Below are 55,523 nucleotides of genomic sequence, written 5' to 3' on the forward strand. Positions count from 1 at the left end.
ATGACAGTAGACGAAGCCAACCACGCCAATACTGTCGGAAGTTCCTGGCGGCGCGTTGTCAGCCTGCTGGAGCAGGACCACCGTGTTTCACCACGTCAGCGGGGCTTTGTCATCCTCGCCCAGGCCCAGGGCCTGATCGGTTCCACCCTCCTGGTGGCCGTCCCCAACGAGCTCACCCGCGAAGTGCTCCAGACCCAGGTCAAGGACGCACTGGATGATGCGCTGCACAACGTTTTCTCCGAGGACATCCGGTGCGCCATCGACGTCGATACCGATTTGGTGCCCATACACACGGAACCTGAACCCGTCGTCGTCGAGCCGTCCTTCTCTGCGGACCAGCTGATCGAGCAGAAGCCGCAGCCGATGCTGCCCAGCACGTCGCACGAGTTTGGCCGGCTGAACCCGAAATACGTCTTCGATACCTTCGTCATTGGTTCGTCCAACCGCTTTGCCCATGCTGCCGCCGTCGCAGTGGCTGAAGCACCGGCCAAGGCGTACAACCCGCTGTTCATCTACGGTGACTCGGGTCTGGGAAAGACCCACCTGCTGCACGCGATCGGACACTACGCCCGCCGGCTCTACAGCGGCATCCGCGTTCGCTACGTGAATTCGGAAGAGTTCACCAACGACTTCATCAACTCCATCCGCGACGATGAAGGTGCAAGCTTCAAGACCACCTACCGCAACGTCGACGTGCTGCTCATCGACGACATCCAGTTCCTCGCAGGCAAGGACCGTACGCTCGAGGAGTTCTTCCACACGTTCAACTCGCTGCACAACAACAACAAGCAGGTAGTGATCACCTCGGACCAGCCGCCCAAGCTGCTGGCAGGTTTCGAGGACCGCATGAAGTCACGCTTCGAATGGGGCCTCCTTACCGACATCCAGCCGCCGGAACTTGAAACCCGGATTGCGATCCTCCGCAAGAAGGCGCTCAGCGAAGGCCTGTCCGCGCCGGATGACGCGCTTGAGTACATCGCATCAAAAATCTCCAGCAATATCCGTGAGCTCGAAGGCGCACTGATCCGCGTCACCGCGTTCGCCAGCCTCAACCGCCAGCCCGTTGACGTGGCCCTTGCCGAGATGGTCCTCAAGGACCTCATCACCGACGACGGCGCCCAAGAGATCACGTCCAGCCAGATCCTGCAGCAGACCGCCGAGTACTTCAAGCTGAGCATGGAAGAGCTGTGCAGCAAATCGCGCACCCGGACCCTGGTGACTGCACGCCAGATCGCCATGTACCTCTGCCGCGAACTGACGGACATGTCGCTGCCGAAGATTGGCCAGGAGCTTGGCGGCCGCGACCACACCACCGTGATCCACGCCGACAGGAAGATCCGCGAGCTGATGGCAGAGCGTCGTGTGATCTACAACCAGGTGACAGAGCTGACCAACCGGATCAAGCAGCAGCAGCGGGACTCGTAACCGCCGCCTCTATACCTTATTAACAGGTGCATGTGGATAAGCCTGTGGATACTTAAGGGGACAACCGCGGTTAATGGGCTTAAAACCCTTAAGGCGCCTGTGGATTCGAAAAATCGCGAAAAATGTTGTCCCCATCCACACCCTGTTTAAAACGTCCGCCGCCCACAGTCCATGAACAGGGCTTAACCCCCGGATTTCGCGGTGAGGGGGAGTTATCCACAGTTTCCACAGCAGTTATTAACACTACTAATCCCAAAAAATTGAAATCCCTCAAACAACAAGACCGGTCCGCCCTCCCGAACCTCTCCAGGTCGAGCGGCCCAAAGGGGCCTGGCTGACTGGGGGATGGGTTAATCCCGGATCTTCCGGCTAAGCTGTCAGCAGCGCTCCCATCCTCGGGTTTTCGTGTGGTTCCGGCAGCACGGACCATGCAGGAACGCGAGCGGGGCACCAACTCTTCGGAACTCCCGGCGGGACGTTTCAGGTACAACAACGCAGCAGCAATGAAAGGCGGCACCCTTCCGTGAAGTTCAGAGTCGATCGGGACGTCCTGGCAGAAGCCGTCACCTGGACAGCCCGCTCGTTGTCTCCGCGGCCGCCTGTTCCGGTCCTTTCCGGGTTGCTGTTGAAGGCCGAAGCCGGCACCGTCAGCCTCTCGAGCTTTGACTACGAGACCTCTGCCCGCCTGGAAATCGCGGCCGACATCAGGGACGAGGGAACTATCCTGGTCTCCGGCCGGCTCCTGGCCGATATCTGCCGCAGCCTGCCATCGGCTCCGGTCGACGTCGAAACCGACGGCAACAAAGTCACCCTGACCTGCCGCCGCAGCAGCTTCCACCTGGCAACCATGCCGGAAGCCGAGTACCCGCCCCTTCCGGCGCTTCCGCCTATCAGCGGCACCGTTCCCGGCGACTCCTTTGCCCAGGCGGTGTCCCAGGTGATCATCGCTGCCAGCAAGGACGACACCCTGCCCATCCTCACCGGCGTGCGGATGGAGATCGAAGACGACCTCATCACGCTCCTCGCCACCGACCGCTACCGGCTGGCGATGCGCGAGGTGCCGTGGAAGCCGGTCACCCCCGGCATTTCAACCAGCGCGCTGGTCAAGGCCAAGACCCTGAACGAAGTAGCCAAGACCCTTGGCAACAGCGGCGACATCCACCTCGCCCTCGCCGATGACGAAAGCCGGCTGATTGGCTTCGAAAGCGGCGGACGCACCACCACCTCGCTGCTGGTGGACGGCGACTATCCCAAGATCCGTTCGCTGTTCCCGGATTCCACCCCCATCCACGCCACCGTGCAGACTCAGGAACTCGTGGAAGCAGTGCGGCGCGTCTCCCTGGTGGCGGAACGCAACACGCCGGTGCGCCTGGCCTTCACGCAGGGCCAGCTGAACCTGGACGCCGGCACCGGAGAGGACGCCCAGGCGTCCGAGGAACTGGAAGCGCAGCTTTCCGGTGAGGACATCACCGTGGCCTTCAACCCCCACTACCTGGTGGAGGGGCTGAGCGTGATTGAGACCAAGTTTGTCCGGTTCTCCTTCACCACGGCACCCAAGCCCGCCATGATCACAGCCCAGGCAGACGCCGACGGCGAAGACCAGGATGATTACCGCTACCTGGTGATGCCGGTCCGCCTCCCCAACTAATCCCCACCGCCCCCTCGCCTCGCAAGCTCGGCCAGGGAACCCTGGCGGCGTGGGCCCGGACAGGTGTTGTCGTCCTGGGCCCCAAAACGACAGCCAACCCCGCGCAGAAAAGAGAGTCACGTGCACATCGGACTGATCGGCCTCGGCAAAATGGGGTTCAATATGCGCGAACGGCTGCGCAATGGCGGCGTTGAGGTCACCGGATACGACCGCAACCCGGACGTTACGGACGCCGCCTCCATCGATGAGCTCCTTGCTGCAGTTCCCACGCCGCGGCTCATCTGGGTCATGGTCCCCGCCGGCGACATCACCGACGCCGTCATCAAGGAGCTGGGCGAAAAGCTCGACGAGGGTGATTTGGTGATCGACGGCGGCAATTCCCGGTTCACCGAGGACCAGAAACACGGCGAACTCCTTGCCGCGAAGGGGATCCACTTCGCGGACTGCGGAGTGTCAGGCGGAGTCTGGGGACTGCAGAACGGCTATGGCCTCATGGCCGGCGGCGACGCCGCCGATATTGAGCGCGCGCTTCCTGTCTTCGACGCCCTGCGTCCCGAGGGTGACCGGGCGGACAGCTTTGTCCATGTGGGCGGGATCGGCGCGGGCCACTACGCCAAGATGGTCCACAACGGGATCGAATACGGCCTGATGCAGGCATATGCCGAGGGTTACCAGCTGCTGGCTTCCAAGGACATCATCAGTGACCTGCCCGGAACGTTCCGGGCGTGGCAAAAAGGCACCGTGGTCCGGTCCTGGCTGCTGGACCTGCTGGTCAAAGCCCTGGATGAGGATCCGGGCCTGCAAAACATCGACGACTACGTTGAGGATTCCGGTGAAGGCAGGTGGACCGTGGAAGAAGCCATTGCCAATGCGATTCCGGCGCCGGCCATCACTGCGGCGCTGTTCGCCCGGTTCGAGTCCCGCGAGGACAGCTCCCCGGCCATGAAGATGGTGTCCGCGCTGCGGCACCAGTTCGGCGGCCACGCCACCCGTCCCGCCAAGTAATACCCAGCAGGGAACCGCGAGGTTCCCGGAATTGCCGAAAAACCGCGTGTACCTAGAACACCTCTCCCTGACTGACTTCCGCAGTTATGCCCAGGTGGACCTTGCCCTGGGGCCCGGTGTCACTGTCCTTGTGGGATACAACGGCATCGGCAAAACCAACCTGATGGAGGCCATCGGCTACCTGGCCACGCTCAGCTCACACCGCGTCAGCTCCGACGCGCCCCTGCTCAGGTTCGGCACGGAACGTGCGCTGGTCCGGGCCCGGCTGGTCCGCGGGGAGCAGATCACCGTGCTGGAACTGGAAATCAATGCGGGGCGGGCAAACCGCGGACGCATCAACCGGAGCAATCCGGTGCGGGCACGCGATCTCCTGGGTATCTGCCAGACGGTCCTGTTCGCGCCGGAAGACCTGGCCCTGGTGAAGGGTGATCCTTCCAACCGGCGCCGTTTCATGGATGAACTGCTCGCCAGCCTCGTTCCGCACCACGCCGCCACCCGCAGCGATTACGACCGTGTCCTCAAACAGCGGAATGCGCTGCTCAAATCAGCCCGCGCCGGCAAGTTCACGCCCGCCCATGAGGCGACCCTGGACGTGTGGGACCAGCACATGGCGAAAGCCGGGGCCGAACTGCTGCACGCGCGGCTTGAACTGGTGGAACGGTTGCGGCCGCACCTGGGCCGTGCCTACGCGGAGCTGACCGATGCCTCCAAACCTGCCGACGCCGTCTACCGTTCCAGCCTCCAGAACCAGATGGACGACGACGGCGCACCGCTGATGCGTGCAGCCGGCACCATTGCTGGGGGTGCTGCAGCGGATGTGGAGGACCTGCGCCAGCTGTCCGTGGAACAGCTGGCGGAACGGTACGTCAAGGCCTTCGCGGACTCCCGCCGCAAGGAGATAGAACGGGGCATTTCGCTGGTGGGTCCCCACCGCGACGAACTTGAACTCATCCTGGGCCAGGCCCCGGCCAAGGGCTATGCGTCCCATGGCGAAACATGGTCCATGTGCCTGTCCCTTCGGCTCGCCTCCTATTACGTGATGCTGGACGACACCCGGACCGGGGGTTCGGCTCCCATCCTGATCCTGGACGATGTTTTTGCCGAGCTGGACGTCCAGCGGCGGCGTAAACTGGCCGCAATAGTCTCCGGCGCGGAACAGGTCCTGGTGACCGCCGCCGTCGACGCCGACATCCCGGAAGAGCTCTCCGGACGGCGGGTGAAGGTCATCCCGGGAGGTATTGATGAGCAGGGACAGTGAAAAAGGCGGCGGGCTCCAGCCCGGCCGCGACCCCGACAACATCGATGCTCCCCAGGTTGCCCTGAACAGGATGCGGGAGGCCGCCGCAGCCCGCGGCGAGATCCGCAGGACCGCATCCCGCCCGGGCTCCGCCAAAGCCAAAAAGGGCATACGGGACACCCGCGGCTTCAGCCAGTTCCACGCCAGCGGCCGCGATCCCCTCGGCCTGGGAAAGGTGGTGGGACGCCTTGTGGCGGAGCGCGGCTGGACCTCACCGGTGGCGGTCGGATCCGTCATGGCCGAATGGGCCACCCTGGTAGGCCCCGAAATTTCGGCCCACTGCACGCCCGAGAGCTTCACCGACACCACCCTCCACGTCCGCTGCGACTCAACGGCCTGGGCCACCCAGCTCCGGCTCCTCAGCACCAGCCTTCTGGAGAAGTTCCGGGTGGAACTGGGGGACGGAGTGGTCACGAGCATCCAGGTTCTGGGCCCTTCCGCGCCGAGCTGGCGCAAGGGCGGCCGGTCCGTGAACGGGCGGGGTCCCCGCGACACCTACGGGTAGCGCCGGCAGCGGACTCTTGAAAATCGACGTAACGGCGTGTAGAGCCCTGAAAGGGCCGGAGGGTGTATAGGCACCCGGAGGCCGTCCTGCCAACGCGCCCAAGGCGCGGCCAATGGCCTCCGGGAGGCACACCACCGCCCGTGGAAGGCCCTGGAATGCGGGGAATTGGGCGCCTGCACGGTAGAATCGTTGTAGATAACTGGGCGCGGGTGAACGTTGACTGGGTCCGTTTTCCGCGCGTTTCAAGCCCGCGGAGTGCGGGTCCACCGTCAGCCATACATCGGCGCTACAAGTTTGTGCCTGTTGGCGGATGACTTTCCTGCAGTAACCGGGGAGGATTCGGCCGGCCATCATCGAGAACAGAGGAGTCGACAGCGCCTGTGGCTAACGACAATACAGATATTCTGGCAGCTGAACCCGCAGTCGAGGATGCCCGTACGCCTGACACCCCGGCCGCGCCAGGGACGCAGCGCGAATATGGCGCCAGCGACATCACTGTCCTTGAAGGCCTGGAAGCCGTCCGGAAACGTCCGGGCATGTACATCGGCTCCACAGGGCCGCGCGGGCTCCACCACCTGGTCTATGAAGTTGTTGACAACTCCGTGGACGAGGCACTGGCCGGCTACTGCACGCACATTGAGGTTGTCCTTCAGGCCGACGGCGGCGTGAAGGTTGTGGACGACGGCCGCGGCATCCCGGTGGACATGCACCCCACGGAACACAAACCCACGGTTGAAGTGGTCATGACCATCCTGCACGCCGGCGGAAAGTTCGGCGGTGGAGGGTACGCGGTCTCGGGCGGGCTCCACGGCGTGGGCATCTCGGTAGTGAATGCCCTGTCCAGCCGCGTGGATACGGAAGTACGGCGCCAGGGGCACGTCTGGCGCATGTCCTTCGCGGACGGAGGCAAGCCCCAGGGCAGCCTGGTCAAGGGCGAAGAGACCGACCGCACCGGCACCACCCAGACGTTCTACCCGGATCCGGCAATCTTCGAAGTCACCGAGTTCGACTTCGAGACGCTCCGCGCCCGCTTCCAGCAGATGGCCTTCCTCAACAAGGGACTCCGCATCACGCTCACGGACGAGCGCACTTCCGCTGAAGCGGACGGCGACGCCGACCTGGACCTGGACGCCGTGGTCACCGAGGGCGAGGTCAGCGCGGAACACCGCACCGTGGTGTACCAGTACGACGACGGCCTGCTGGACTACGTCAAGCACCTGAACTCGGGCAAGAAGGTCGACGTGGTCCACGAGGACGTCATCGCCTTCGAAACCGAGGACAAGGACCGGAAGATCGCCCTGGAAATGGCGATGCAGTGGACCAACGCGTACTCCGAAAGCGTCCACACCTACGCCAACACCATTAACACGCATGAGGGCGGCACCCACGAAGAGGGCTTCCGGGCTGCGATGACATCCCTGATCAACCGCTATGCGCGCGAAAAGGGAATCATCAAGGAAAAGGACGACAACCTGACCGGCGATGACATCCGGGAAGGCCTCACCGCCGTTATCTCCGTGAAACTCGCCGAACCCCAGTTCGAAGGCCAGACCAAAACCAAGCTCGGCAACTCCGAGGTCAAGGGCTTTGTCCAGCGCGTGGTCACCGACGGTCTGGGCGACTGGCTGGAGCGCAACCCGGGTCCTGCCCGCGACGTCATCCGGAAGGCGATCTCCGCAGCGCAGGCACGGATGGCCGCGCGGAAAGCCCGGGACAACGCCCGCCGGAAAAGCCCGCTGGAATCCTTCGGAATGCCCGGCAAGCTCTCCGACTGCTCCTCGAAGAACCCGGAGAAATGCGAGGTCTACATCGTGGAGGGCGACTCCGCCGGCGGATCGGCCAAGCGCGGCCGCAACCCGGAGACCCAGGCCATCCTTCCCCTGCGCGGAAAGATCCTGAACGTGGAGCGCGCGCGCCTGGACAAGGCGCTGGGCAACGCCGAGGTCCAGTCCATGATCACCGCCTTCGGCACGGGCATCGGCGAGGACTTCGACCTCTCCAAGCTGCGGTACCACAAGATCGTCCTGATGGCTGATGCCGACGTGGACGGCCAGCACATCACCACCCTGCTGATGACCCTGCTGTTCCGCTACATGCGTCCCCTGATCGAGAACGGCTACGTTTACCTGGCGCAGCCGCCGCTGTACCGCATCAAGTGGTCCAACGCCGCCCACGACTACGTGTACAGCGACCGTGAACGCGACGCGAAGCTCGTTGCCGGACAGGCTGCCGGGCGACGGATTCCCAAGGACAACGGCATCCAGCGCTACAAGGGCCTCGGCGAAATGGACTACACCGAGCTGTGGGACACCACCATGGACCCGGACCACCGCACGCTGCTGCAGGTGACGATGGACGACGCCCTCGCCGCCGACCAGATTTTCTCGGTCCTGATGGGTGAGGACGTCGAGTCCCGCCGAAACTTCATCCAGCAGAACGCCAAGGACGTCAGGTTCCTCGATATCTAGGACACGGTCCGATAGATATTCGATTACTGACATATACCTGAAACGGAAATTAATATGAGCGACGAAACACCCGAGAACCCGGCCTCCGAAGCCGGTACTCCGGACACCGTTCTTGAAGGCGACGTGCTGATAGACCGCGTGGAGCAGGTGGACCTGCAGACTGAAATGCAGCGGTCCTACCTCGACTACGCGATGGCCGTCATCGTGGGCCGTGCCCTTCCCGACGTCCGCGACGGACTGAAGCCGGTCCACCGCAGGGTCCTCTACGCGATGTTCGACGGCGGATACCGGCCGGACCGCTCGTTCAACAAGTGCGCCCGCGTGGTGGGCGAGGTCATGGGCCAGTACCACCCCCACGGCGACACCGCGATCTACGATGCGCTGGTACGCCTCATCCAGGACTGGACGATGCGGTACCCCCTGGCCCTCGGCCAAGGCAACTTCGGTTCCCCGGGCAACGACGGCGCTGCCGCCCCGCGTTACACCGAAACAAAGATGGCGCCGCTGGCCATGGAAATGGTCCGTGACATCGACGAGGAAACCGTCGATTTCCAGGACAACTACGACGGCAAGAACCAGGAACCCACCATCCTGCCCGCCCGTTTCCCCAACCTGCTGGTGAACGGCTCCTCAGGCATCGCCGTCGGCATGGCCACCAACATTCCGCCGCACAATCTCCGCGAAGTAGCCGACGGCGTGCAGTGGTACCTGGCCAACCCCACGGCCAGCCGCGAGGAACTCCTGGAAGAACTCCTGCTGCGGGTCAAGGGCCCCGATTTCCCCACCGGCGCCACCATCCTGGGCCACAAGGGCATCGAGGACGCCTACCGGACCGGCCGCGGTTCGGTCACCATGCGCGCAGTGGTGAACGTCGAGGAGCTCCAGGGCCGCACCTGCCTGGTGGTCACCGAGCTTCCGTACCAGGCCAACCCGGACAACCTGGCCATCAAGATTGCCGAACTCGTCAAGGACGGCAAGATCCAGGGCATCGCCGACCTCCGGGACGAAACCTCCGGCCGCACCGGACAGCGGCTGGTCATCGTCCTCAAGCGCGACGCCGTGCCCAAGGTGGTGCTCAACAACCTCTACAAGCACACCGAACTGCAGAGCAACTTCTCCGCCAACATGCTGGCGATCGTTGACGGCGTTCCCCGGACGCTGAGCCTGGACGCCTTCATCCGGCACTGGGTGACCCACCAGATGGACGTCATCGCCCGCCGTACCCGGTACCGGCTGCGCAAGGCCGAGGAAGAAGCCCACATCCTGCGGGCACTCCTGAAGGCGCTGGACATGCTGGACGAAGTAATCGCCCTGATCCGCGCCTCCAACACCACCGAAGCGGCCCGGGACGGCCTGATGGAGCTGCTGGACATCGACGAACTGCAGGCCAGGGCCATCCTGGACATGCAGCTGCGCCGCCTTGCCGCCCTCGAACGCCAGAAGATCCAGGACCGGCACGCCGAACTCGAAGCCATGATCGCCGAGTACAACCAGATCCTTGGCTCCGAGCAGCGCCAGCGCGAGATCATCAGCACCGAGCTGGGCGAAATCGTGGACAAGCACGGGGATGACCGCCGCACCAAGATCCTGATGGGCTTTGACGGCGACATGTCCATGGAGGACCTCATCCCCGAAGAGGAAATGGTGGTCACCATTACCCGGGGCGGCTACGTCAAGCGGACCCGCAGCGACAACTACCGTTCGCAGCAGCGCGGCGGCAAGGGCATCAAGGGGGCCCAGCTCCGTGGTGACGACGTAGTGGAGCACTTCTTCGTCACCACAACGCACCACTGGCTCCTCTTCTTCACGAACCTGGGCCGCGTTTACCGTGCCAAGGCTTACGAACTGATGGAAGCCGGCCGGGACGCCAAGGGCCAGCACGTGGCCAACCTGATGGCCTTCCAGCCGGACGAGCACATTGCCCAGGTCCTGGACCTGAAGGACTACCAGCAGGCTCCCTACCTGGTGCTTGCAACCAAGCGCGGTCTGGTGAAGAAGACCCGGCTGGAGGACTACGACACCAACCGCTCCGCCGGCGTTATTGCCATCAACCTCCGCGACGGCGACGAACTGGTGTCCGCGCAGCTGGTGTCCGAAACCGACGACCTGCTGCTGGTCTCCCGCAAGGGCCAGTCCATCCGCTTTACCGCAACCGAGGATGCGCTCCGCCCCATGGGACGTGCCACCTCAGGTGTCACCGGCATGAAATTCCGCGAAGAGGACGAGCTGCTGGCCGCCAACGTGGTGACCGACGGTTCGTACGTCTTCATCGTCACCGAGGGCGGCTACGCCAAACGGACAGCTGTTGAGGAATACCGGCTCCAGGGCCGTGGCGGGCTGGGGATCAAGGTAGCCAAGCTCGCGGAAGAACGCGGTGACCTGGTGGGTGCACTGATTGTCCAGGAAGAGGACGAGGTACTGGTGGTCATGGAGGGCGGCAAGGTGGTCCGCTCCTCGGTTGCCGGAGTCCCCGCCAAGGGACGCGACACCATGGGTGTCATCTTCGCCAAACCGGACAAAAATGACCGGATTATCGAGGTGGCACGCAACAGTGAACGGGGTCTTGAGGGCGAGGAATCGCCGGAGGATGACGTAACGTTGGCTGAAGATGGCGGATCCCCCGAGGATTCCACCAGCCCAGCAGTGGCAGAAGAATCACCGGCCGTTGAGTCAGAGGACGCCTCGGGCGACGCTGAGCCGAACGAAGACTACACGGAAGGTAACGAGTGAGTAATCCCGACTCATTTCCCAAGCCGAACAGCACCGCTCCCGACGGAAACCGGCCCTCAGCCGCACCACGGGTAAACGCTCCCGTCCGTCCGCAGCAGCGCCCGGCCGCCCCCGCTGCCGCCCCGGGTCAACGCCCCGCCGTTCCCGGCCAGCGCCCTGCCCAGGGTGACCGCCCGGCGCAGGGCCAGAACGAGCGTCCGGCGGGCCAGCCAGGCCAGCGCCCGGCCCCGGGACAGCGGCCCGCAGCAGCCGGACAGCGCCCGGCAGGAAGCGCCCCGGGCCAGGGCAACCCGGGACTCGTGAAGCCTGCTCCGAAGGCAAAGGTCCGGCGCGCCCGGCTGCTCATCAGCAAGGTGGACCCGTGGTCTGTCCTGAAGATGGCTTTCCTCCTGTCCGTGGCCCTGGGAATCGTCACGGTTGTGGCCGCCATTGTCCTGTGGACCGTCCTTGACCTGACGGGCATCTTCGACCAGGTGGACAGCCTGCTGGGCACGCTGGCCGGTTCCGAGGGCGGCGGCTTTGAGCTGAAGAAGGTGGCTTCCCTGGGCCAGGTGGCCTCTTTCGCCACCATCATCGCGGTGGTGAACGTGGTCCTGCTGACCGCGCTTTCCATGCTTTCCGCTGTGCTGTACAACATCTCCGCCACCCTGGTGGGCGGCATCGGCGTTACCCTCACGGACGACTAAGGTCCCCTTTCCGCGGGCCTGACAGCCGCGGAAAGGCCCGATTTGAGATCGGGCCGGGATGTGCTGTAAAGTCATGTCTCGGCCCGATGAGGCATCGGGGCGTATAGCTCAGGCGGTTAGAGCGCTTCGCTGATAACGAAGAGGTCCCAGGTTCAAGTCCTGGTACGCCCACGGAACCTGTGCAGGTTCAAGTGTAGGTTTGGATTGCGTAACCCGCAGCCGGACCGGAACGGGGAGCATGTGAAGAAGTTGCTAGTAGTGGCAGCGGCAATCGCAGGCGTCCTGCTCTACAGGAAAGCACAGGAATCCGAGGCCCGGAAAGATGTCTGGAGCAAGTCAACCGACACGGTGGACTAGCCCCGGAGCCCGGACCGGAGCTGGTCAAAGGCTCCCTGGTTCTAGGGTATGATTGACGGGTTGCTTCTTATGGGGGCATGGCGCAATTGGTAGCGCACCTGCTTTGCAAGCAGGGGGTTCGGGGTTCGAGTCCCCGTGCCTCCACCATAGGAAAGTCCCGGTCAGCGGAAACGCTGGCCGGGACTTTTGCTTTTCGCATCCGGAACCTGCAGCCATCCGGTCCCTGCCGCGCACTAGGGTAGTGCAGTGAACTTCTTTCTCGCAGCCGTCGGCGTACTGGGCGTCGCCTCGTCCGGTCCGCTGATTGCTGCCACCCTCGGGGCCACAACGGTCAGTGCCCTGGCCATCGCTTTCTGGCGCAACGCCATCGGCGCTGCCGTGATGGCCTCCCCCACCCTCATCCGGGAACCCCGGCAGTTCGGCAGGATCACCCACCGTGAGTTCCGCTGGTGCCTGCTGGCCGCCGTCGCGCTGGCCCTGCACTTCGCCTGCTTCATTACCTCCCTGCAGCTCACCTCCGTTGCCGCGGCCACGGCACTGGTGTGCCTGCAGTCAGCCTGGATAGCTGTGTTCCAGCTCTTCCGCGGGACCCGTCACCGGTGGCAGGTGCTGGCTGGCCTGGGCATCGCTTTTGGCGGCGTTGTTGCCATCACGGGATTCGACATGGGCTCGTCGCCGGATGCCCTGCTGGGTGACCTGCTGGCCGTCGCCGGCGGGGCGCTGGCCGGCCTATACACACTGGCGGGTGGAAAAGCCCGGCAAAGTATGACGACGGGCACTTACACCACGCTCTGCTACGGAATGTGCGCAGCCCTGGTTGCCGTACTGGCGCTCATTGGCGGGCAACCGCTGGTGGGGTTTGAAGCCGCCGGCTGGCTGGGGATCCTGGCCATCACGGTCTGTGCGCAGCTTGTGGGGCATACCGCCTTCAACCACCTGCTGGCCACCATGAGTCCCCTCCTGGTGTCGATGATCATCCTCCTGGAGATTCCGGGTGCCGCGCTTCTTGCCGCGGTCTTCCTCCACGAAACCCTTCCCGCCGGTACCTACGCCGGCCTGGGGCTTATCCTTGCGGGTCTCGCCGTCGTGGTGCTGGGCCAGCGGTCGGGCAAGGCCGCGCGCCGCGCAAGCCCAGCGGCAAACGGGCGGGAAGAACCGCCGTCGGACCGGCCGCTCGCGGAGTTGGGAACCGACTGATGCCGGTGTGCTGCGTGGCCTTTACTGACCGCCGCGGCGCACTGGCTGGGCGGTATTAACGGTGTGGATGGCCCGCAGGAGCTTGGCGGGGAAGTACACCGAGAAGAACACCACCATGGGAGCCTTCAGGGCCATCTTCTTGACGTTGTGGGCCTTGTAGGTCCGGTCGAAGCGGGTGACGTAGTAGCGGTAGTCCCGCGGTGAATCCTCAAGCCTGCGGGCAGACATCCCGGACACCATCTGGGGGCAGTACTGGATCTTCAGATCGTTCTCGGCCAGGTGCAGGGACAGGTCGATGTCCTCATGCATCTCGTCTCTCTCGTCACGGCAGGTTTCGGCCCGGATGGTTTCCCACGCGGTGGAACGCAGCGCCATGTTGGAGCCGAAGAGGAAATGGTATTGATGCTTGGCCAGCTTCAACATGAGCTGGCGCATCTTGTCGTCTGCCTTGAGGCCAAAGCGGCGCATTGGCATGTCGTAGTACACCACCGGGCCCGTGGCTGCCTGGACGGACTGGTCGAGGAACGCTTTCTGCACCTGCTCCACCCAGTCCGGTTCCACCACCGAATCGGCGTCGATCCTGCCCAGGACATCACCGGTGGCGTGGTCCAGCCCGAAGTTCCGGGTAGGGATCAGCCCCTGCTCCTTGTCCTGGCTGAGCAGGACGATGGGGGTCTCCGGGTACTCGAGCTGCATCTGCTGCACAATGCGGGCCGTGCGGTCCTTGGACAGATTGTCCACCACCACGATCTCGTGGGCCGGGACTGACTGGTAGATGGCAGCTATAAGGCACTGCCGGATGACGCTCTCCTCGTTGTACGCCGGGATGACAATGGACACGCGGGGCAGGTCTGCTGCGTCGTTCAAGGCATCCCCAGAGGATTGTTCGGCTGACATCGGTTCAAATCTAGCACCGAACGGTGCTCCGACTCCGAAGCACCGGAACGTCGGGAGACAGGAAAAGGGCCCCGCCCTTGAACTGCTCCCCGAAAGTTGGACTGAGAAATCAGTTCTGACTTTCGGGGAGCAGTTTTATGGATGGAAGAAGTTCGTTGTCCGAGGAGCAGCGTGAGGCCGCGGTGGCGCTGTTTGACATCGGCTGGGGCACCCGGGCGGTAGCAACAAAGCTCGGGGTAGGAACGAAGGCAGTCCTTCGGCTGTACGACAGATGGCGTGTTCGCGGAGATACTGCTTTAGTGACCAAACCGAGCAGACTGTATTCGTTCGAGTTCAAGCTCAACGCTGTGCAGCGATATCTCTCCGGCGAGAACAGGGTCGCTCTAGCCAAGGAGCTCGAACTGTCCTCGCCACACCTGATTACCGTGTGGGCGGGCAAGTATCGGGCTGAAGGCGAGGAAGGCCTCCGTCCGAAACCGAAAGGCCGGCCGAGGAAGAGCCCAGATGCCCCAGCAGAGCAGGAACCGGAGCTGCAGCGTCTTCGGCGTGAGAACGAACGCCTGCGCGCAGAGGTGGCCTTCCTGGGAAAAGTAAACGCCTTGAGGGACGAGGAACGGCGCTAAAGGTCCGTGCTGTCATCGCTCTCAAGGCTGAGCACCGTCTGGAAGTTCTCCTGGAGGTAGCCGGGTTAGCCCGGTCCACGTTCTTCTACCACCAGTCCCGCCTCAAAGGCCCAGATCCACGGGCCTCTCTGAAGGCCGCCATTACAGAGATTTTCACGAAGAACCACGGCCGGTATGGGCACCGCCGTATCCATATCGAGCTGCTGAAGCAAGGATGGACGGTCGCCAAGAAGACCGTCCTGAAGCTGATGCGTTTCCTGCGGCTGGTCTGCAAGGTTCGAAGCAGGAAGCGGTACAACTCCTACCAGGGCGAGCAGGGCGTCGTGGCCCCGAACCTGTTGAAACGCCAGTTCGAAGCGGATGCCCCAAATCAGAAGTGGGTTACTGATGTGACCGAGTTCAGCGTCGGTGACCGGAAGCTCTACCTCTCACCCGTCATGGACCTGTTTGACCGGCAGATCATCTCCTACGCAATCGGCACTTCACCCAATCTCGAGCTGGCAAATGCATCGCTGCGCGGCGCCCTGGCCACGCTGGAGGACGGGCAGAAACCACTCGTGCACTCCGACCAGGGATTTCAGTATCAGCACAACTCCTGGCGCACGCTCTTGGCGGACGCCGGCGCGGTCCAATCGATGTCCCGCAAAGCCAACTGCTATGACAACGCCGTCATGGAGAACTTCTTCGGTCACCTCAAAGAAGAGCTCTTCCACCGTGTCCGGTTCCTCAACGCTGACGCCCTGGCCGCGGCACTGCACGAATACATCCGCTGGTACAACACGGAACGAATCTCCACCAAGCTCAAGGGTCTGAGTCCGGTACGGTATCGTGCCCAGATGCTTGCGGCATAGGTCCCTCTTAGCCGCCCTTATCGGTCCCCTAATCCGTCTGGCGGAGGGCACTGACAACGGATGCCCTAACCTATGCTCTGGCGCAAGATGTACGGTCGTTGGATGAGAGCAGAACTCATCGATCCACGGGATCAAACCTTGCAGGTCAACGATCCGACGTACCGCGTCTACTTCTGGGCCGAAGACGCCGCGAAACAGGAGTGGGAGCTTTCGGGCGCGGACCTCAATGAAGTGCTCGAGTGGATTCCTGCCCATTCTCGAGGTCGCTCCCACAGCCTCTGGGCGGTAACGCGCCTCCCAGGTGAGGTCTGCTTGGTTCGTCTGCAAGGTATCGACCTCGACACTCGACCGGACGCTTGGCCGAGCTGGGCCCGGAGGGTTAATCTGTAGCGCCGATGACGAGGACACCCTCATTCCCGCGCTGCGGATGACCGCTGCACCGTGCCGGACTGGCCTCCAGATGGAGACTCATCGTGCGCTGCCCCCAGAGAAACCTCAAACGGACACCTACCTCAACGGCCAGAACTTCCAGCAACGACAGAAGTCCCCGCCCCAAATGGGACGGGGACTTCTGCGAAGAGCCGATCACTAGCCACTAAAGTGGATGCATCGCAATTGCGAGTCCAACTTTCGGGGACCAGTTCACCTGCGGCGGAGCCCTTTTCCGGCTGCTGGTCCGGCCCACCGGGACCGGGGATATCAGGACTGCTGCATTAGGACTATGAAGCGCCCTTGTCACCGTTGCCGATGTTGGAGGCGATGTTCTTGGTGGCGGTCTTGGCGTCCGTAGCTGCCTTGGCTGTGCTGTCAGCGGCATCCTCGGCCACGTGCTTGGCCTTCTCGCCGGAGTCCTCAGGCTTGTCGGCGGAAGCGCCTGCCTCGGGGGCTGCCGGGGCTACCGGTGACTCCTGGACCTCGTTCACCGTGGTGGCGGGGACGGGTGCAGGCGTGGGTGTTACCGGCGAGGGGGTCTTCCAGGGGTCTTCGACCGGCTTGGAAGCCTTCCACGCGGCGACACCGGCTGCAACCGCAGCCGCAATCACACCGAAAACCAGCCAGCCGCGCTTCTTCTTGGGGGGTTCCGGCTGTGCAAGCTGGATGCCCACCGTGCGGCCGGCTTCGGTTGCTGCCGCCTTAAGCTGGGTACCGGTGGCCTGCGCCTGTTCCTGGATGGCGTGGATGATTCCCGCGTCACCGAGTTTGTGGGCGACTGCGTCCACCCGTGCCGGCGCATTCTCCAGCGTGCGGTGCACGGCGTCGGAGGCGGAACCGATCTGGTCCGAAAGGCGCGGGAGGTACTCCACAACCACGCGGTCACGGGCGTTCAGGATCACCGGGGTGGCCTTGTCCAGGGCCTCATGCAGGCGGGGCGAAGCGTTGTCCACGGCATCGTTGATCCTTGGAGCGAGCTGGGCCAGGCCGTCCTGGATGCGCGGGGTCACTGTGGCAACACCGTCGGCCAGGTTGTGGGCGGCGGACTTCAGGCCTTCCTGGACCTTTGGCGATGCGGTGTCCAGGCCATGCTGGAGGCGGTCAATGGCTGCTTCCACACGGGGGGCTGCCCAATCCTTGGCATTCTCCACTGCGCTGGTGACTGACAGTTCAAGGTCACGGGCAATACGGTCCGACTTCTTCACAACTACCTCCCGATTAATGTGACGGTTCTGTGGTTAGCCTACGTGGCTTGGTGTTCACCTGCTATTCCCCCAGCGGATTTTAGGAGGATTTCACCCAGCGCGGAACTGCGGCGGCAGCCGTTCGCGCCCTGGGCTGCCGTGGAAGAATAGGGCCTATGACTGCCATCGCAACTGCAAAAGCAACCATCCACACCAGCCTCGGCGACATCGTCGTCAACCTGTTCGGCAACCACGCCCCGAAGACGGTCAAGAACTTCGTGGGCCTCGCCACGGGTGAGCAGGCATGGACCCACCCGGAGACGGGCGACGACAAGAGTGGTACGCCCCTGTACAACGGCACCATCTTCCACCGCATCATCAAGGACTTCATGATCCAGGCCGGCGATCCGCTGGGCCGCGGCACGGGCGGTCCGGGCTACCAGTTCGACGACGAGATCCACCCCGAACTGAGCTTCAACCAGCCCTACAAGCTGGCCATGGCCAACGCCGGCATCAGGATGGGCAAGGGCACCAACGGCTCGCAGTTCTTCATCACCACCATCCCCACCGACTGGCTGCAGGGAAAGCACACCATCTTCGGTGAGGTGGCAGACGACGACTCCAAGAAGGTTGTGGATGCCATCGAGGGCGTGCGCACCGGCATGGGCGACCGTCCGGTGGAGGACGTCACCATCAACAGCATCGACATCGAACAGCTGTAATACCGCACCATGAGTTACGGAATTCCGGCGGCTGAGCCGTCCGCCCAGGTTCCGGTGTGCCCACGGCACCCCGACCGGCCCTCCTACGTCCGCTGCCAGCGCTGCGGACGACCGGCCTGCCCCGACTGCCAGCGGGCGGCCGCCGTCGGATTCCAATGCGTTGACTGCGTCAACGAAACAGCACGCACGACGCCGGAGGTGCGGACCGTCTATGGCGGTGCCGTAGCGACCGGCAAACCTCGGGTGACGTTCGGGATCATCGCTGTGTGCGCCGTTGTGTATGCCCTGCAGTGGCTGATCCCGGGCCAGGTGGTCTATGAACAGTTCGCCTACAACAATGTGTTCGCCACGCCCCAGTACGGTGTGTTCGAACCATGGAGGATGCTCACCGCCGCGTTCCTGCACTCGCCGGACTCGCTCCTGCACATCATCCTCAACATGTATACGCTGTGGATTTTCGGCCAGGCGCTGGAGCCCCTTCTGGGCCGTGCCCGCTTCCTCGCGCTGTACCTGATCTCGGCCGTGGGCGGTTCCGTGGGATACCTCCTCCTGAACCCAGTCCTTGTGCCGGGCCAGGGGCTTGTAGGCGTCGTGGGTGCCTCCGGCGCGATCTTCGGCCTCTTCGGGGCCATGCTGCTGGTGCAGCGCCACCGGGGCGGTGAGACCCGCCAGCTCTGGGTGCTGATCGCCATCAATGGGGTGATCGGGTTCCTCATCCCCCAGATCGCCTGGCAGGCGCACCTGGGCGGACTCATCACTGGCGGCCTCTGCGCCGCGGTCCTGGCATATGTCCCCCGCGGGCCGCGGCAGCGGCTCCTCCAGGCCGCAGGACTGGCCGGAGTTCTTCTCCTGCTCATTGCCGTCAGCTGGCTTATGATCTCCCTGTAGGTCCAGGTTCAAGCAGCCGATACCCACACCACGCACAAGAAACCCCCGCCGTCCGCAGGACGGCGGGGGTTTCGTTTTCCACAGCCCTTATCCACAGTGTTGGTAACTTACAGGCGTGTAGTTCATCGGTCGGACCCTTCCAGACCGCTGAATTGCGGCTGTTTTCCCCAGAACAGGCCTGTTTTTCTCCACAGTTGTGGATAACCTCTGGGGATAGGGGTGTGTTTAAGTGGACAAACCGGCCCGGGGATGAGGTTCTGTGGATAACCTCGGGGAAATTGCTTCCCTGAGGGCTCAGGCCGCTGTTCAGGAGGGAACTATCAACACCGTTATGCACACTGTTAATAAACAACAAGGCTGTAGTTCACCTCTGTGTACAGGCCCGCATGGCAGCGTGCAGGCCTCCGGCGTCCAGGTTGTCTCCGGCTGTATCCACAACTGTGGATAACTTGTGGGTATCGGGATGTTGGTAAGTGGATAATTACCGGGCGCCTACCCTTGGCTTACGTCCGTTTTCCCGACAGGAGGGTCCATGACTGCGACCACCAAGCACATCTTCCTCGACAAGCAGCACCCCGCCGTATGGCGCGCGCTCAACGGCCTGGGGCTCAAGGTCAAGGAAGCGGCGCAGGAAGTCGGGATGGAGCCCAAGACCGTGGAGCTCCTGCACGTGCGTATCTCGCAGCTGAACGGTTGTGCCTACTGCCTGGACGTCCACGTCAGGGACGCAGTCCAGGCCGGAGAGTCTCCACAGCGGCTGGCGGTGCTGTCGGCCTGGCGGGACACTGCGCTGTTTACCGAGAAGGAGCGTGCAGCCCTGGCGCTGGCAGAGAGCATCACAACCCTCCCCGGCCACAGCTCCCAGGAGCAGGAGGAAGCCTACGCCCGGGAACACCTGACGGAGGAGGAGTTCTCCGTGGTCAGCTGGCTGGCCATTGCCATGAACGCCTTCAACCGCGTGTCGATCACCAGCCACCACCCGGTCCGCAAAGAGCGCTAGGCCGGGAACGGGCCTCTCCCGCCGTTATCCACAGGTATTCCACACTGTTAATAACTGCGTCCGGGATGCAGGATGAGCGCCTCGCGCTGTCGCGGCGGGGATCGGCGCCCTGAATGTCCCCCGATGGGCGGGTGGCTGTGGATAAGATTCCCAACAGCTGGGGAAAGCGAGCAGCTTCCACGGGCGTACTGCCACCGCTTGCGTGGTCGCCGCGGCAAGCCTGCCCGGGCGGCATCGCCTAGCCTGCGTCCGGCCAAATCCCCGATGAACCGCGCCGGTGGCTTCCCACCAGATGGGTGTCCACCATGCCGATGGCCTCCATGAGGGCGAACATGGTGATGGGGCCCACGAAGGCGAAGCCCTTTTTCCGCAGGGCCTTGGAAAGGGCAATGGATTCCGCCGACTGGGTGGGGATGTCCGCATGGGTCCGGGGGCGGGGGGTTGCTTCGGGCTGGAACCGCCACACAAAGTCCACCAGGCCGCCATCCTGCCGCAACGAAAGGGTCGCGCGGGCATTAGTAACCGCGGCACGTATCTTCAGCCGGTTCCGGACAATACCGGCGTCCTGAAGCAGCCGCTCGACGTCGGCATCGGTGAACTGTGCGACGGCGTCGGGGTTGAAGCCGGCAAAAGCTGTCCGGAACGCGGGGCGCTTGCGCAGGATAGTGGCCCAGGAAAGTCCTGCCTGGAATCCTTCCAGGCAGATACGTTCGTAGAGGCCCTGCTCATCCCTGACGGGCATGCCCCATTCATGGTCGTAGTAGTCCCGCAGCAAAGGGTCGGAGGACGCCCACGCCGGGCGGGCCAGGCCGTCCCCGCCCAGCAGGTCACCGTGATCGTCAGGGGGCATGCGTTTCCCTCGGGGTTAAGGTTCGGCCTGCCGGCATCCGGGAAAGGAACCTATGAGCGCCAGCGGGTGGTCATCAGGAAGCCGACAATGGCGATACCGAACCCGGCCACGATGTTCCATGATTCCCATGCCTGGACGGGGAAGCGTCCTTCGCTGATGTAGAACGTGATGATCCAGAACAGGCCGATGATCATCAGTCCGAACATCACGGGCTTGAACCACACCGGGTTCGGCTTGTACGTCTGGGAAGAAGCCTGGGGGGCGGTGCTGGCAGTCTTCTTGCGCGGCTTTGACTCGGGCACTGGCTCTCCTTGGCGGGCTGAGGCAAGCTCGGCGTTCCGGGCTTGGTATCCTGCAAGAAGGAAATTGCCAGCGGTCTGCGCGATCTTGGTCAAATCTGGATTCTTACTAGCAGCCAATTCTAGCCGTAGTTCGTGGGCCGCCGATGCCCGATGGAACCGCCTCGAGGAGAACGCGTGGTGTTGCAGGAGAAAGCGGGCCGAACCGCTGCGGCGCCCGCCGGCGTCGTAATTCTGCGTGGAGCAGTCCAGGTGGTTGGCGAGCTGCTCATCACCGCCGGGATCATCCTCCTGTTGTTCGTTGCATGGCAGCTGTGGTGGACCAACGTCGAATCGGACGCCAGGCAGAGCGAAGTGATCAAGGAATTCGCCCAGGACCTCGGCGACGCTGCCCCGGCCGCACCAGCCGCCCCGGAAGGCTCTGCGCCATCTGCCGGGGAGGACTTCGGCGAGCCGGTGGTGTCCGCCGCACCCGGCCACGCCGGCACTATCGGCATCATGTACATTCCGCGGTTCGGCGCGAACTACACCCGCCCCATCGTGGAGGGCACCACCAGCGATGTTCTGGACACACTGGGGCTGGGACACTACGGCACCACCGCCATGCCGGGAGCGGTCGGCAATTTTGCCGTTGCCGGGCACCGCCAGACCCACGGCGCCGTCCTGGACAACATCCACACCCTGGTTCCCGGGGACAAGATCTACGTCCAGACCAAGGACGGCTATTACGTCTATGTGTTCCGCAACAACCAGATCGTAATGCCATCGCGCACCGACGTCCTGGAACCGGTGCCCACACTCCCGGGGACCGTCCCCACCGAAAGATACCTGACCATGACCAGCTGCAACCCCCGCTTTGGGGCCGAAGAACGCATCATCGCCTACTCGCTCCTGGACAGTTGGCGCCCCGCCTCGGCGGGACCGCCCGCCGAAATCGCGGACCAGGTGGCTGCTGCGATCGGAAAGGGCTGAGCATGTACGGCTGGATCTTCCGGCATCTTCCCGGACCCCTCTGGCTGCGGATTGTCACCTCATTGGTGCTCGTCGCTGCCGCACTGGTATTGATGGTTCAGTTCCTTTTTCCCTGGATGTCCGAATACACCCAATTCACCGACTCAACGATTGGTTCAGCAAGCCAGTGACCACAACCAAAATCCTCGTGGTGGATAACTACGACAGCTTCGTCTACACCCTGGTGGGCTACCTTCAGGAACTCGGCGCCGAAACCACGGTTGTCCGCAATGACGACGTCACACTGGCGGAAGCCATTGAATTGGCCAGCACCCGCGACGGTGTGCTCATCTCACCCGGTCCCGGCAACCCCGCGGAAGCCGGGGTGTGCATTGAACTGATCAAGTGGTGCGGCGAGAACAGCGTGCCCATGTTCGGTGTATGCCTTGGGCACCAGGCACTGGCGGAGGCCTTCGGCGGGAAGGTCACGCACGCTCCGGAGCTGATGCACGGTAAAACGTCCCTGGTACAGCACATCGGCACCAGCGTCTTCGCCGGACTCCCCTCCCCCGTGACCGCCACGCGCTACCACTCGCTGGCAGCCGTCCGCGAATCGATTCCTGACGTCCTTGAGGTCACTGCCGAGACCGCAACAGGTGTGGTGATGGGACTCCAGCACCGGACGGCGCCGCTGTGCGGTGTGCAGTTCCACCCGGAGTCCGTGCTGACAGAAGGCGGCTACCAGATGCTGGGAAACTGGCTGGAGTCGCTGGGGATGAAGGGCGCAGCCGCCCGGGCAGCCAAACTGAGTCCGCTGATCCAGCACTGACCTGCAGGCTGACCCGTCAGTCGTCATCCTTGGTGGAGGTCGGCTTGGGCGTCGGTGTCGCGGTCGGCTCGGGGCTTGGCGGAGGCGGCGGCGGAGCTTTGGCCACCACAATCGTGACGGTCCTTCCCTGTTCCACGGTGGCGTTGACCGGATCGCTTTGGTCCGTCACCCTGCCTGCCTCCACTTGGGCGTTCTCCACCTCGATCACCGCAGGGACCAGGCTCAGTTCCTTCAGCGCGGCTTCAGCCTCTTCGCGGGTGCGTCCCCGCAGTTCCGGAAGCGCAACCTTGCCCGTGGACACGATCAGCTCGACGCTGGTTCCCACACCGACCATCTGGCCTGGCGCGGGGCTGGTGGTGATCACGATTCCTGCGGGAACCGTGGCGCTGTTGGCTGTGGTGGTGGACGGTGCGCCGGCCAGTCCGCTTTGCCGCAGGATATCCCTGGCCGCCGCTTCCGTCTTCCCCGGGAGGCTTTCGGGAATCATGACGGCGCTGGGGCCCTCGGAGATGTTCAGGACCACCTCCGCCCCAGGATCCATGGACGCACCGGACTCCGGTTCGGTGCCGATGGCCGTGCCCTTGGGAACGGTATCGTGCTGTGACCGGACAATCCTGGGCTTGAGGTCGGCGTTATACAGTTCCTGCAGCGCCGCTGACTCTGTCATGGCAGCGACCACCGGGATCTGGACTTTCGGTATTTCCGGGGCAGGCCGGTTGACGGTGCTGTACAGCCACAGCCCACCGCCGGCGAGGACGAGCAGGGTGAAGACCACCAGGGTGGCAATCCATGCACGACGGCGGGACTTCTGCCGGGGGCTCGGCTCGCGTTCCGGAGGGAGGCCAAGCGGCAGCGCCTCGGCCTGGGTCCGGTCATCGAAACCGGCGGCCAGGGGGAAAGCGGTCCCTTGGTCACCGGCGGAGGCGTGCGTTGCCGCCAGCCTGCCGGTGGGAGCATCGTCCAGGAAGCCCGCCCCTGTGACACCAAATGCTTCGGTGGCCGGAGCCGTCGGGGCAGGGACGTGGTCGTTGGGGTCGGTCGGCGCTTCGGAGGCGGCTACCGCGGGAACAGGCACCCCCGACCGGGCAGCGCGCAGGGCACGGCGGAAGGCCGCGGCATCCTGGAACCGGTCGTCGCGGTTCTTCTGCAGGGCTTTAGCGAGCACACTGTCCAGGGCCGGAGTCACGTCGGGATTGAGGGTGCTCGCCGGCTCGGGTATCTCCCGGACATGCTGGTACGCCACCGAAACCGGACTGTCGCCGACGAACGGCGGACGGGACGTGAGCATCTCGTACAGCAGGCAGGCAGCGGAGTAGAGGTCGCTGCGCGCATCCACCGCTTCGCCGCGGGCCTGTTCGGGAGACAGGTACTGGGCAGTGCCCACCACGGCCTGGGTTTGGGTCATGGTGGCCGAAGAATCCGCGATGGCGCGGGCGATCCCGAAATCCATCACCTTCACCGAGTTGGTGCTTTCGCAGTACATCACATTGGCCGGTTTGATGTCCCGGTGGACGATCCCGGCCTTATGGCTGTATTCGAGCGCCCCCAGGACGCCCATGCAGTAGTCGATGGCCTGCCCAATGGTGACGTCGTGGCCGCGGATCAGTTCGCGGAGGGTCTTCCCCTCCACGAACTCCATCACGATGTAAGGCACCCGGACGTCCTCGGAGCCATCGTGGACGAGGTGTTCGCCTGTGTCGTAGATGGCGACGATGGAGGAGTGGTTGAGGGCGGCCACAGCCTGTGCCTCGCGCTTGAACCTTGCCTGGAACTGCGGATCACGGGCAAGGTCCGGGCGCAGCAGCTTGATGGCCACCGTCCGCCCCAGCCGGGTGTCCACGCCGCGGTATACGTCTGCCATGCCACCGCGCCCAATCAGGCCGCCCAGTTCGTAGCGGCCACTCAGGACGCGGCGGTTATCCACCGGGAGGCTGTCCTCACGGTGCAACGGGGTGCGCGGTGACTCATTCATGGGATGTCCTGGCGGCTACGGGTTGCAGGTTGGGGGCGTACCCGGCTGCTGGCCGTCCGTGCAGTCGGGCAGGGGTGACTCCAGGGTGGGCGCCGCCACCGACGAGGTGGTGGGCGCCGCGGTTGGAGCCGGAGCTGGGGCAGATGTTGTGGGTGCGGGCTCGGGCGCCACGGCGTAGGTAATCGTTACGGGTGAGCCAACTTCCACCAGGCCCGACCGCGAGAGTCCGATGACGGTGTTGGGCGCAGCATTGGCATCGACCTGTGGCTCAACGCTGACATCGAGGTTGAGCGCCGAAAGTTGCGACTGGACTGTCCGGTAGTCCCTTCCGAGGTACGCCTCCGGAATCACGTTGACGGTTTCCGTCGTTGGAGTCGTGGTCGGCGTCGGCGTCGAGCGGGTCTGCGTGGGGGTGGCGGACGGGGTTGTCCTGGTGGGGCTGGCGCTGCTCGGTGCCGCGCTGCTCGTGGTCCCCGCGGACGTGGGGTCCTCGGAGGGGAACAGGATTCCCCGCTGGCTGAGGAAGAACCCCACCAGCGCAAACAGAAGCAGCAGGATCAGGGCGATCAGGGGCCAGGTCCAGGGACTGCGGCCCTTGCGCTGGGGCTCATCGGCGGGCTCGTCGTCGTACGTTGTTTCTTCCGGAACCCACTTGCGCTCCGCGGCCAGGGCGTTGGCCCGGGCCAGCGTCCCCTGGGGGGCGTCGGCGTCGGCAGCTGCCCCCGCAGCGCCGGCTGCCGCTGCACCCGCCGCACCCGCGCCAACCACCGGCAAGGCGGAAGTCCGGCTTGGGGAATCATCCCGCTGTGCGCCGATGACGCCGGTCGGCGCCGTCGCAGTGTCCACCGGAGCCGTGATGGGGCCGGTGTCGGCATCGAAGAGGAGCATTCCGGGGACGGCTGCGCGGGCCGCGCTAATGTCGCCGTTGCGGATGGCTTCTGCTGCCTCGGCCAGCTTGATGGCGTTCTCCGGCCGGTCCTTGGGGTCCTTGGCCAGCATGGACATCAGGAGGGCGCGGACCGGGGTGGGCAGTGATTCCGGCAGGGGTGGCGGTGCGTCATTGACCTGGGCGAGGGCAATCGCAATCTGGGATTCGCCGGAGAAGGGGCGGTGGCCGGTCAGGCACTCATAGCCGATGACGCCGAGCGCGTAGATGTCCGACGAGCCGGTGGCCGTCTGGCCGGTGGCCTGCTCGGGTGCAAGGTACTGTGCGGTGCCCATCACCTGGCCGGTCTGGGTGAGCGGCACCTGGTTGGCAAGCCGGGCAATGCCGAAGTCTGTGACCTTGACCCGCCCGTCGGGCGTGATCAGGAGGTTGCCTGGCTTCACGTCGCGGTGCACCAGGCCCTGCGCGTGCGCAACGGAGAGGGCACGGGCGGTCTGCGCGATGATGGACAGCGTGCGGTCCGGCGAGAGGACCTGCTCGTGTTCGATGATGCTGCTCAGCGGCTGGCCGGGGACCAGTTCCATGACCAGGTAGGCGGAACCTTCCTCCTCGCCGTAGTCGAAGACGTTGGCGATGCCCACGTGGTTCAGGAGCGCCGTGTGGCGGGCCTCGGCGCGGAAACGCTGGAGGAACCCGGGATCGCCCGTGTACTCCTCTTTTAGCACCTTGATCGCGACGATGCGGCCCAGGACGAGGTCTTTCGCCTTCCACACTTCACCCATGCCACCAATCGCGATCCGCGTGGTCAGCTGGAACCGCCCGCCGAGGGTGATTCCGGTTGTAGGCCTCACTTATTCAACACCGCCTCAAAAATTCTCTTCGCGTTCGGACTGGTCAGCTGTGCTCCGGTGGTGATGTCCACGCCTTCCATGACGATCGTGACACCCACCTGCGGGTTGTTTGCGGGGGCAAAGCCGGTGAACCAGGAGTTGTTGGTTCCGTTGCCGAGCTCGGCGGTTCCGGTCTTTCCTGCCACCTGGACGCCGGGGACGGCGGCGCGGTTTGCGATACCTTCGCTGACCGCGCTTACCATCCACTCCGTAATCTGGTTGGCGATGTCCGGGGTGGTGGAGGTCCGCAATTGCTTCGGCTGCGGTTCATCAATCACCCGGAGGTCCGGGGACCGCAGGGTCTTGATCAGGTTGGGCTGCATCTGGACGCCGTCGTTTGCGATTGCCGCGGTCATGAGCGCCACCTGCAGAGGCGTCGCCCTGACATCCTTCTGGCCGATGACGGACTGCGCCAGGCCGGGGCCGTCGAGGTCGTCAGGGAAGGTGCTCCCCCTGGCGTAGTCCAGCTTGAGCTGGTCACCCATGTCCTGGCCGAATCCAAACTTTGCCGCCTGTTCGGCGATGGCGTCCCGGCCCAGGTCCAGGGCGATGCTCGCGAAGGGGGTATTGCAGGACTGCTGGAGCGCAAAGGCGAAACTGGCTGTGTCCCGGGTATAGCAGTTGCCCCCCGCGTAGTTGGGCAGGCGGTACTCGATGCCTTCGAAGGGCAGCTCCGCAGGGTTGGGTAGTTCGCTGTCCTTGTTGTACTTCCCGGATGACAGGGCCGCTGCGGTACCTACCAGCTTGAACACTGAGCCGGGGGCCAGCAGTTCCCCGGTGGGTCCGCTGACGTTCGGGTTCAGGTTGATCCCGGGCACCTTGATCAGTTCATTCATGCTGGCGTCGGCTGCGGCGAGGTCCTGGGTGGCCACCAGGTTCGGGTCATAGGACGGCTTGGACACCATGGCCAGGATGGCTCCGGTCTTGGGGTTGGTGACCACAATGGAGCCGCGCTGCCCGTCCGGAATGAGGCTGTAGGCGAGTTCCTGGATCTCCGGATCGATGGTGAGTTCCACCGATGCGCCCTTGGGCTGGTTTCCGAGGAACAGTTGCCCCACACGGTCCAGGAACAGCTGGTCCGAGTTGCCGGCAAGTTCGGCGCCCATGGACTGCTCGAGGCCGGTGGCGCCGAAATTCTGCGAGAAGTAGCCCGTGATTCCCGCGTAGGCCTCCGGCTGCGGGTATGTGCGCTGGAAGGCGCAGGTCTCCGAGCCGGTGTCCACGGACTCCGCCACGGGGGATCCACCCACAATGATGGCGCCCCGGTCGTTGCAGAAGCTTTGCAGGACGGCGCGCTGGTTCCAGGGGTTGGCCTTGAGTTCGTCGGCCCCGATCACCTGGACGTAGCTGATGGCTCCGAAGATGAGCGCGAACATCGCGATGGCCGCCACCCATGAATGCCGTATTGCCTGGTTCACAGGTGTTTCACCGCCTCGGTAGGAGTATCAATGCCTGGTGCTTCCGATCCTTTGCCCGGCGGCAAGGGAGTGGTGTCCACGGGGCCGCGCGCAGTGTGCGAAATCATCAGGAGCAGGCCAACAATGATCCAGTTGGCCAGCAGGGACGAGCCACCGGCCGCCAGGAACGGCGTGGTGAGGCCCGTCAGCGGGATCAGGCGTGTGACGCCCCCGATCACCACAAAGCACTGCAGCGCCACGGCGAAGGACAGCCCGCACGCCAGAAGTTTCCCGAATGCGTCGCGGGTGCCCAGGGCAGCCCGGAAACCACGGGTGAACAGCAGCAGGTACATCAGGACGACGGCGAAGAGTCCGATGAGCCCCAGTTCCTCGCCCAGGGAAGCGATGATCATGTCGCTGTTGGCGAAGGGGACCAGGTCCGGGCGGCCCTGGCCCAGTCCGGTGCCGACCAAACCGCCGTTGGCCATGCCGAAAAGGCCTTGAATGATCTGCCGGCTTCCGCCGGGGAACCGGTCGTAGACCTCCGGTGTGAAGGCGTTGAGCCAGCCATCGATGCGCAGCTGCACGTGGGAGAAGACCTGGGCGGCCACGAACCCGCCGCCGGCGATGAGGGCCAGGCCTATGACAACCCAGCTGATCCGGCTGGTGGCCACGTAGATCATCACGATGAACAGGCCGAAGAACAGGATGGAGGAGCCCAGGTCCCGCTGGAAGATGAGCACACCGATGCTGACCAGCCACGCGGTGATCATGGGGCCCATGTCCTTGAACCGCGGGAACTGCAGCGGCCCCACCTTGCGGCCCGCCAGCAGGATCAAATCGCGGTTGGAGGAAAGATAACCAGCGAAGAATATAGCCAGGGTGATCTTCGCGACCTCACCGGGCTGGAACGTCATGGGGCCTAGGCGGATCCAGACCCGGGCGCCGAGGATTTCGCCGGCCGTGATGCCTGGGACAAGCGGCAGGATCAGGAGGAGCGCGCTGGCAGCCAGCGAAATGAAGGTGAACCGGCGGAGGACCCGGTGGTCCTTCAGGAACCAGATCACACCGATGGCCACGGCCATGGCGATAAGTGTCCACCGCAGCTGGTTGTTGCCGGTGTCGTCGCCCGGGGCGTCCAGGCGGTGGATCATGGCAAGCCCCAGGCCGTTCAGCGCCACCACGAGCGGAAGTATTACTGGATCGGCATATTTTGCGCGGAAGCGAAGGACCCCGTGGAAGACCAGGGCAGCGACGGCCAGGAGGCCGGACTGGAACCAGAAGTCGGAATCAAACGCATTCTCCCGGTCGATGCCCACCAGCATGTTGGCGCCGATGCCGACGGCGAGGGCAAGCAGGAGCAGCGCGAGTTCAACGTTGCGGCGCGGTTTGGGCATGGTGCTGAGCTGGCTCATTGGACCGCCTCGCAGGTGACGGAGGGGCTGGGCGTTGGGGACGGACCGGCTGCCGCTGGAGAAGCGTCCGGGGCCGGTGCAGCGGCAGCGGAGGCCGTGGGCGCCGGGGCAGGGGTGGATGCTGCCGGGGAGGGAGAAGGCGTGGGGCAGTCCTGTTCAGGAGACGTGGTTCCGGTGAGCTCAAGGTTCTTGACGATGCGCTGGGCGTCGTACAGGTCGTTGGCAGGAACGGTCTGGCGTACGCGCTGCTGGGAGAAGGGCGGCAGGGAATCCATCCGGATCTCCGTGACGGTCTCCAGGCTGGACAGTCCGATGGGTCCGAGGCGCTGGGAAACCCCGTTGTAGATGGCCACCCGTGAATCGAATTCGCCAACGTAGTACCGGGTCTGCGTCCAGGCATAACCCAGCCACAGGCCAATCGTCAGTGCCAACAGCACCGAAGCGGCGATGGTCCAGGTGACCCACCTGCGCGGTTTGGCCGGTGCCAGGGTGTCCTCAGCGTCGTTGCCGGGCTGTTCGGCCCTGTGGGTCAGGAGGGTTGCAGCCCTGCGCGCCACGGTGCGCCCCGCGATGGTGGGGATGGAACCGGACTCTGCGGCCGCCGCGGCAGCCCCCACAAGTTCGTGCGGCCGTGACGCCAGCTCCTCCCGGAGGACTTCGGCGGACAGATGCTCGCCCAGGTGCGGGTCGGTGGCGCCTGACTGCACGGACGGAGCGCCGTCGGCGTCCTTGGAGTCTCCCGGGTCCTCCGCTTCTTTTGAGTCAGGGTCCCCGGCGGCGTTACTGGCCGCCGGTGGGGTGTCTTTCCGCGCTGCCGCGGCAACGGCCAAGGCAGCATTCGTGGAAGGAATGACTTCGACGGCGGCTGTACTGACGTCGTCGGGCGTTTCTTCGACGATTTCCACCATGATTACGGTGACGTTGTCCGGGGAACCGGCTTCGAGGGTCAGGTCCACCAGGGTTTCCACGCACTCGCGGAGGTCCTTGGTTTCCCGTACCGTCCGTTCCACGGCGTGGCCCGCAACGTAGTTGAGGCCGTCGGAGCAGAGCAGCCAGCGGTCGCCCGGCCGTACGTCCAGGGTGTCAAGATCAAGTTCGGGACTGGCGTCGACATCGCCCAGCACCCGCATCAGGACGTTCTTGTGCGGATGGCTCTCGGCTTCCTCCGGGCGGAGCCTGCCTTCGTCGATGAGCCGCTGGACGAACGTGTGATCCACGCTCACCTGTTTGAACTCGCCGTCGCGCAGGCGGTAGGCCCGGGAATCGCCGATGTGCGCGAAGTGGAGCTTTCCCTCGGCCAGCAGGAGGGCGGTGACGGTGGTGCCCATTCCCGCGAGCTTCGGGTTCTGGTGCACCAGTTCGGACAGCAGGGAATTCGCGGTCTGGATTTCGTCGGCAAGGACCGTGCCGGCGTCGCCGTGATAGCCGCCGCGGTCCAGGTGGATCATGTCCAGGACGGTGGCGGCGGAGGCAACATCGCCGCCTGCGTGGCCGCCCATTCCGTCCGCGACGACGGCGAGGTGCCGGCCGGCGTAGGCGGAATCGTCATTCTTGGAGCGGATGCGCCCGACGTCGGAGCGCGCGGCGAAGCGCATGATGAGGGGCCGCTGCGGGGGCTGGTGCCCGTTTGCGGGGGATTGCGTGGCGGCCACGGCTATGGCCTCAATTCGATGACCGTCTTGCCGATTCTCACGGGTACCCCTGGCTCAACCGGCAGGGCACGGGTAAGTTGCTGGTCCGCCAGGTACGTTCCGTTCGTTGAACCGAGATCCTCGATGAACCAGCGGCTGCCCTGGGGGAACAGCCGTGCATGGCGGCCGGAGGCGTAGTCGTCCTCCAGGACCAGCGTGGCCTCCTGGGCCCGTCCCAGGAGGATGGGGCTGGCGGCAAGCGGAAGGGTGGTTCCCTTCAGCGGTCCCTCGATGACTACCAGCTGGTGGGCCTGCTGCTTTACCGGCTGCGGGGCGGCCTCCGCCAGGCCCGGGTTCTTGCGGACCTGGCGTTGGGTTGGGGCGCCGGACGCTGCCTTGCGCCCCACCATGAGGTCCCTCCGCATCGCGGAGACGATGCTGAAAATCAGCACCCAGAGGAGCAGGAGGAAGCCAAAGCGCAGGGCCGTGATGGTCAGGTCGCTCATGCGCGGCCGCCAGGACCGGCAGGCAGAAGGCGGAAGATGATTTTTGTCCGTCCCATAGTGATGGTGGAGCCGTCAGTGAGCTCGGTGCTCCCTGACACCTTCTGCCCGTTGACGTAGCTGCCGTTGGTGGAGCCCATGTCCACTGCGCTGGTCACGCCGTTGGCCGTGCGGATTTCCAGGTGGCGGCGCGAAACGCCGGTGTCCTCGACGTGGATGTCGGCATCGGAAGACCTGCCCAGTACGATGGACGGCGCGTTGAGGGAATAGCGCTGCCCGTCGATGTCCAGGACGGGCTGGAGCCGGACCGGCTGCCGGCTGGGAGCGGCCGGTACGTTGGAGCGCGCGGGGGCACCAGCCGGGGAACCCTGGGACTTCTCGGTGGAGGAGAGGATTTCAAAGTCTCCGGCGCGCAGGTCCGTGTCCCGGCGGAAGGAAATCCGCACCGAACCCTGAAGCGTGTAGCCCTGGCTGCGGACGTGGTTGATCACCACATCGCAGAGTTCTTCGGCCAGCGGGGTGCCCCATTCCTGGGCCCTCTTGAAGTCGTCTTCACTGAGCTGGACGTCGAAAACGTTGGGCGCCAGTGTGCGGCCGGCAGAGACCGTCAGGGCCTTGTGGTCCACCTCGCGGCGCAGGCGGCTGGCGATTTCCACAGGCTCAACCTGGGCGCGGGAGCCGGTGGAGAAGACGCCCCGGACAGCCTTTTCAATGCCGCGTTCAACTTTGTCCAGCAGACCCATGATTCTTCTCCTTTCCCCCCGGCTGCGGGGCAGTTTCCGTTCCGGAACTTCACCCGCCGTGCAGTTCACAACTCAGGAGCGTGCGCGCGTGCGGCAGCCACTCCTACATCCGATACTACTGGGCAGGCCTGTGAATGACCTTAATCAACAACGGCCCGCCGCCTGCAAAAGTTCACTCCAACGCCGCAGCCGCGCCGGATCCGGCGCCTGTTCCGCCCCCTTGGCGGGGCTCGAACCAGCGGGTCCCGCCGGGGCCGGGCAGGCGCACGGGAGCCCAATTGGTAATTTCCGTCCACTGTCCGTTATGCTTGATCTCGCTGCTTTTACAAGGTTGCGGATCCGGGAAACCGGCCGTGGCTGGGTGAAAGAAGTTGCGCGCGAGTGGCGGAACGGCAGACGCGCTGGCTTCAGGTGCCAGTATCCGAAAGGGTGTGGGGGTTCAAATCCCCCCTCGCGCACGCAAACAGGAAGAGCCCCGGTCTTAGGACCGGGGCTCTTTTGCGTTCCCAGAGTTTGGGTAAAGCCGGTTGCACCGCTGTGTGGACTTTTCACCCCGGGGTTACGGGGTGTTGTGTCCAGACCCGGGTGCCTTAAGGCCCGGTTCGACGACGGCAGCCGGCTTGGTGCCACGCGGCGGCGATAGTTCGCGGACGCTAGGGACGCGCCGATGCCTTGAACCGGCGTCGTGAATTCGCCAGGTGGCTGCGCATGGCAGCAGCGGCAGCGGCCTCATCCCCGTCCGCGATGGCCTCAGAGATGGACCGGTGTTCCTGCACCACCTGGTCAAAGTGGTCCCGGGCGTAGTGTTCGACGCCGGTCATCAGCCGGGTACGCGGCATCGCGATCATCGTCTGGCCCAGGGCCGCGAGGCAGTCCGAGTAATAGGGGTTGCCGGAAGCTGCGGCTACGGCCCGGTGGAACTCAAAGTCCGACTTCATGGCGTGGGCCGGATGCCCTGCGCTGGCGGTGAACTCCTCCAGCGCTGCGGTGACGGCCCGCAGCTGCCGCTCTGTGTGGTTGCGCGCTGCCAACGCTGCGGCCTCCGCTTCGACCCCCATGCGGAACTCCAGCAGGTGCAGCCGGTCCTCCATGGTGGCCACCGGACGCGCCCCCGGAGCAGGGGAGGGTCCGTCCGACGGCGGGGTGAGGGCAAAGCTGCCCCGTCCCCGTTCGGTTTCCACAAGTCCCTCGGCCTGCAGCCGGGTCAGCGCGGCACGCACCACGGTACGGCTGACGCCAAAGTCGCTGATCAGGGTGTTTTCGCTGGGGAGCTTCTCGCCCGGCTGGATGACGCCGTCGACGATGCGGGTGCGAAGGTCAGCGGCGAGGTCCGCGGTGAGGTTCCGGCTCATGGCAACTAGGTTACGCGCCGAACTCCACTGATTCGGTGGTCCAGGCGCGCGCCTGGTCGCTCAGGGTGATGCCCAGGCCGGGACGGTCCGGGACGATCATCCGGCCGTTCTTGGTTTCGAGGCGTTCGTTGAACAGCGGATCGAGCCAGTCGAAATGCTCTACCCAGGGCTCGCGCGGGTAGGCAGCGGCCAGGTGCAGGTGGATCTCCATGGCGAAATGCGGGGCCAGGCCCAGGCCGCGCTCGTCCGCCAGGGCGGCGAGGCGCAGGAACTGGGTAATTCCGCCCACCCGGGGCGCATCCGGCTGGATGATGTCGCAGCTGTTCGCGCTGATGAGGCCCTTGTGTTCGGCCACGGAGGCGAGCATCTCCCCGGTGGCGATGGGAGTGTCCAGGACCTGCGCCAGGTGCGCGTGGCCCTCGAAGTCGTAGGCGTCCAGGGGCTCTTCGATCCAGATGAGGTTGAACTCCTCGAGCTGGCGTCCCATGCGCAGGGCGGTGGCGCGGTCCCACTGCTGGTTGGCGTCCACCATCAGTGGGACGTCCCAGCCAATGTGCTCGCGGATCCCGGCGACACGGCGGAGGTCCTCCTTGCTGTCCGGCAGGCCGACCTTGATCTTGATGCCGCCGATGCCCTCCTCCAGCGACTGCGTGGCGCGTGCCTTGACTTCCTCGAGGCTGGCGTTGAGGAAGCCGCCGGAGGTGTTGTAGGTCTGCACGGAGTCGCGGTACGCGCCCAGGAACTTGGCCAGGGGCAGGCCGGCCCGCTTGGCTTTGAGGTCGTAGAGGGCAATGTCGATTGCGGCAAGGGCCTGCGTGGCCACCCCGGAGCGGCCTACCGACGCTCCGGCCCACAGCAGCTTGGTGTAGATCTTCGCGATATCATTGGGGTCCTCGCCGATGATGCCCCCGGCGACCTCCCTGGCATGTGCGTACTGTGCCGGACCGCCGGCGCGCTTGGAGTAGCTGAAGCCGACGCCGGTGTGCCCCAGTTCCGTGGTGATCTCGGCGAAGAGGAAAACGACCTCGGTCATGGGCTTCTGCCGGCCCGTGAAGACCTTAGCGTCGCTGATGGGAACGGCGAGGGGCAGGCGGGCGGTGGACAGCTTGACGTGCCGGATCAGGTCGACGGTACTCACGGGTTCTCCTTCGGGCGGGACCGGGCTCCTTCGCCCGCCCTCTTAGGATATAAGTAGAGTACTTGTATTACAAGTATGCCAGGTCTGTCGTGAGGAAGCTGGACTAAGCCCGCTGCTCCCGCAGGGCGCCCAGTCCTGCAATGAGCGCCTCAAGCCCCAGGCTGAACGCCGCATCTGCGGGCGGCCCGTCCACCTGTCCTGCGGCACTCCGCACCGCAGCCGTGAAGTGCGGTGTTGCCTCCGCCATGGAGCCCGACTCGAAAATGTCGGCCGGTGCCGTCACGTCATAGGCGGAGCCGAAGATGAAGGACTCCAGGGCCACGATGGAAGAGACAATCCGCTCGTGCGGGAATCCGGCGTCGAGGAAGCCCTTGCTGACGGTCTCGTACATGGCCAGGGTCTGCGGCGCGTCAGTCACCGGCAGGACCGCGATGACAGGAATGAGCGGCGTGTGCTCGGCGAAGACGTTCCGGTAGCTCCAGGCCCAGCCCCGGACGGCATCCTCCCACGGTGCCGGGCCGAAGCCGGATACATCCACCAGGGAGGTGAGATGGTCCTCCACCAGGAGCAGGACGTCCCGCTTGGCAGCCACGTGGTTATAGAGGGCCGACGGCGCCACGTCCAGTTCCTTGGCCAGTGCGGCCATGGTGAGGCCGTCATATCCCTTGCGGTTGATCAGCTCCAGTGCCGCCGCGGTGATTCCGGCCTTGTCCAGGACGGCGGCCGACGGCCTGCCGGCCCGCCGCCTCTGGGTACCGGCACTCCCCGGGGGGCGCCCCTCAGTGGCTGATACTGCCGGCATGCCTGCCCTTTCGTCGGTGGTCTCCAGCATTATTCCACCGGGCACTTCCCGTCCATGACAGGAGCGGCTATAGTTCTAATAAATGAATGCCGTTCATTTAGTGGTTCCCGTCACCTGGCAGGACCAAAGAGAGGACATCATGCTGAACCTGAACCGCGACGTCGTGGTCGTTGGAGCCGGGCCGTCCGGACTCACCGCAGCCCGTGAACTGAAGAAGGCCGGCCTGACCGTTGCCGTGCTTGAGGCGAGGGACCGCGTGGGCGGCCGCACCTGGACCGGCACGGTTGACGGAGCCATGCTGGAGATCGGCGGCCAGTGGGTCTCGCCTGACCAGACCGTACTCCTGGAACTCCTGGACGAACTGGGCCTGCAGACGTACCCCCGGTACCGCGAGGGCGAGTCGATGTATATCGGTGCGGACGGGGTTCCTGTGCGCTACGCCGGCGATTCGTTCCCCGTGGACCCGGACACGCAGGCGGAGATGGACAAGCTCACCGTACTGCTGGACGGGCTGGCAGCGGACATCGGTGCCACCGAGCCGTGGGCGCACCCCAAGGCGCGTGAGCTGGACACCATCTCCTTCCACCACTGGCTGCGGCAGCACTCGTCCAACGAGGAAGCGTGCAACAACATCGGCCTCTTCATCGCCGGCGGCATGCTCACCAAGCCGGCCCACGCCTTCTCCGCCCTGCAGGCTGTGCTGATGGCGGCGTCGGCGGGGTCCTTCACCCACCTCACGGACGAGGACTTCATCCTGGACCGGCGCGTGGTGGGAGGAATGCAGCAGGTCTCCCTGCTGCTCGCGCAGGAGCTGGGGGACGACGTCGTCCTTAACTCCCCGGTGCGCACCATCAAATGGGAGCCGGACGCCGAAGGCCACCGCGTCAAAGTGGCCTCGGACGGGGCAACCGTCAACGCGCGGTTCGTGATCATGGCCGTGCCGCCCAACCTCTACTCGCGGGTCTCCTTCAACCCGCCGCTGCCCCGCCGCCAGCACCAGATGCACCAGCACCAGTCGCTGGGCCTGGTCATCAAGGTCCACGCTGTCTACAGCCGCCCGTTCTGGCGGAACTCCGGCCTGTCAGGCACCTGCTTCGGTGCCGGATCCCTGGTCCAGGAGGTGTACGACAACACCAACTTCGGTGACACCAGGGGCACCCTGGTGGGGTTTGTCTCGGACGAAAAGGCCGACGCCGTCTTCGAGCTGGGTGCCGACGGGCGGAAGCGGGCCATCCTGGAGTCCATTGCCGGGTTCCTCGGCGCCGAGGCGATGGAGCCGGAGGTGTACTACGAATCGGACTGGGGCTCCGAGGAGTGGACCCGCGGCGCCTACGCCTCCAGTTACGACCTCGGCGGCCTGCACCGCTACGGCAAGGACCAGCATGCCCCGGTGGGGCCCATCTACTGGTCCTCCTCGGACCTGGCCGCCGAAGGCTACCAGCATGTTGACGGAGCCATCCGGATGGGCCGGCAGACGGCGGCCCGGATCCTCGAAGTGGCCCGCGTGGCCGTCCCGGCTGGAGCCTGACCCCGGTTTCAGCGCAGGGCGGACAGCTCCTTCCGGGCTGGAAAATAAGCATGCTTACCAATAGGCTGGCCCGAGGGGAATTACCCCCGCACGCAGACGAACGAGGTGAGATATGACTGACACTGAGAGCATCAGCAAGGTTACGGACATCATCAACGGTTCCCACATCGGGATGTTGACCACCATCAACGAAGAAGGCGCCCTCGTCAGCCGGCCGCTGGCTGTCCAGGAGGTGAAGGACGACGGCGACATGTGGTTCTTCACGGGCCTTGGCACCTCCCAGGTGGCCCACGTCAGGGCGGACCCCCGCGTCAACGTCTCCTTTGGCAAAAACACCGAATGGGTCTCCGTTGCGGGAACGGCCGAGGTTGTCACGGACCGGGAGAAGATCCGCGAAATGTGGAACCAGGCTGTCGAAGCATGGTTCCCGGACGGCCCGGACACCCCTGAGGTGTGCCTGCTCCGCATTGACTCGGACTCGGCCGAATACTGGACCAGCCCCGGCGGCACCGCTGCCACAGTGCTCCAGTGGGTCAAGTCCAAGGTCACCAACAGCCGGATGAGCGTCGGCGAGAGCGGCACGGTAGACCTGTAGGGCCTGCCAGCGAATTCGACGGGCGGGGCGGCTGAGGCTGCCCCGCCCTTCTGCTGTATGCCCTTATCCGGGCTCCACCGCCAGGAGGGCGGCCAGCACCTCCGGCAGCAGCCGGTCGTTCCGGCCCCAGACGGGGTCGAAGACCTCCACATACCAGGAGTCGGCGAGCAGCAGGGCGAGGGAATCGTTGGTTTCGTCCGCCCAGTCGCGGATCTGTTCCTCGTCCACCGGATTCTCGCTGGAGCCCAGCACCGTGGTGACTTCCGTGCCTGCCAGCGTCACCGGGATCGCGGCATTGCTGGACTCGCCGGGGGCGTGCGCCACAGTGACCAGCTCCGTGCGGGCTGACAGTCCGATCAGGGCCGAGGCGGCGGCCGCGGAGCAGAACCCCGTCACGTACTGCCGCTGCGCCGCCGGGCCCGGGCGTAGGCCGGGCTGGGACTCCTTGGTGAAAAGTCCGTTGCGGTTCAGTTCCGCGAGGGAAGACGCAATGGGCCGGGTTTCGTCGTCAAAGCCGGGGGCGAAGGTTCCGGGCTGGTACTGGCTTTCGCCTTCCAGCCAGCGGGCAGTCAGTTCTCCGGCCGCAGCCAGGGTAGTGGCCTGCCGCCAGACACCGCGGTCCTCCAGCCGCCGGCCGAACTGGTCATGGGTTGGCAACTCCTGGGGATCCATCATTGGATGCTATCGCCGCAGGGTTCCCCGTTCCACGGCATACGACACAGCGGGTAACTTCTAGGCCGGTTCCGCCGGGACGCCCGCCGCCTTCTCGGCAGCGGCAAGGGTGGCACCCAGGCTGGTGACGGCGTCGGGATATCCCCGGTGAGGCGCACCGCGCAGTTCGTCAGCTTGCCGCATGGCCTTGATGAGGGCTGAGGTTTCGGGGGTCCGGACGTCCGTCAGCGCCGGATAGTCAATGGAGCAGGCCGGATCCAGCTCATACCGCCGCCAGCGGGCGATCAGCTCGTCGTGCCGGGCCTGCGCCGCAAGGTGCGCGGACTCCAGTGCCCGGTGGTCCTCGCGTGCCGTTCGGCGCGCAAGGTACTTCGGCGTCGCCCGGTAGGCGGCCACGCCGGCGGCAATGCCGGCTCCGCCGAGGAACAGGCCCGTCCACGGTGAGATCAGGGTGGGGATCAGCAGGGCGGGGGCGGCAACGGCTGCCCCGAGGAACAGGTCCCAGAACAGCTGGTCCGAACGCCCGGTTGGCCCGTTACCGCCGGCAAGGGCGCGGCGCCGGACCACAAAGACGGTGACCGCAACACTGGCAACCAGCACCGGGCCGCACAACAGCAGGGCCCAGGCTCCCTGGACCAGTCCCTCGACGAAACCTTCCCCCATGGCGGACACCTGACTTCCAGCGCGTGCCCGGGCCGCGGAATCCCGGGCTGGTCATTCCATTCCACCCCGTTCCGGAAGGCCGGTCAATGGTCCGGACGGCCGGGGCCGGAACCGGCATCTTTCCGGAGGGCGGAACGCCACGTACCGTGGGTCCATGAGACTCAAAATGTGCAGCATCCACGTCAAGGACCCCGCCGCGGCCCACGCCTTCTACACAGGAACCCTGGGCTTCGAGACGCTGATGGCCATGCCCGAGCACAACCTGTTCATCATCAAGGACCCCGGCTCGGACGCCGGCTCCGTGGGGTTGCTGCTGGAGCCCAGCGACAACCCGATCGGCGCCGCGTACATGAACGCCGTGCACGACGCCGGGCTCCCGGCCATCGTGTTCGGCGTGCCGGACGTGCGGGCTGAGTATGAGCGGCTGCTGGCGGCGGGGGTCAGCTTCAAGGGCGAGCCGGCCGAGGACCCTTCCGGGATCAGCGCCGTGTTCGACGACGGCTGCGGCAACTACATCCAGCTGCACCAGGACTGAGGGTCCCGGGTCAGTTGCGGAGCGTGCGGGGCTACTCGGCCTTGGCGCGGGCCTTCTTGGCGTCCTTCTTCGCGGATTCTTCCTTGACCCGCTGGGCCTCGGCCCGGACGGCGGCGTGCGTGGCCCGCTCGGTGACCAGCCACTGCGGGGGAGCCTGAAGCAGCGCGGTGATCTCCGCCGTCGTCAGCGCTTCCTCAACGCCGCCGCGCGCCAGGCCGCTGATGGACACGTTCAGCTTCTGCGCCACCACCGGGCGGGGGTGCGGGCCGTTGCGGCGGAGCTCGGCAAGCCACTCCGGCGGGTTGGCCTGCAGTTCGGCGAACTCGGCGCGGGTGATGGTCGAGTCCTGGAACTCCTGCGGTGTTGCGGGCAGATAGATGCCAAGTTTCTTGGCAACAGTGGCCGGCTTCATGGACTGGGAGTTCGCAGAGGTCATGCTTCAAGGGTATCCGGGCGGACGGTACTGTGAAGACGTGCCCTCCCACGACATCCCCCAGACAACCGGTCCCGGTGACCAGGACCAGCCGGCCGGGCAGGCGGAAGACACCGCCCCCCGCCTGCTCCGTATTGCCTATGTGGCCGGGGTAACCCCGGGCAAATGGATCCGGCGGTGGGAAGAGCGGATGCCGGACGTTCCGCTGCAGGCGTTTATGTCCGACGACGGCGCGCAGGTTGCGGTGCTTCGCGAGGGTTCAGCGGACCTCAGCTTTGTCCGGCTCCCCGTGGAGCGCGAAGGCCTCAGCGTCATTCCGCTGTACGAGGAGCAGCCGGTAGTGGTGGCGCCCAAGGGGCACGAGATTTCCGTGTTCGAGGAAGTGGCCCTGGCCGACCTGGAACAGGAATCCTTCCTTGACGTGGCTGCACTCGGAGGCCCGGAGCCCGCGCTGCAGGTGGTGGCCACGGGCGCCGGGCTGGCCATCCTCCCCATGTCCGTTGCCCGCCACTTCAACGTCAAGGACACCGTGGCGCGGCGGCTCACCGGTGCCCCCGGCACCGAAATCGCCATAGCCTGGCCGTCGGAGTCAACGGACGAGGTGATCGAGGAGTTCATCGGGATTGTCCGCGGACGGACAGCGCAAAGCTCCCGCCAGCCGTCGGCCCAGCCGGTGAAAACCAAGAAAGAGCCCAAGCCGGACCGTAGGGGTACCGGAGCCAAGAAGGCGCCCAAGGTGGCCCAGCGGTACGCGCCGAACCCGGACAAGGGGCGCGGCAAGGGTTCACGGAAGAAGGGCAAGCGGTAACAGGCTTGGTCCCATGAGCGCGGGGACGGCAGGCGCCAGCCGTGCAGGCGGCAGTCACAGCGTTAACGGCAACAGGCCGGCTCCAAAAGGAGCCGGCCTGTTGCTTACCCAAGCACTTTAGGTGTTTTTGACGTTTGAGGTGGCGTCGGTGGCGCGGTCTTTGACGTCGGTGGCGGCGTGTTGGCCTTCTGCTTTGACGTTTTGGGCGGCGTCGGTGGCGGTGGCCTTGACGTTTTCCATGGCTTCCTGGGCGGGTTCCTTGAGGTCCTGGACCATGTCTTTGGCGGCGTCGGTGACCTGGGTGGCCAGGGGCTGGGCGGCGGTTTTGAGCTGGTCCGCGGCTTCGCGTTCTTTTTGGCTGGCCGGGATCAGGGAGGAGATCAGCATGCCGGCGCCGAAGGCGATCAGGCCTGCGGCCAGGGGGTTGCCCTGGGTTTTGGCTTTGACCTGGTCCGGTGCGTTGGAGATCGCTGTTCCTGCGTCGCCGAGTTTGGCCGCGGCGGTGTCCTTGGCTCCGTGCAGGGTGTCCCCGGTGGAGTGCAGTGCGTTGCCGGTGTGTCCGGCGCCGGTGTGGACGGTGGTGTTGGCTGAGTCTGCTGCGCCCATGATTTTCTCCTTGACCCCGCTGACAGTGTCTTTGAGCTTGTCGGTTTGGCGGTGGACGATGTTGGACGGGGTGACTTTGTCTGCCACGGCGTCGACGTTGGTGCCCAGGCGTGCGCGGGTGGCTTCTATGTCTGAACGGATTGCGTCCGGGTTATCGCTCATCGGTTTACCTCACCTGGTTTTAGGGTTGGGGGTATTTCGGACAGGGTTTCCCCGGTCTGGGGCAGGCCTTTGACCTGTTTGAGTTCCTTGCGGCCGATCGAGGCCAGGACCGCGGCGATGATGCCCCAGACCACGGCGACGATCAGGGCGGCCCAGCCCAGCGGCATCAGGGCGCCCAGGGCGAACATCAGGCCCAGGGACAGGAAGAGAAGGACGAAGTGTCCTGCCACGCCTGCCCCGGCGAGCATGCCCGAGCCCTTGCCGGCCTTCGTGGCCGACTGCTTCAGCTCGGCCTTGGCCAGCTCGACTTCCTGGCGCATGAGCGTGGACAGGTCACGGGTCACGTCCCCGAGCAGCTCACCCAGCGAGGCGTTGTCCGCCTTCTGGTGCGCCGCACTCGGAGCGGGTTCTGGAATGGAACTGCTCACAGCTGGCGTCCTTCCGATGACCGGTAACCGCCGTCGGTGCTGCGGTAGGAGCCGTCCTCGTCCCGGTAGGGGTCGTCCTCGAACCGGAGGGGAGTCTCTTCGGCCGTGCCGGAGGGCAGGGAAGTAGTGGATACCGGAGCACCGGCGCCCACAACAGGCTCGCTGTAGAGGTCGTCGTTACCGGCTGCGTAACCCGTCTCCTGGTGGAGGGGTGCAACCGGCTGGTTCTGCACGGACGGCTGCGATGGTGAGCCATACGCTGCGCCGCGGGACTCGGGTGCGCCTGCGGTCAGGCCGCGGGTGAGCCGGCCGGCCAGGACGCCCGCTCCGGCTGCAAGCAGCAGGAAAGTTCCGGGGTTGTTGCGGGCAAACCGCTGGACCTCGCCGAGAATGTCGCCCGGCTGCTTGTTCTCCAGCCAGGAGGCCACGGTGTCGGTGGTGCCGGCAGCCTGCCGGATCAGGTCGCTGGCCATGCCCTGCTGGTCCGGCGCGTCGGCCATGCTGTGCAGCTGGCTGGAAATGGTGCGGATGCCTTCGGCGGCCTTCTGCTGCTGGGTGCCGGCCTGGCTTGTCAGGCCTGACTTCGCCTGGTGCAGCAGGTCCTGCGCGCTGTGCTTCGCCTCGGACGCCACGTGCGCGGCTTCGTCCTTGGCGGACTGCGCTACGTTCTGGGCGGACGTCGCGGCCTGGCCGGCAACATTGGACGCCTCTTCCTTGGCCGCCTGGCTCTTGGAGGTTCCGGCGGAACCCCCAGCGGGGGTGGTGCCATAGTTTTCTTCGGCACCTGCTGCGGTCACACCGTAGGGATCGGTGGTTGCAGTGCCGGGGGTCTGGGGCCATTGGTTCTCTGTCATCGGGCTCTCTTTCCTGAAGGGTCAGCTGGCGATCAAGAACCAGCAACGCTGGCTAGTAGTAAGCATGATTACTATTTAGATACTAAGCACACTTTCCATTTGAAGCGCAAGAGGGTCGCCTAATAAGGGGGCCTCAGGGAGCATGCTGGGCCCGGCGGATAGTAAGCCTACTTGCGAATTGGATGCTAAGCATGCTTATTGTAGAGAACGTAGCGACGCAACAAGAGGTGATAACACCCTGCACTTCGCCACCCACAGGAAGGCCACGGCCCGATGACCAGCAATCTCGATCCAGATGCCCGCACCAGCTACCGCCTGATTTCTGTGGCGGCCAGGCTGGTTCAACGGCGCCAGGACGACGCCCTGGCGCACTTGGGCCTGACCCGCGCGGCTGTAATAGCCCTTGAAGGCCTTGCCGGCGGGCCCTTGAACCAGGAACAGCTCGCCGAAACGATCCGGGTCCAGAGCCAGACCCTTGGACGGGTCCTGATCCGGCTGGAGGGCGCCGGTCACATCACCAGGACGCGCCAGTCCGCCGACCGCAGGCAATTCAAGGTGGAACTCACGGAATCAGGGGAAGCCATCCTTGAGGCCGCGCGCCGGGAAGAAATAAATGCCTACCCTGATGATCCCAACATCAGCTGGAAGGTCCTCAGTGAGGAACTGTCAAAGTTCGTGAATGCACTGCCGGCAAGCCGGAACCAGGAGGTGGTCCCGTTTGCTCCGCCCGAGCACCGTACTGCAAGGCGCCCCCAGGGGCCGCGCGGAACCGGCCTTCGCGGCATGGACCAGTCAGGCCACTAAGGCGGGCTGGCCCGGCACCCCAGGCCGGCACTGAAACGGGCTATGGGCCGTTCCGGCCTGCGCCGGGCGGCTAAGCCTAAGCCGAGCAGGCGTCCTCAAGTGCCTGGACGGACTCTGCCGGCACCTCGTCTCCGGCTTCCGCAATCTGGCCCAACGGCGTCGTAATTTCAGCCGGGACCCCGGCCGTGGACGCTGCAGAGACGAGGCCCGCCAGCAGTTGCTTGTCCTCAACGCTGACCAGCCCATCCTGGACCACAGCGCAGATCTGGCGCTTTACTTCGGCAGCGCCGGCCGTTGCCACCTTCGAGGCGGCGTCGCTGACGGCGTTGCCCGCTGCCTCCTCAACGGCACCACAGCCGGAAAGGAGCAGGAGCAGGGGAGCGGCGGACAGGACTGCGAGGCGGCGGTTCATCAGCCCAGCCTATCGGGTAGGCACAACGTGCTACCGCGCGCTGGCCGCCGGTACCCCCAGGATGCTGTCCAGCAGCCCGTTCCGGAACTTGCCGTCCGGATCGTGCGCCGACGCCAGTGAACGGAAGTCGGCGAAGCGGGGGTACAGCGATTCCCAGTCGTGCCCTGCGGGGGAGAAGAGCTTTCCCCAATGCGGACGGGCCCCGAAGGGCCTCAGCAGATCCTCGAGCTCCGGCAGGACCGCTTCCACGTCGGGCTGCAGCGGCCTCCACGTAAAGTGCAGGGCGACGCTCTGTTGCCGGTAGAAGGGGCTGAGCCAGAACCCGTCCGCGGCACCGGTTCGGATCTCCGAAACAAAAAGCAGCGGCGCGAGCTTGTCCGCGAGTCCGCGGACTGCCTCAATGGCGGCCGGGGCATGCTCCAGCGGGAGGATGAACTCGCTCTGCAGCTCCTCACCCTTGCTCGGCGTGAATTCGTGGCGGAAGTGGGGAAGGCGGTCCAGCCACCGGCCGGGTTCGTCCAACTGCACTGTGCAGTTTTCCGCGGACATGTCCGGCAGTGGGTGCCGGGGCCGCACGGCAGCGGTGGCACCGAACAGCCCGTCCAGGGGCGGCTCCGAGTCCAGGGCCTTGAGCCAGACCTGGCTGATGGAATCCCCGGCATAGTCCGTGAAAAGGCTGACGCTGTAGGCGCTGGACACGAGTTCGCGGAAGCTGCCCAGCGCCTGGTCCCACGGCAGGTTCTCCAGAACGCGCTGGCGCATCCGGAAGCTCGGCTGGACGGCGAGTTCCAGGCCGGTCACGATCCCCAAGGCGCCGAGTCCCACCACGCTGGCCAGGAATTCGTCGCCATCGGCGCGGGTGAGGGAAACCTGTTCGCCGGACGGCCGCACGAGGTCGATCGACTGGACGGCTCCCGCCAGGGACTGGTTATTGACGCCGGAGCCGTGCGTTCCGGTCTGGACTGCGCCCGCCACGGAGATGTGCGGGAGTGACGCGAGATTATGAATGGCGGCACCGGACTGCTCCAGGGCGCGGCACAGTTCCCCGTAGCTGACGCCGCCGCTGACCCGCACCGTGGTGCGGTCCGGGGAGAGTTCGATCCGCTGGGGCAGCGCATCCAGCAGCACATGCACGCCGTCGGTGTCGCCCACCCGGTTGAACGAGTGCCGCGATCCAAGGGCCTTGACCCGGCCGGCACCGGCCACGATTCCGGCAAGTTCTTCCACCGAGGCTGGCCGCCGGACCTCCGCGGAGGCGTATTCAAGGTTCCCTGCCCAGTTCTTCATTGAGTCGGCTTTCCGGTTGGAGGTGCAATTGGCTCCCTCAACTGTCAGCGCTAACAATCACAGTGTCAAGGCGCGTTCACGCTGCCGGGCGGCGGCCGTCCACGGGGTGCTGCGACAAGCGCGCACCTGACTTTCTATCGTTGTAAACCTGCCGGGTCACCCGCTTGTGCGGGGCGGCGGAAGCCTGCGCCTGCCGGTGGCTTCAAACGCGGCAGCAAGCCGCAGCAGGGCTGTATCGCTGTAAGCCCTGCCGGCAAAGGTCAGGCCCACGGGCATGGCGATGTCCCCGGCAAGCCCCATGGGGACCGTCACCGTGGGAATGCCGAGATGCCGCGGAACCAGGTTGCCGTTGGACACCCAGACGCCGTTGCGCCACGCCAGGTCTGCCGAGCGCCCGTTGCGGTCCGCGTCGGCGGGGCCGATGTCGGCGGCTGCCGGGAAGACCGCGGCGTCGAGGCCCAGGCCGTCCATCCACTGCTCCAGGTCAACGCGGCGTGTTTCCTCCAGCCCGCGCAGTCCCTCGGCCAGGTGGGGGATGTCCACGAGGGAGGGGACCCCGTGCTTCCGGATCCAGGCGGGATAGTCGCTGATGTCGTCGTCGAACCCGTGGTACCGGTCCGGCAGGGAACCGTCCGGAGCGGGGAAGATGGCAGCACCGTCGACGTCGGCCAGCCGGCAGAGGTCCGGGTCCCCGTTGGCATCCAGGAAGTCGTTCCAGGCCCAGGCTGAGAGGTCCACAATCTCGCGGCGCAGGTATTCCGGCGGCACCAGGCCGCGGGTGGCGATGGTGGGCGCGCCGGGCCGGTCGCCCTCGTAGTTGGACACCACCGGGAAATCGACCTCGACGACATGGGCGCCGGCGGCTTCGAGGTCCTGCCGCGCGGCGTTCCACAGGTCGATGAAGGACTGCCGGGTTTCGATGCGCTGCCCGGTGGGGCCGCCGATCCCGCCACCGGGGGCCGTTCCGGCCTCCGGGTCCGCGTTGATGTACATGCGGGGGATCCCCAGCCGCTTGCCGGCGAGCACCTTCCCGGCGGCGGTGCTGTCCCGGACCGTGAGGTCCAGGTAGGAGGCGGGGCGGACTTCGGAGGCCCTGGGGATCGGCACCCACTGCTGGACCCGCCAGAAGTCGCCCCGGGTTTCTGCGTCATCCGCCACCACAACATCCAGTACCTCCAGGAGGTCGGCCATGGTCCGGGTGTGCGGCACCACCACGTCCATGGTGGGCACCAGCGGCCAGTTGCCGCGGACAGAGATGACGCCCCGGGACGGGGTGTAGGCGCAGAGGGCGTTGTTCGACGCCGGCGCCCGGCCGGAGGACCAGGTTTCCTCCGCCAGCCCGAAGGCGGCGAAGCTGGCGGCCGTGGCCGTTCCGGACCCGTTGGAGGATCCGGAGGCGAAGGCTGCCGTCAGGTAGTCCGCGTTGTAGGGGCTCTCGGCGCGCCCATATACGCCGCGCTGCATACCTCCGTTGGCCATGGGCGGCATGTTGGTCAGCCCGATCAGGACGGCACCGCCCGCGCGCAGCCGTCCGATGGTGAAGGCGTCCCTCCGGGCCACCAAATCCTTGAAGGCGGGGGACCCCGCGGCCACGGTGAGGCCGGTCGCCTGGTAGCTGTCCTTCGCGGTGTAGGGGATGCCGTCCAGGGGGCCCAGCGTGGCGTTGCGGGCACGGCGTCCGTCGGACGCCCGCGCGTCGGCTATGGCGTCCGGGTTCATCACCACCAGCGCGTTCAGACGTATTCCGGACGAGTCATATTTCGCGATCCGCGCCAGGTACAACCGCACCAGTTCCTCACTGGTGACCTTCCCGTCCTCCAGTGCCGCACGGAGTTCGCTGAGGGAGGCCTCGACGACGTCGAAGCTGCCCTGGGTGCCAGGCGAGCCGGCCGTCCCGGAGGGCATCACGCCGCACCTCCGCCAGCTGCCGGCTGCTGCTGGGTGATGCAGTGGATGCCGCCGCCAAAGGCGAAGATATCGCGCGCGTCCACCAGTTCCACGGTGCGGCCCGGGTAGGCGCGCTCCAGGATGCCGGCGGCAATGGCGTCATTGGGATCGTTGAAGGCGCACAGGACCACCACGTTGTTGGCCACGTAGTGGTTGATATAGGACCAGTCCACAAAGCCTTCCTCGTCCTTCAGGGCGGTGGGGGCTGGAACATCGATGATCCGGAGGGGCCGTCCCTGGGCGTCGACCTCGCCCGACAGGACGTCCCGGAGTTCCCGGTAGACCTCGTAGTCCGGGTGGGAGGGGTTGTCCTGGCGGTGCAGCAGGATGGTGCCCGCGCCGGCGAAGGCGGCCACGATGTCCACGTGACCGCGCGTGCCGAACTCGCCGTAGTCGCGGGTGAGTCCGCGGGGAAGCCAGATGGCCTTGGTGGTGCCCAGCACGGCGTGGATCCCAGCCTCCACCGAGTCCCTCGTGGCTCCCGGGTTGCGGCTGGGATCCAGCTGGACGGTTTCCGTCAACAGCACGGTCCCTTCACCGTCCACATGGAAGCCGCCACCCTCGTTGACCAGGGAGCTGGACCTGACGGTTACGGAACTTTCCGCTGCGATGGTGCGGGCGACGTCCTTGTCCTTGTCCCACGCGGCCCACTCCTGGGCGCCCCACCCATTGAAGATCCAGTCCACCGCAGCCAGCGAGCCGTCCGGCCGGTGCACGAAGGTGGGTCCGCTGTCCCGCAGCCAGGCATCGTCGAGGGGAACCTCGAGCACCATAATGCCGTCGCCGAGCCATTCGCGGGCTGCGGTGGCGTCGCGGGGGTCGGCCACCACAGTGACGGGTTCGTAGCGGGCGATGGTCTGCGCCACCTTGGTCCAGGCGGCGCGGGCGCGGTCCAGGGTGGGGCTTCCTGCTTCGCCGAAGGTGTCGTTGGGCGGGGGGAAGGCCATCCACGTGCGCTGGTGGGCTTCCCATTCGGCAGGCATGTGGGTGGCCGTGGCGTCGGTGGCAGCGGCGTCCGGGGAGGCTGGCGGGGAGGAATAAATGAATGACATTCATTTATTATGGATTCGAGGATGCCCGCAGGCAAGGGATTGGGAAAAAATTAAGCTCCGGCTAGCTGGTAGCCGTCCTGTCCACGGCAGCCGTGATGGCCCGGGCCAGTTCCGCTGGCTTGGTGAACTGGGGCCAGTGGCCGGTGGGCAGGTCCACGTACTCCACGTCCCGCATCCTGGAAAGCTCCGCCACAAAGGGGTGGCCCCCCTGAATCCACTCCTGCAGCAGCGACGACGGGAACTCGCACGCAATGACGGTGGCGGGCACGTCGTAGCGCCTGTCGTCCTGCAGATGCTGCTGGTCGTAGGCAACGCCCCTTGGCTGCGGAATGGCCCGTGCCCGGAAAGCCTCGCGGAGGCCGTCGTCGAGGTCCACCAGGTCGGCGTCCTCGAACGCTTCCCACGGCGGCAGCGGAACGTCGTCGCCGTCGGCCGGCAGTTCATCGTTGATGACGCCGCCCTCACCCAGTGGCCCGCTGTCCACGTAGACCGCACGTTCCACCCGGTCCGGGCGGGAGTCCAGGGCGCCGTGGATGATGGCGCCGCCGCCGGAATGGCCCACGAGCACCACCTTGTTGTCCAAGGCATCAATGGCGGCAACCACGGCATCGATGTGGTCCCGCAGGCCGATGCCGGAGCGGTCTGCGTCGACGGATTGCATCCCGGGAAGCGTGAGCGGGTGTGGCCGGTGGCCCGCCGCCTCAAGGGCCGGTGACACCTTCTCCCACGACGAAGCGTCCAACCAGAAACCGGGAACCAGGATGATGTCCATGGTGGAACCCTACTCCCGGCGGAGGGGGGTGCGGGTGATCCGGGGGCATGCGGAGCACCAGGGCTTTCGCGCAGCCCCGGCGGGCAGTAAAGTCCCCGAGTAGCCTGCGTTTCTCCGACGTGACCTGAGAGGGAGCCCTCATGAAACGGCCAGAATGCTTTTGCGGACCCGCCGGCGCCGTGCCGGGCCCAGGCGCGGCCGGAGGTGTGGAGGCATGAGCGGCTCACCGTCGCAGGGCCAGGCCGCTCCGGCGAAGCGTGAGACGTTCTCCTCGCGCCGGCTGTTTATCCTCTCGGCCATTGGCTCGGCGGTCGGCCTGGGCAATATCTGGCGCTTTCCCTATATCGCCTATGACAATGGCGGCGGCGCCTTCCTGATCCCCTACCTGGTGGCATTGCTGACGGCCGGCATCCCGTTGCTGTTCCTCGATTACGCCGTGGGCCACAAGTTCCGCGGGTCTGCGCCGCTGGCCTACCGCCGGCTCCACCGTGCAGCCGAGCCGCTGGGATGGTGGCAGGTGCTGGTGTGCTTCGTCATCGCGGCCTATTACGCAGTGATCATCGCCTGGTCGCTGATGTACACCATCTTTTCCTTCACGGAGGCGTGGGGTGACGACGCCGAGGGCTACTTCTTCGGGAACTTCCTGGCTGTTGCGGAGGCCCCGGGCATCGGCTTCACCTACGTGCCGTCCGTCTTCTTCCCGCTCCTGCTGGTCTGGGTGGCGGTCATCGTCATCATGGTGGCCGGAATCCGCAAGGGCATCTCCCGCGCCAACTCCATCCTCCTGCCCTTGCTGATGGTGATGTTCCTTCTCCTGGTGGTCCAGTCGCTCTTCCTTCCCGGCGCAGCGGAAGGCCTTAACGCGTTCTTCACGCCGGACTGGGCCGCACTCGCAGATCCCTCTGTGTGGGCTGCAGCCTACGGACACATCTTCTTCTCGCTGTCCGTGGGCTACGGCATCATGGTTACGTATTCGTCCTACCTCAAGCGCCGGACGGACCTTACCGGTTCCGGCATGGTGGTTGCCTTCTCCAACTCCGGATTCGAAATCCTCGCCGGCATCGGTGTTTTTGCGGCCCTGGGGTTCATGGCACAGGCAGCAGGCACGGGCGTGAACGACGTCGTGACCCAGGGCATCGGCCTTGCCTTCGTCGCATTCCCCACCATCGTGTCCCAGGCACCCTTCGGCGGGCTCATGGGCGTGCTCTTCTTCGGATCGCTGGTGTTCGCGGGAATCACCTCCCTCATTTCCGTGCTGGAGGTAATCGTGGCCGCCGTGCAGGACAAGCTCGGCTGGGGCCGGGTCAAGGCTTCAGTGGTGGTCAGCGTGCTGGTGGCAGCTGTCTCCCTGGGCCTGTTCCCCACTGCTACGGGCCTCTACCTGCTGGATACCTCGGACGCTTTCGTCAACAGCTTCGGAATCACCCTGGGCGCGCTGGTCACCGTGGTGGTGCTCGCGTGGTTCCTGCGCAAGCTGCCGCTGCTCTCGGCCCACCTGAACCGCGTCTCAACCATCAAGATGGGGCGGGCGTGGATGGTGCTGGTGGCCGGGGTGGTGCCCCTCGCCCTGATCTACATGGTGGCCAACGAGTTCATCAGCAAGATCGGCACCACCTACGAGGGGTACCCCGAGTGGTTCGTGGGCCTGTTTGGCTGGGGCATGGCCGGCGCACTGGTGGTTTTGGCCCTCATCCTGACGGCCATTCCCTGGAGCCGCACTTCCAAAGCCCACCATGACCCCGAATACGACGACGTGGTCAAAGAGGATGCACAGGAGGCGGCACCATGACACCCATCGCCATCACCATGATGATCATTGCGATCCTCACTGTCTGGGGCGGGCTGGCACTCGCGCTGGTCAACCTCAAGAGGCACCCCGAGGACGAGGGCGCCCTGCCCGAAGAGCACGCACCCGAGCTCTAGGGAGCGCGGCCCCAAGCGTGTGGCCAGCAGTGTGCGCGGACGGGCTTAACCGTCCGTCCGCGCACCCCGCCTACGGGAAGCTGGGGACGTAGCTGGGCACACCGACGGCGTCCGTTGACACGGGAGCGCCGGTGTCATTGATGACGTGGTCCAGGGTGCCGGCGCCCAGGTTGACCGTGAGCAGGCTGTGCAGCTTCACGCCCGGCGTCACCGGCACCTCAAAGCCCCGGGTGGCGTGGATGGTGGGGTCCACGTTGTTGTAGACGTAGCTGCCGCCGCCCCAGAGTTCGTGGGTTGTGACGGAGTCTGCGATTTTGTAGCCGGCCCAGCCAAGGACCCCGTCGTGCTGCCAGGCGGCCTGGTTGGGCGCGTCGTAGGGCAGCTCATTCTGGAAGAAGACGGTCCTGCCGTTCTCGCCGTTCCAGATGACGTTGTACTCCTGGTAGTGCTCCACGAAAAGGCCCGTGGCGGTGACGTTGTCGCCGTTGATGATTACGCCGTTGCGGCCGGTGTTGGTGGTCCAGCCCACCCCGTTGCCGTGGTCGGCGCGCCAGGCCCAAATGTGGTCCAGGAGGACGTTGTCGCTGTTGACCTCCAGGCTGACCGAGGCTTTGCCCACGTGCGGTCCGCCGATGCGGAAGAACACGTCATGGAGCGTGGTGGGATTGGCAGGATCAGTGTGGACGGCCGAGCTGGCAGGCCCGCTGCCCTCGCCCTGCCGCGGCTTGCCGATCCGCATGAGCGCGGGTGAATTCACGTCGCCGGCGTCGATCGTAACGGCTGCGATGTCCACGCCGGGCACATCCGCAACGGTCAGCGGGACGGCGCCGTTGACGGCGGTGAGGGTGGCAATGCCCAGTCCCAGGACGATGGTGTTGGCCCTCTTGACCTCGATGCTCTCATCAATGCCGTAGACCCCGGGGGTGAGCAGCAGGTTCTTGCCGCGTGCCAGCTGGGAGTTGATGGTCTTGACCGAATCCGAGGGGCGGGCCACATAGAAGTCCGACAGCGGGATGCTGCGCCCCGCCGTCGGGCCGTTTTCCCAGGTGGTCCCGGAGGATTCCATGCGGACGGCGGGAACGAACACACTGTACTCACCCGAAGAATCCATGGTGAGGTAGGGCTTCTCCCGGCTGATCGGTGTGCCGGCGAGTGTGGTGTACGGCGGGTTGGGGAAGGACTGCGCCGGCGCTCCGTCCACCCCGGAGAAGACCTGGTTCCAGACGCCGTTGGACCAGTTGCCAATGCTGCTGTCACGCACGAAGTACTGCTGCTGCGAGCCGTTGATGACATCGCCCGTCTTCGAATCGGAGATGAAGCCGCCGCTGGCGTACTGCGGCCCGGCGGTGCAGTAGTCCATGAGGGAGAGGTTGCCGCCAGTGATGTTGATCCGCCGCATGGGCGACGCCTGCGAGGCCGCCCAGAAATTCGCGGAGCTGCGGCAGCCCTCGAGGCCGGTGACGTTGATGGTGAGGTTGGACAGGGACCGCCAGAAGTTGTTCAGGGCGATGCAGTTATCCGCAGTAAGGCACCGGTTGTAGACGTCCACATGCCCGTTGATGGTGACATCCGTGGGGGAGGCGCCCAGCCCCGCCACCTCGGTGGAGTAGCCCACCTGGACGATGAGCGGCTCCTCGGCGGTGCCGTAGGTTCCCGGCTTGAACAGCAGTGAGTAGCGTTTGGATCCCATCTCATCGTCCACCTGTTCGGCAGCAATGGAATCTACGGTTGCCTGGATCTCGGCCACCGGCATGCTGGGGTCGAAGATCCGGACATTGGGGCCAAAGTCCGGCTCGGCAGCCTGGGGAAGGGCAGGGGGAGCCTTCGGTACGGGAGCCTGTTGCACCGATGCCTGCGCAACGGGGGGAGTGCCCGGCGCGGCGGCGGCCACGGTCCCTCCGCTGGCGACCAGGCCGGCCAGGAGTGCGACGGTGCCGGCGACGTGCCGGCGACGGCCATGGTTGCGAGGGTGCGGGCCGTGCGGCCTGTCGGCGCGCGGAGAAAGGGGGACGTGGGCTAGCGGCATTGCTGGTCCTGTTCGTTGGTGGGATTCGTCGAGCCTGGGCGGCAGGAAAAAGCTGCGGCGGTGGGAGCGCTCTCGTCGGGGAAGCGTAACACCGCTGAAGGGCACCGGCAAGGGTGCGGTGGAAGCGCTCCTACGGCGTCTTGACAAGGAGTTGTGAGGTGGGACACCATGTGGTGAGAGCGCTCCCACCTTCGGACCACGGTCCGGCCCAGTTCTACCGCTCACCACCTTTCGCCTTCGACCGTTGTGCCGGTCGGCAGTGCATTTTTACCTGACGAAGGAGTCTTTCCTGTGAAAAACCCAACCAAGTTCTCCGTGCTGTCGGCTGCGGCCGCGTGCCTGGCCCTGTCGCTGTCCGCCTGCGGATCCTCCGCTCCGGAAAAGGGTGGCGTGAACGACGCCACCGGCTCCGGCCCCGTAACTCTCACGGTGGGCACCTTCAACGAGTTCGGCTACGAGGAGCTTTTCGAAGAATACGAAGAGCTGAACCCCAACGTGACCATCGAGCACAAGAAGGCGGCAACCACCAACGAAGCCCGGGACAACCTCACCACCCGGCTGGCCGCCGGCTCGGGACTGTCCGATGTCGAGGCCGTAGAGGTGGACTGGCTTCCGGAACTCCTGCAGTATCCGGACCGCTTTGCAGATCTCTCCGACCCCGCCGTCGAGGGACGCTGGCTGGACTGGAAGGCCGAGGCCGCCACCACCGCTGACGGCAAGCTGCTTGGCTACGGCACCGACTCCGGCCCTGAGGCCGTCTGCTACAACGCCGAGCTGCTCAAGAAGGCCGGCATGCCCACCGAACGTGGGGAAGTTGCCGCGATGCTGGGAACCACCTGGGACAGCTACTTCGAAGCGGGCAAGGCCTACAAGGCCGCAAGCCCCGATTCCGCCTGGTTCGACTCGGCAGGGGCGATCTACCAGGGCATGAGCAACCAGCTGGAAAAGGTGTACGAGGAGGAGGACGGCACCGTCATCGCGACGGAGAACCAGAAGGTCAAGGACACCTACAACCAGGTCCTTAAGGCCTCCACCGAGGACGGACTGTCCGCCCACCTCAGCCAGTGGAGCGACGACTGGGCCTCCGGATTCCAGACCGGCGCCTTCGCAACAACCCTCTGCCCGGGCTGGATGCTCGGCGTCATCGAAGGCAACGCAGCCGGGGTCACCGGCTGGGACGTTGCCAACGTCTTCCCCGGCGGCGGCGGAAACTGGGGCGGGTCCTACCTGACGGTTCCCACCCAGAGCGAGAACCAGGCCGAGGCCAAGAACCTGGCAGGCTGGCTGACCGCGCCTGAGCAGCAGATCAAGGCATTCACCGCCAAGGGCACCTTCCCCAGCCAGAAGGAGGCACTGGAAAGCCCGGAACTGCTGGGCCAGACCAACGAGTTCTTCAACGGCGCCCCTACCGGCCAGATCTTCGCCGAACGCGCCAAGGCTGTTGACGTGACCCCGTTCAAGGGAACCAAGTACTTCGCCATCAATGACGCCATGCAGCAGGCCCTCACCCGCGTGGACGTCGACAAGTCGGACGACGCCGCCTCCTCCTGGGAGAAGTTCGTCACCGCAGTGAAGTCCCTCTAGGCATGGCTGTCACCGAACGGGTCCGGCCACGGAGCGCTGCGGGGCAGGCCCCGCCTGAGGACACGAAGGGTGTCCGGCGCCTGGCCTTCTCGCAGCAGGTCTCCAAGTGGGACGTCAAGCTCTCCCCCTACCTCTACATTTCGCCATTCTTCATCCTGTTTGCCGTCACCGGGCTTTTCCCGCTGGTGTACACGGCATGGGTTTCCCTGCATAACTGGAACCTCATCGGCGGGCAGGGGAAGTTCACGGGCCTGGAGAACTACGCCTTCGTTGTATCCCAGCCCTACTTCTGGAACGCAGTGGGCAACACCTTCAGCATCTTCATCCTGTCCTCCGTTCCCCAGGTTGTCATCGCCCTGGTGATCGCGGCGGTGCTGGACGCGAACCTGAGGGCCAGGACGTTCTGGCGGATGGGGGTCCTGGTGCCGTTCGTGGTGGCGCCAGTGGCGGTAGGCCTGATCTTCAACAACCTCTTCGCGGACCAGTTTGGGCTGATCAACGAGATGCTGAAGGCGGCAGGGCTGGACCCGGTCCGGTGGCATTCCGACTCCGTTGCGAGCCACCTGGCCATCGCCACCATGGTGAACTTCCGCTGGACCGGCTACAACGCGCTGATCTTCCTCGCCGCCATGCAGGCCATTCCAAGGGACGTGTTCGAGGCGGCGACGATCGACGGTGCCGGCCGGCTGCGGCAGTTCTTCTCCGTCACTGTTCCCATGCTGCGGCCCACGGTGATCTTCGTGGTGATCACCTCCACCATCGGCGGCCTGCAGATTTTCGATGAGCCACGGGTCTTTGACCAGTCCGGCCTGGGCGGAGCGGACCGGCAGTGGCAGACGCTGACCATGTACATCTGGGA

General features: G+C 65.3%; 53 protein-coding genes and 3 tRNA genes (1 of these 56 running past the window's edge). 30 read left to right on the plus strand and 26 right to left on the minus strand.

The genetic code is table 11. From position 1 onward, the window contains the following. The 12 genes from dnaA (at position 1) to AC4BCK_RS00060 (ending at position 13,318) form a co-directional block, all read left to right on the plus strand. Positions 1 to 1,425: a chromosomal replication initiator protein DnaA gene (gene dnaA, locus AC4BCK_RS00005; protein WP_174178545.1), complete on the plus strand. Its 1,425-nt coding sequence runs from the start codon at positions 1 to 3 to the stop codon at positions 1,423 to 1,425. Between the two features lie 523 nt (positions 1,426 to 1,948). Then, positions 1,949 to 3,073 (plus strand): DNA polymerase III subunit beta, encoded by a 1,125-nt coding sequence (gene dnaN, locus AC4BCK_RS00010; RefSeq protein WP_174178547.1) that lies wholly within the window; start codon positions 1,949 to 1,951, stop codon positions 3,071 to 3,073. A gap of 120 nt (positions 3,074 to 3,193) precedes the next feature. After that, entirely contained in the window at positions 3,194 to 4,078 is an 885-nt protein-coding gene (gnd, locus tag AC4BCK_RS00015) for a phosphogluconate dehydrogenase (NAD(+)-dependent, decarboxylating) (RefSeq protein WP_364272303.1), read from the plus strand. 46 nt (positions 4,079 to 4,124) lie between these two features. Beyond that, the gene (gene recF, locus AC4BCK_RS00020; RefSeq protein ID WP_366287183.1) at positions 4,125 to 5,336 is read left to right on the plus strand and encodes a DNA replication/repair protein RecF; all 1,212 of its coding nucleotides are present in this window, start codon (positions 4,125 to 4,127) and stop codon (positions 5,334 to 5,336) included. Beyond that, complete coding sequence (locus AC4BCK_RS00025) at positions 5,320 to 5,880, plus strand: DciA family protein (RefSeq protein ID WP_174178553.1); 561 nt, start codon at positions 5,320 to 5,322, stop codon at positions 5,878 to 5,880. Before recF ends, AC4BCK_RS00025 begins: the two co-directional genes overlap by 17 nt. A gap of 380 nt (positions 5,881 to 6,260) precedes the next feature. Then, positions 6,261 to 8,348 carry a DNA topoisomerase (ATP-hydrolyzing) subunit B gene (gene gyrB / locus AC4BCK_RS00030; RefSeq protein WP_104186667.1) on the plus strand — a complete coding sequence of 696 codons (2,088 nt, stop codon included), beginning with the start codon at positions 6,261 to 6,263 and terminating at the stop codon, positions 8,346 to 8,348. 54 nt (positions 8,349 to 8,402) lie between these two features. Continuing rightward, positions 8,403 to 11,078, plus strand: a complete 2,676-nt coding sequence (gene gyrA / locus AC4BCK_RS00035; RefSeq protein WP_174178555.1) for a DNA gyrase subunit A — start codon at positions 8,403 to 8,405, stop codon at positions 11,076 to 11,078. Next, entirely contained in the window at positions 11,075 to 11,764 is a 690-nt protein-coding gene (locus tag AC4BCK_RS00040) for a DUF3566 domain-containing protein (RefSeq protein WP_174178557.1), read from the plus strand. Before gyrA ends, AC4BCK_RS00040 begins: the two co-directional genes overlap by 4 nt. A 97-nt stretch (positions 11,765 to 11,861) precedes the next feature. Further along, positions 11,862 to 11,935: transfer RNA gene (locus AC4BCK_RS00045), tRNA-Ile, on the plus strand. An 87-nt stretch (positions 11,936 to 12,022) separates the two neighbouring features. Beyond that, the gene (locus tag AC4BCK_RS00050) at positions 12,023 to 12,121 is read left to right on the plus strand and encodes a DLW-39 family protein (protein ID WP_238340608.1); all 99 of its coding nucleotides are present in this window, start codon (positions 12,023 to 12,025) and stop codon (positions 12,119 to 12,121) included. A gap of 71 nt (positions 12,122 to 12,192) precedes the next feature. Beyond that, a tRNA-Ala gene (locus AC4BCK_RS00055) sits at positions 12,193 to 12,268 on the plus strand. Between the two features lie 99 nt (positions 12,269 to 12,367). Further along, on the plus strand, positions 12,368 to 13,318 hold the full coding sequence (locus tag AC4BCK_RS00060; RefSeq protein WP_174178560.1) for a DMT family transporter: 951 nt from the start codon (positions 12,368 to 12,370) through the stop codon (positions 13,316 to 13,318). A gap of 21 nt (positions 13,319 to 13,339) precedes the next feature. Here the strand turns inward: AC4BCK_RS00060 and AC4BCK_RS00065 are convergent, their stop codons facing one another. Further along, positions 13,340 to 14,215 (minus strand): glycosyltransferase family 2 protein, encoded by an 876-nt coding sequence (locus tag AC4BCK_RS00065; RefSeq protein ID WP_174178562.1) that lies wholly within the window; start codon positions 14,213 to 14,215, stop codon positions 13,340 to 13,342. Between the two features lie 155 nt (positions 14,216 to 14,370). On the opposite strand from AC4BCK_RS00065, the gene AC4BCK_RS00070 reads away from it, so the two are divergent. Both AC4BCK_RS00070 and AC4BCK_RS00075 read left to right on the plus strand, forming a co-directional pair. Continuing rightward, a complete protein-coding gene (locus AC4BCK_RS00070; protein WP_240685157.1) occupies positions 14,371 to 14,838 on the plus strand; it encodes a helix-turn-helix domain-containing protein in 468 nt (155 codons plus the stop codon). Between the two features lie 38 nt (positions 14,839 to 14,876). Then, complete coding sequence (locus AC4BCK_RS00075; protein WP_240685158.1) at positions 14,877 to 15,689, plus strand: IS3 family transposase; 813 nt, start codon at positions 14,877 to 14,879, stop codon at positions 15,687 to 15,689. A 719-nt stretch (positions 15,690 to 16,408) separates the two neighbouring features. Here AC4BCK_RS00075 and AC4BCK_RS00080 read toward each other — a convergent pair. Beyond that, positions 16,409 to 17,326 (minus strand): hypothetical protein, encoded by a 918-nt coding sequence (locus AC4BCK_RS00080; protein WP_174178564.1) that lies wholly within the window; start codon positions 17,324 to 17,326, stop codon positions 16,409 to 16,411. Positions 17,327 to 17,481: 155 nt separating this feature from the next. Here AC4BCK_RS00080 and AC4BCK_RS00085 point away from each other — a divergent pair, with 155 nt between their 5' ends. The 3 genes from AC4BCK_RS00085 (at position 17,482) to AC4BCK_RS00095 (ending at position 19,915) form a co-directional block, all read left to right on the plus strand. After that, the gene (locus tag AC4BCK_RS00085; RefSeq protein WP_174178566.1) at positions 17,482 to 18,027 is read left to right on the plus strand and encodes a peptidylprolyl isomerase; all 546 of its coding nucleotides are present in this window, start codon (positions 17,482 to 17,484) and stop codon (positions 18,025 to 18,027) included. Positions 18,028 to 18,036: 9 nt separating this feature from the next. Beyond that, a complete protein-coding gene (locus AC4BCK_RS00090) occupies positions 18,037 to 18,915 on the plus strand; it encodes a rhomboid family intramembrane serine protease (RefSeq protein WP_490566434.1) in 879 nt (292 codons plus the stop codon). Between the two features lie 532 nt (positions 18,916 to 19,447). Next, complete coding sequence (locus tag AC4BCK_RS00095) at positions 19,448 to 19,915, plus strand: carboxymuconolactone decarboxylase family protein (protein WP_174178570.1); 468 nt, start codon at positions 19,448 to 19,450, stop codon at positions 19,913 to 19,915. Positions 19,916 to 20,153: 238 nt separating this feature from the next. Here the strand turns inward: AC4BCK_RS00095 and AC4BCK_RS00100 are convergent, their stop codons facing one another. Together AC4BCK_RS00100 and AC4BCK_RS00105 are read right to left on the minus strand one after the other, a co-directional pair. Further along, entirely contained in the window at positions 20,154 to 20,765 is a 612-nt protein-coding gene (locus AC4BCK_RS00100; RefSeq protein WP_490566435.1) for a DNA-3-methyladenine glycosylase I, read from the minus strand. 50 nt (positions 20,766 to 20,815) lie between these two features. After that, a complete protein-coding gene (locus tag AC4BCK_RS00105; RefSeq protein ID WP_066280063.1) occupies positions 20,816 to 21,067 on the minus strand; it encodes a cell division protein CrgA in 252 nt (83 codons plus the stop codon). Between the two features lie 174 nt (positions 21,068 to 21,241). Here AC4BCK_RS00105 and AC4BCK_RS00110 point away from each other — a divergent pair, with 174 nt between their 5' ends. Genes AC4BCK_RS00110 through AC4BCK_RS00120 form a run of 3 tightly spaced genes read left to right on the plus strand, consistent with a single transcriptional unit; the run spans position 21,242 to position 22,844 of the window. After that, the gene (locus AC4BCK_RS00110) at positions 21,242 to 22,036 is read left to right on the plus strand and encodes a class E sortase (RefSeq protein WP_490566436.1); all 795 of its coding nucleotides are present in this window, start codon (positions 21,242 to 21,244) and stop codon (positions 22,034 to 22,036) included. A 2-nt stretch (positions 22,037 to 22,038) separates the two neighbouring features. Further along, a complete protein-coding gene (locus AC4BCK_RS00115) occupies positions 22,039 to 22,206 on the plus strand; it encodes a hypothetical protein (RefSeq protein ID WP_174178577.1) in 168 nt (55 codons plus the stop codon). Further along, the gene (locus AC4BCK_RS00120) at positions 22,203 to 22,844 is read left to right on the plus strand and encodes an anthranilate synthase component II (protein ID WP_174178580.1); all 642 of its coding nucleotides are present in this window, start codon (positions 22,203 to 22,205) and stop codon (positions 22,842 to 22,844) included. Before AC4BCK_RS00115 ends, AC4BCK_RS00120 begins: the two co-directional genes overlap by 4 nt. A gap of 16 nt (positions 22,845 to 22,860) precedes the next feature. Here AC4BCK_RS00120 and pknB read toward each other — a convergent pair whose 3' ends face one another. Genes pknB through AC4BCK_RS00155 form a run of 7 tightly spaced genes read right to left on the minus strand, consistent with a single transcriptional unit; the run spans position 22,861 to position 32,281 of the window. Then, positions 22,861 to 24,816 carry a Stk1 family PASTA domain-containing Ser/Thr kinase gene (pknB, locus tag AC4BCK_RS00125; protein WP_366287168.1) on the minus strand — a complete coding sequence of 652 codons (1,956 nt, stop codon included), beginning with the start codon at positions 24,814 to 24,816 and terminating at the stop codon, positions 22,861 to 22,863. 15 nt (positions 24,817 to 24,831) lie between these two features. Continuing rightward, on the minus strand, positions 24,832 to 26,553 hold the full coding sequence (locus tag AC4BCK_RS00130) for a protein kinase domain-containing protein (protein ID WP_490566437.1): 1,722 nt from the start codon (positions 26,551 to 26,553) through the stop codon (positions 24,832 to 24,834). Continuing rightward, positions 26,550 to 28,010 (minus strand): penicillin-binding transpeptidase domain-containing protein, encoded by a 1,461-nt coding sequence (locus tag AC4BCK_RS00135; RefSeq protein WP_251421255.1) that lies wholly within the window; start codon positions 28,008 to 28,010, stop codon positions 26,550 to 26,552. The genes AC4BCK_RS00130 and AC4BCK_RS00135 overlap by 4 nt, the downstream gene beginning before the upstream one ends. Further along, a complete protein-coding gene (locus AC4BCK_RS00140) occupies positions 28,007 to 29,404 on the minus strand; it encodes an FtsW/RodA/SpoVE family cell cycle protein (RefSeq protein WP_174178589.1) in 1,398 nt (465 codons plus the stop codon). Before AC4BCK_RS00140 ends, AC4BCK_RS00135 begins: the two co-directional genes overlap by 4 nt. Continuing rightward, positions 29,401 to 31,056, minus strand: coding sequence for a PP2C family protein-serine/threonine phosphatase (locus AC4BCK_RS00145; protein ID WP_400634908.1), 1,656 nt, complete (start codon positions 31,054 to 31,056; stop codon positions 29,401 to 29,403). Before AC4BCK_RS00145 ends, AC4BCK_RS00140 begins: the two co-directional genes overlap by 4 nt. A 2-nt stretch (positions 31,057 to 31,058) precedes the next feature. Continuing rightward, on the minus strand, positions 31,059 to 31,541 hold the full coding sequence (locus tag AC4BCK_RS00150) for an FHA domain-containing protein FhaB/FipA (RefSeq protein WP_066272737.1): 483 nt from the start codon (positions 31,539 to 31,541) through the stop codon (positions 31,059 to 31,061). Further along, entirely contained in the window at positions 31,538 to 32,281 is a 744-nt protein-coding gene (locus AC4BCK_RS00155; protein WP_174178591.1) for an FHA domain-containing protein, read from the minus strand. Before AC4BCK_RS00155 ends, AC4BCK_RS00150 begins: the two co-directional genes overlap by 4 nt. Before the next feature lie 375 nt (positions 32,282 to 32,656). On the opposite strand from AC4BCK_RS00155, the gene AC4BCK_RS00160 reads away from it, so the two are divergent. Further along, a tRNA-Leu gene (locus tag AC4BCK_RS00160) sits at positions 32,657 to 32,739 on the plus strand. Between the two features lie 195 nt (positions 32,740 to 32,934). Here the strand turns inward: AC4BCK_RS00160 and AC4BCK_RS00165 are convergent. The 3 genes from AC4BCK_RS00165 to AC4BCK_RS00175 all read right to left on the minus strand — a co-directional run bounded on the left by AC4BCK_RS00165 (position 32,935) and on the right by AC4BCK_RS00175 (position 35,573). Beyond that, entirely contained in the window at positions 32,935 to 33,633 is a 699-nt protein-coding gene (locus AC4BCK_RS00165) for a FadR/GntR family transcriptional regulator (protein WP_104186620.1), read from the minus strand. Between the two features lie 10 nt (positions 33,634 to 33,643). After that, entirely contained in the window at positions 33,644 to 34,771 is a 1,128-nt protein-coding gene (locus AC4BCK_RS00170) for an L-talarate/galactarate dehydratase (RefSeq protein ID WP_174178593.1), read from the minus strand. A gap of 103 nt (positions 34,772 to 34,874) precedes the next feature. After that, positions 34,875 to 35,573 (minus strand): TetR/AcrR family transcriptional regulator C-terminal domain-containing protein, encoded by a 699-nt coding sequence (locus tag AC4BCK_RS00175; RefSeq protein ID WP_364320536.1) that lies wholly within the window; start codon positions 35,571 to 35,573, stop codon positions 34,875 to 34,877. Positions 35,574 to 35,712: 139 nt separating this feature from the next. Here AC4BCK_RS00175 and AC4BCK_RS00180 point away from each other — a divergent pair, with 139 nt between their 5' ends. Together AC4BCK_RS00180 and AC4BCK_RS00185 are read left to right on the plus strand one after the other, a co-directional pair. After that, complete coding sequence (locus AC4BCK_RS00180) at positions 35,713 to 37,101, plus strand: flavin monoamine oxidase family protein (RefSeq protein WP_472531133.1); 1,389 nt, start codon at positions 35,713 to 35,715, stop codon at positions 37,099 to 37,101. A 112-nt stretch (positions 37,102 to 37,213) separates the two neighbouring features. Beyond that, positions 37,214 to 37,696 carry a pyridoxamine 5'-phosphate oxidase family protein gene (locus tag AC4BCK_RS00185; protein WP_174178595.1) on the plus strand — a complete coding sequence of 161 codons (483 nt, stop codon included), beginning with the start codon at positions 37,214 to 37,216 and terminating at the stop codon, positions 37,694 to 37,696. Positions 37,697 to 37,759: 63 nt separating this feature from the next. Here the strand turns inward: AC4BCK_RS00185 and AC4BCK_RS00190 are convergent, their stop codons facing one another. Further along, positions 37,760 to 38,368, minus strand: a complete 609-nt coding sequence (locus AC4BCK_RS00190; RefSeq protein ID WP_364320532.1) for a DUF6919 domain-containing protein — start codon at positions 38,366 to 38,368, stop codon at positions 37,760 to 37,762. A gap of 60 nt (positions 38,369 to 38,428) precedes the next feature. Continuing rightward, positions 38,429 to 39,031 carry a hypothetical protein gene (locus AC4BCK_RS00195; RefSeq protein ID WP_217432535.1) on the minus strand — a complete coding sequence of 201 codons (603 nt, stop codon included), beginning with the start codon at positions 39,029 to 39,031 and terminating at the stop codon, positions 38,429 to 38,431. A 154-nt stretch (positions 39,032 to 39,185) separates the two neighbouring features. Between AC4BCK_RS00195 and AC4BCK_RS00200 the strand changes: the two genes are divergently transcribed. After that, on the plus strand, positions 39,186 to 39,566 hold the full coding sequence (locus tag AC4BCK_RS00200; RefSeq protein ID WP_310113503.1) for a VOC family protein: 381 nt from the start codon (positions 39,186 to 39,188) through the stop codon (positions 39,564 to 39,566). 31 nt (positions 39,567 to 39,597) lie between these two features. On the opposite strand, the gene AC4BCK_RS00205 is transcribed toward AC4BCK_RS00200, so the two are convergent. Next, on the minus strand, positions 39,598 to 40,002 hold the full coding sequence (locus AC4BCK_RS00205; protein WP_066272755.1) for a DUF5997 family protein: 405 nt from the start codon (positions 40,000 to 40,002) through the stop codon (positions 39,598 to 39,600). Between AC4BCK_RS00205 and AC4BCK_RS00210 the strand changes: the two genes are divergently transcribed. Further along, positions 40,001 to 40,807: a LysR family substrate-binding domain-containing protein gene (locus AC4BCK_RS00210; protein ID WP_174178616.1), complete on the plus strand. Its 807-nt coding sequence runs from the start codon at positions 40,001 to 40,003 to the stop codon at positions 40,805 to 40,807. The two genes, AC4BCK_RS00205 and AC4BCK_RS00210, sit on opposite strands and share 2 nt — an antisense overlap. 117 nt (positions 40,808 to 40,924) lie before the next feature. Here AC4BCK_RS00210 and AC4BCK_RS00215 read toward each other — a convergent pair whose 3' ends face one another. From AC4BCK_RS00215 to AC4BCK_RS00225, 3 genes are read right to left on the minus strand one after another with little or no spacing between them, the layout of a single operon-like run. Then, positions 40,925 to 41,575 (minus strand): DUF3618 domain-containing protein, encoded by a 651-nt coding sequence (locus AC4BCK_RS00215; protein ID WP_310113504.1) that lies wholly within the window; start codon positions 41,573 to 41,575, stop codon positions 40,925 to 40,927. After that, on the minus strand, positions 41,572 to 42,003 hold the full coding sequence (locus tag AC4BCK_RS00220) for a phage holin family protein (RefSeq protein WP_251421267.1): 432 nt from the start codon (positions 42,001 to 42,003) through the stop codon (positions 41,572 to 41,574). Before AC4BCK_RS00220 ends, AC4BCK_RS00215 begins: the two co-directional genes overlap by 4 nt. Next, positions 42,000 to 42,857, minus strand: coding sequence for a hypothetical protein (locus tag AC4BCK_RS00225; RefSeq protein ID WP_174182161.1), 858 nt, complete (start codon positions 42,855 to 42,857; stop codon positions 42,000 to 42,002). Before AC4BCK_RS00225 ends, AC4BCK_RS00220 begins: the two co-directional genes overlap by 4 nt. A gap of 273 nt (positions 42,858 to 43,130) precedes the next feature. Between AC4BCK_RS00225 and AC4BCK_RS00230 the strand changes: the two genes are divergently transcribed. Further along, complete coding sequence (locus AC4BCK_RS00230) at positions 43,131 to 43,661, plus strand: MarR family winged helix-turn-helix transcriptional regulator (RefSeq protein ID WP_174182159.1); 531 nt, start codon at positions 43,131 to 43,133, stop codon at positions 43,659 to 43,661. A gap of 76 nt (positions 43,662 to 43,737) precedes the next feature. Here the strand turns inward: AC4BCK_RS00230 and AC4BCK_RS00235 are convergent, their stop codons facing one another. The 5 genes from AC4BCK_RS00235 to AC4BCK_RS00255 form a co-directional block, all read right to left on the minus strand. After that, positions 43,738 to 44,073 (minus strand): hypothetical protein, encoded by a 336-nt coding sequence (locus AC4BCK_RS00235; RefSeq protein ID WP_174182155.1) that lies wholly within the window; start codon positions 44,071 to 44,073, stop codon positions 43,738 to 43,740. A 30-nt stretch (positions 44,074 to 44,103) separates the two neighbouring features. Beyond that, positions 44,104 to 45,360: a D-arabinono-1,4-lactone oxidase gene (locus AC4BCK_RS00240; protein ID WP_490566438.1), complete on the minus strand. Its 1,257-nt coding sequence runs from the start codon at positions 45,358 to 45,360 to the stop codon at positions 44,104 to 44,106. 156 nt (positions 45,361 to 45,516) lie between these two features. Next, entirely contained in the window at positions 45,517 to 47,265 is a 1,749-nt protein-coding gene (locus tag AC4BCK_RS00245) for an amidase (protein ID WP_490566439.1), read from the minus strand. Further along, positions 47,265 to 48,359, minus strand: a complete 1,095-nt coding sequence (locus AC4BCK_RS00250) for an agmatine deiminase family protein (protein ID WP_364408794.1) — start codon at positions 48,357 to 48,359, stop codon at positions 47,265 to 47,267. Before AC4BCK_RS00250 ends, AC4BCK_RS00245 begins: the two co-directional genes overlap by 1 nt. A gap of 61 nt (positions 48,360 to 48,420) precedes the next feature. Beyond that, positions 48,421 to 49,131: an alpha/beta fold hydrolase gene (locus tag AC4BCK_RS00255; RefSeq protein WP_251421277.1), complete on the minus strand. Its 711-nt coding sequence runs from the start codon at positions 49,129 to 49,131 to the stop codon at positions 48,421 to 48,423. Positions 49,132 to 49,345: 214 nt separating this feature from the next. Here AC4BCK_RS00255 and AC4BCK_RS00260 point away from each other — a divergent pair, with 214 nt between their 5' ends. Next, positions 49,346 to 50,920, plus strand: a complete 1,575-nt coding sequence (locus tag AC4BCK_RS00260) for a sodium-dependent transporter (protein WP_174182144.1) — start codon at positions 49,346 to 49,348, stop codon at positions 50,918 to 50,920. Beyond that, complete coding sequence (locus AC4BCK_RS00265; protein ID WP_013599219.1) at positions 50,917 to 51,054, plus strand: methionine/alanine import family NSS transporter small subunit; 138 nt, start codon at positions 50,917 to 50,919, stop codon at positions 51,052 to 51,054. Before AC4BCK_RS00260 ends, AC4BCK_RS00265 begins: the two co-directional genes overlap by 4 nt. 70 nt (positions 51,055 to 51,124) lie before the next feature. Here the strand turns inward: AC4BCK_RS00265 and AC4BCK_RS00270 are convergent, their stop codons facing one another. Beyond that, positions 51,125 to 53,080, minus strand: coding sequence for a pectate lyase-like domain-containing protein (locus tag AC4BCK_RS00270; RefSeq protein ID WP_490566440.1), 1,956 nt, complete (start codon positions 53,078 to 53,080; stop codon positions 51,125 to 51,127). 291 nt (positions 53,081 to 53,371) lie between these two features. On the opposite strand from AC4BCK_RS00270, the gene AC4BCK_RS00275 reads away from it, so the two are divergent. After that, the gene (locus AC4BCK_RS00275; protein ID WP_490566441.1) at positions 53,372 to 54,664 is read left to right on the plus strand and encodes an extracellular solute-binding protein; all 1,293 of its coding nucleotides are present in this window, start codon (positions 53,372 to 53,374) and stop codon (positions 54,662 to 54,664) included. A gap of 2 nt (positions 54,665 to 54,666) precedes the next feature. Further along, positions 54,667 to 55,523 carry the 5' portion of a carbohydrate ABC transporter permease gene (locus tag AC4BCK_RS00280; protein WP_363936458.1) on the plus strand. 133 nt of this gene lie beyond the right edge of the window, so the window shows 857 of its 990 coding nt (coding positions 1-857); the start codon lies at positions 54,667 to 54,669; its stop codon lies off the right edge, out of view.

This window comes from Pseudarthrobacter sp. As-47 (assembly GCF_058215595.1).

What these genes read in the sequence shown, in the direction of transcription:
- dnaA (WP_174178545.1), top strand. Translation starts at nt 1, where the DNA reads ATGACAGTAGACGAAGCCAACCACGCCAATACTGTCGGAAGTTCCTGG.
- AC4BCK_RS00025 (WP_174178553.1), top strand. Translation starts at nt 5,320, where the DNA reads ATGAGCAGGGACAGTGAAAAAGGCGGCGGGCTCCAGCCCGGCCGCGAC.
- gyrA (WP_174178555.1), top strand. Translation starts at nt 8,403, where the DNA reads ATGAGCGACGAAACACCCGAGAACCCGGCCTCCGAAGCCGGTACTCCG.
- AC4BCK_RS00065 (WP_174178562.1), bottom strand. Translation starts at nt 14,215, where the DNA reads ATGTCAGCCGAACAATCCTCTGGGGATGCCTTGAACGACGCAGCAGAC.
- AC4BCK_RS00085 (WP_174178566.1), top strand. Translation starts at nt 17,482, where the DNA reads ATGACTGCCATCGCAACTGCAAAAGCAACCATCCACACCAGCCTCGGC.
- AC4BCK_RS00090 (WP_490566434.1), top strand. Translation starts at nt 18,037, where the DNA reads ATGAGTTACGGAATTCCGGCGGCTGAGCCGTCCGCCCAGGTTCCGGTG.
- AC4BCK_RS00095 (WP_174178570.1), top strand. Translation starts at nt 19,448, where the DNA reads ATGACTGCGACCACCAAGCACATCTTCCTCGACAAGCAGCACCCCGCC.
- AC4BCK_RS00100 (WP_490566435.1), bottom strand. Translation starts at nt 20,765, where the DNA reads ATGCCCCCTGACGATCACGGTGACCTGCTGGGCGGGGACGGCCTGGCC.
- AC4BCK_RS00115 (WP_174178577.1), top strand. Translation starts at nt 22,039, where the DNA reads ATGTACGGCTGGATCTTCCGGCATCTTCCCGGACCCCTCTGGCTGCGG.
- pknB (WP_366287168.1), bottom strand. Translation starts at nt 24,816, where the DNA reads ATGAATGAGTCACCGCGCACCCCGTTGCACCGTGAGGACAGCCTCCCG.
- AC4BCK_RS00140 (WP_174178589.1), bottom strand. Translation starts at nt 29,404, where the DNA reads ATGAGCCAGCTCAGCACCATGCCCAAACCGCGCCGCAACGTTGAACTC.
- AC4BCK_RS00150 (WP_066272737.1), bottom strand. Translation starts at nt 31,541, where the DNA reads ATGAGCGACCTGACCATCACGGCCCTGCGCTTTGGCTTCCTCCTGCTC.
- AC4BCK_RS00155 (WP_174178591.1), bottom strand. Translation starts at nt 32,281, where the DNA reads ATGGGTCTGCTGGACAAAGTTGAACGCGGCATTGAAAAGGCTGTCCGG.
- AC4BCK_RS00165 (WP_104186620.1), bottom strand. Translation starts at nt 33,633, where the DNA reads ATGAGCCGGAACCTCACCGCGGACCTCGCCGCTGACCTTCGCACCCGC.
- AC4BCK_RS00175 (WP_364320536.1), bottom strand. Translation starts at nt 35,573, where the DNA reads ATGCCGGCAGTATCAGCCACTGAGGGGCGCCCCCCGGGGAGTGCCGGT.
- AC4BCK_RS00180 (WP_472531133.1), top strand. Translation starts at nt 35,713, where the DNA reads ATGCTGAACCTGAACCGCGACGTCGTGGTCGTTGGAGCCGGGCCGTCC.
- AC4BCK_RS00185 (WP_174178595.1), top strand. Translation starts at nt 37,214, where the DNA reads ATGACTGACACTGAGAGCATCAGCAAGGTTACGGACATCATCAACGGT.
- AC4BCK_RS00190 (WP_364320532.1), bottom strand. Translation starts at nt 38,368, where the DNA reads ATGGATCCCCAGGAGTTGCCAACCCATGACCAGTTCGGCCGGCGGCTG.
- AC4BCK_RS00195 (WP_217432535.1), bottom strand. Translation starts at nt 39,031, where the DNA reads ATGGGGGAAGGTTTCGTCGAGGGACTGGTCCAGGGAGCCTGGGCCCTG.
- AC4BCK_RS00200 (WP_310113503.1), top strand. Translation starts at nt 39,186, where the DNA reads ATGAGACTCAAAATGTGCAGCATCCACGTCAAGGACCCCGCCGCGGCC.
- AC4BCK_RS00210 (WP_174178616.1), top strand. Translation starts at nt 40,001, where the DNA reads ATGCTTCAAGGGTATCCGGGCGGACGGTACTGTGAAGACGTGCCCTCC.
- AC4BCK_RS00205 (WP_066272755.1), bottom strand. Translation starts at nt 40,002, where the DNA reads ATGACCTCTGCGAACTCCCAGTCCATGAAGCCGGCCACTGTTGCCAAG.
- AC4BCK_RS00215 (WP_310113504.1), bottom strand. Translation starts at nt 41,575, where the DNA reads ATGAGCGATAACCCGGACGCAATCCGTTCAGACATAGAAGCCACCCGC.
- AC4BCK_RS00225 (WP_174182161.1), bottom strand. Translation starts at nt 42,857, where the DNA reads ATGACAGAGAACCAATGGCCCCAGACCCCCGGCACTGCAACCACCGAT.
- AC4BCK_RS00230 (WP_174182159.1), top strand. Translation starts at nt 43,131, where the DNA reads ATGACCAGCAATCTCGATCCAGATGCCCGCACCAGCTACCGCCTGATT.
- AC4BCK_RS00235 (WP_174182155.1), bottom strand. Translation starts at nt 44,073, where the DNA reads ATGAACCGCCGCCTCGCAGTCCTGTCCGCCGCTCCCCTGCTCCTGCTC.
- AC4BCK_RS00240 (WP_490566438.1), bottom strand. Translation starts at nt 45,360, where the DNA reads ATGAAGAACTGGGCAGGGAACCTTGAATACGCCTCCGCGGAGGTCCGG.
- AC4BCK_RS00245 (WP_490566439.1), bottom strand. Translation starts at nt 47,265, where the DNA reads ATGCCCTCCGGGACGGCCGGCTCGCCTGGCACCCAGGGCAGCTTCGAC.
- AC4BCK_RS00250 (WP_364408794.1), bottom strand. Translation starts at nt 48,359, where the DNA reads ATGTCATTCATTTATTCCTCCCCGCCAGCCTCCCCGGACGCCGCTGCC.
- AC4BCK_RS00255 (WP_251421277.1), bottom strand. Translation starts at nt 49,131, where the DNA reads ATGGACATCATCCTGGTTCCCGGTTTCTGGTTGGACGCTTCGTCGTGG.
- AC4BCK_RS00260 (WP_174182144.1), top strand. Translation starts at nt 49,346, where the DNA reads ATGAGCGGCTCACCGTCGCAGGGCCAGGCCGCTCCGGCGAAGCGTGAG.
- AC4BCK_RS00265 (WP_013599219.1), top strand. Translation starts at nt 50,917, where the DNA reads ATGACACCCATCGCCATCACCATGATGATCATTGCGATCCTCACTGTC.
- AC4BCK_RS00270 (WP_490566440.1), bottom strand. Translation starts at nt 53,080, where the DNA reads ATGCCGCTAGCCCACGTCCCCCTTTCTCCGCGCGCCGACAGGCCGCAC.